The following is a 54,012-nucleotide window of genomic DNA, read 5'->3' on the forward strand; positions in this document are numbered from 1 at the left end:
CTGGCCTGCGCCGACTCCCGGCTGGTGACCAGCATGATCACCTCGAGCGGTCCTGGCGACCTCTTCACCGTGCGGAACATCGGGAACCTCGTACCGCTGCCGGGCACCGAGAGCGCCGACGACTCGGTGGCCGCCGCCATCGAGTACGCGGTGGACGTGCTGCGGGTGACGACCATCACCGTGTGCGGGCATTCCGGGTGCGGCGCCATGCAGGCCCTGCACGCCGCCTCGGCGCCCGCCGACCCCGCGGGAGCCGCCACCCCGGGCACCCGGAGCGCCGTCGTCGGCGGCCCGCTGGAGCGGTGGTTGCGGCACGCCCGGTCCAGCGCCGCGCGGCTCGTCGCCCTCGGCGACGCGGTGCCGCTGCTGGACGGGCGCCCGGTCACCGACCCGCTGGAGGCGCTGGCGCTGACCAACGTGGTGCAGCAGCTCGACCACCTGGCCCGGCACGAGTGCGTCGCCCAGCGGCTGGCGGACGGTTCGCTGGAGCTGCGCGGCATGTACTTCCACGTCGGTCAGGCCCAGGCGTACGTGCTGGGCCGGGGCGACGGGCCGGCGCCGGAGTTCCGCGCGGTGCTGCCGGAGGACCTGCCGGGCGGGGCACCCGCCCACCTGCCGCACGAGCCGGGCGTGCTGGCGGGCTCCCCTCAGGCCTGAGAGTTCGCGAGGCACCTCTGTCCGCCGTTCGGCGCACCGTCCGGCCGTCCGGCGCGGTGGCACCGCCGTTCGGCGGTAGAGGTCTACACCAGGGGCGCCGTTGCCCTTGTCAAAGGATCGCCAGGCTGATGGGCTGTGCTGTGGGAGCAGCTGACACCACCGCACCGCAGGGGAGATGTCGTGAGCAACGAGAGCCTGGCCAACCTCATGACGGAGGAGCGGAGGTTCGCGCCCCCCGCAGAGGTGGCCGCCGACGCCAATGTCACCGCGGCGGCGTACGAGGCCGCCGCGGCGGACCGGCTGGGCTTCTGGGCGGAGCAGGCGCGCCGGCTCAGTTGGGAGACGGAGCCGACCCAGACGCTGGACTGGTCGAATCCGCCCTTCGCCAAGTGGTTCGCCGACGGCCGGCTGAACGTCGCGTACAACTGCGTGGACCGGCACGTCGAGGCCGGGCACGGTGACCGGGTCGCGATCCACTTCGAGGGCGAGCCGGGCGACTCCCGCACGCTGACGTACGCCGAGCTGCAGCGCGAGGTGTCCCGCGCGGCGCACGCGCTGACCGAGCTCGGCGTGGGGACCGGCGACCGGGTCGCCATCTACATGCCGATGCTTCCCGAGACCGTGGTCGCGATGCTGGCCTGTGCCCGGATCGGCGCCCCGCACTCGGTGGTGTTCGGCGCCTTCTCCGCCGACGCGCTGGCCACCCGCATCGAGGACGCCGACGCCCGCGTCGTCATCACCGCCGACGGCGGATACCGGCGCGGCGCCCCGTCCGCGCTGAAGCCCGCGGTGGACGAGGCGCTGACCCGCCCCGGCGCCGCGCGGGTGCGCACCGTGCTGGTGGTGCGGCGCACCGGGCAGGACATCCCGTGGACGGACGGGCGCGACCTCTGGTGGCACGAGGCGACGGAGCGCCAGCCCGATGAGCACACGCCCGAGGCGTTCGACGCCGAGCACCCGCTGTTCATCCTCTACACCTCGGGCACCACCGGGAAGCCCAAGGGCATCCTGCACACCTCCGGTGGCTACCTCACCCAGGTCGCGTACACCCACCACGCCGTCTTCGACCTCAAGCCCGAGTCGGACGTCTACTGGTGCACCGCGGACGTCGGCTGGGTGACCGGCCACTCGTACATCGTGTACGGGCCGCTGGCCAACGGCGCGACCGAGGTGCTCTACGAGGGCACGCCCAACACCCCGCACAACGGCCGGTGGTGGGAGATCGTGCAGAAGTACGGCGTCACCCTCCTCTACACCGCGCCGACCGCCATCCGCACCTGCATGAAGTGGGGCGACGACATCCCCGCCTCGTTCGACCTCTCCAGCCTGCGCATCCTCGGCTCGGTCGGCGAGCCGATCAACCCGGAGGCGTGGATCTGGTACCGCAAGCACATCGGCGGCGACCGGACGCCCGTGGTGGACACCTGGTGGCAGACCGAGACCGGCGGCGCCATGATCAGCCCGCTGCCCGGCGTCACCGACGCCAAGCCGGGCTCCGCCCAGGTGCCGCTGCCGGGCATCAGCGCCACGGTGGTGGACGACGACGGCAACGAGGTGCCCGACGGCTCCGGCGGGTACCTGGTGCTGACCGAGCCGTGGCCGTCCATGCTCCGCACCATCTGGGGCGACGACCAGCGCTTCCTCGACACGTACTGGTCGCGCTTCCCCGGCAGGTACTTCGCGGGTGACGGCGCGAAGAAGGACGCGGACGGCGACATCTGGCTGCTCGGCCGGGTCGACGACGTGATGCTCGTCTCCGGGCACAACATCTCGACCACCGAGGTGGAGTCGGCGCTGGTCTCGCACCCCAAGATCGCCGAGGCCGCCGTCGTGGGCGCCACCGACCCGCAGACCACGCAGGCCATCTGCGCCTTCGTCATCCTGCGCGGCGGCTCGGAAGAGGAGGAGGGCCTGGTGGAGGAGCTGCGCGCGCACGTCTCCAAGGAGCTGGGCCCGATCGCCAAGCCGAAGCGGATCCTGGCCGTCGACGAGCTGCCCAAGACCCGTTCCGGAAAGATCATGCGCCGGCTGCTGCGGGACGTCGCGGAGAACCGTGAACTGGGCGACGTGACGACGTTGACGGACTCCTCGGTGATGGATCTCATCCAGACGAAGCTTCCGACCGCGGCCAGTGAGGAGTGATCGGATCGGGACGCGTCCCCGGTAGAGCCGGGACGCGTCCCCGATAAAATCTGCCTCGTCACTCCCCAGAGCGATGGTGCGGTGTCAACGACTGACGCGCCGCCAGCGTCCCACTACTGTCACGTGCACCAGGGGGCAACGGCTCTCACGGGAGAGGGAAGAGGGAGAACGCGATGAGCGCAGCCGACGAGGGGCGCAGTCTCGGAGAGCTGGTCGCATCGGCCACCACCGATCTGTCGGCGCTGGTGCACGACGAGATCGCGCTGGCCAAGGCCGAGATCCGGCAGGACGTGAAACGCGCCGTGTTCGGCAGCCTCGCCGGCAGCATCGCGGGCGTGCTCGTGCTGTTCGCGGTGCCGCTGTTCAGCTTCGGCCTGGCGTTCTGGCTGCGGAACTGGTGGGACATCCCGCTCGCCGTCGCCTGCGTCATCGTCGGGGGCCTGTACGTGGTGCTCGCCGCGCTGCTCGGGCTGATGGCGAAGGTGTGGTTCGGTCACATCTCGCCGCCGGCCCGCAGCATGCAGTCCGCGCGGGAGTCGGCAGGCGTGCTGTCCAACGTCCGGCCCCGGCCGCGCAACGGCGACGGCTCCGTGGCCGTGGCCGCGGGACCCGACGGAGCGGCGCCCGCGGACCGGGCCCCGGCCGCCAAGGCGGGCCCGCGGGCATGACCGCCGGCGACCATTCCGGCGCGCGGTCCTCGGTCATCCTTCGGGAGGGCCCGTGGACCCACCGCGACGTGGCGGCGAACGGCGCCAGGTTCCACATCGCGGAGCTCGGTGACGGGCCGCTGGTGTTGCTGCTGCACGGCTTCCCGCAGTTCTGGTGGACCTGGCGGCACCAGCTGACCGCGCTGGCCGACGCCGGATACCGCGCCGTCGCCATGGACCTGCGCGGTGTCGGCGGCTCCGACCGGACGCCCCGCGGCTACGACCCGGCCAACCTCGCGCTCGACGTGACGGGCGTGATCCGTTCGCTGGGCGAGCCCGACGCCGCGCTCGTCGGCCACGACCTGGGCGGGTATCTCGCGTGGACCGCCGCGGTGATGCGGCCCAAGCTGGTCCGCCGGCTGGCCGTCGCCTCGATGCCGCACCCGCGCAACTGGCGCTCCTCGCTGCTGAGCGACCCGCACCAGGCCGCGGCGAGCGCCCACATCTGGGGCTTCCAACGCCCGTGGCTGCCCGAGCGGCAGCTGGTGGCGAACGACGCCGCCGCCGTCGGCCGGCTGCTGCGGGCCTGGTCGGGGCCGCGGCAGCCGGAGCCGGCGGACGTGGAGGTCTACCGCAGGGCGATGGCCATCCCCTCCACCGCGCACTGCTCCATCGAGCCCTACCGCTGGATGATCCGCTCGATCGCCCGGCCGGACGGCGTGCAGTTCAACAGGCGGATGAAGCGCCCGGTGCTGGTGCCCACGCTGCACCTGCACGGCTCGCTCGATCCGGTGATGCGCACCCGCAGCTCCGCCGGGTCCGGCGAGTACGTCGAGGCGCCCTACCGCTGGCGGCTGTTCGACGGCCTCGGGCACTTCCCGCACGAGGAGGACCCGGTCGCGTTCAGCGGCGAGCTCATCGACTGGCTCCGCGATCCCGAGCCAGACCGCTAGCGGCCCGGTCTCATTACGGGCCGCGCCCCGGCCTCGCCTCGAACTCGCCGCGGAGGCGGGCCGACTCCGCCGCTGGTGGCGCCACTGGTCCAGACCAGAACGCCGCCGACGCACCCCGGGGATACACAGGGCGTGCCATGTCATGTGCCTGCCGCATAGGCCAACCGACTTCCCAGCTGGGTGGTTACTGACCTTGGACCAGGGGCAGGGACGAGATATGGGCTGGACGCACGACTACCGTGACGTGGCACGTGATCGAAGCGGCAATGGCGCCGCCGCCCGGGGACAGCGCGCGATGCGGCGCATGCAGGCAGGCCCCGGGCCGGATCCGCACATCGGGTTCCCCGATATCCTCCGCCGCCGAGCGCGATGGGTAGGCGTCCGCCTCCGACACCCACGCAGCTGACGGCGCGACTCCTCGTCGCCCGACCGGCGCTTCCGGCGCCGGACTCACATCGCGCACGCCTGGCTGTCCACCGGTCGGTCGGCGGCGCGTCCCCGCTCGGCGGTCTCCCGCACCTCGTCCGCGGTCAGCGCGTATCCGGTGCTGCCGTCGTCGAGTGACTTGGCGAAGATCACCCCGTACACCTCGCCGTCCGGCGTGAGCAGCGGGCCGCCCGAGTTCCCCGGGCGCACCGTCGCGTACAGGGAGTAGACGTCGCGGCTCACCGTGCCCCGGCGGTAGATGTCGGGTCCGTTGGCGTCGAAACGGTCGCGCACCCGCGCGGGGCGTACGTCGTACGGGCCGCTCTCCGGAAAACCGGCGAGGACCGCGTCGTCCCCGCTGTCCGCGTCGCCCGAGGCGAACTCCAGGGCCGGCGCGTCCAGGTCGGGCACGTCGAGCACGGCGACGTCGCGCTCCCAGTCGTAGAGCACCACCTGCGCCGGGTAGACCCGCCCCTCGCCGCCGATCTGGACCGTGGGCTCCTCGACGCCGCCGACCACGTGCGCGTTGGTCATCACCCGGTCCTCGGCGTAGACGAAACCGGTGCCCTCCAGCACCTTTCCGCAGTCCGGCGCGGTGCCCACGACCCGGACGACGGACTCCCGCGCCGCGGCGACGGCGGCGTCGTCCGTCAGCGACGGGTCGGGCGGCGGCACCTCGGTGATCGACTCGCCGGCGAACGGCGAGAAGACCTGCGGGAAGCCCTGCTGCGTGAGGATCGAGCTGAAGTCGGTGAACCACGTGTTGGCCCGCTCCGGCACCACCTGGGAGACACCGAGCAGCACCCGGGAACCGCGCACCTCACGGCCGATGGTGGGCAGCGTCGTGGTGGCCAGCGCCGAGCCGATCAGCCAGGCGACCAGCAGCATCGCCAGCACGTTGACCAGCGCGCCCCCGGTGGCGTCCAGGGCCTGGGCCGGGGACCAGGTGATGCGCTCGCGCAGCCGGTTGCCCAGATGGGTGGTGAGCGCCTGCCCCACCGAGGCGCAGAGGATCACCACGAGCACCGCCGCGACGGCGCCCGCGGTGCCCGGCGCGCTGCCGGCGCCGACCTCGTTCCACACCAGCGGCAGCAGGTACACCGCACCCAGCCCGCCGCCCACGAAGCCGACCACCGAGAGCATGCCGACGACGAAGCCCTGCCGGTAGCCCACGACCGCGAACCACACGGCGGCGAACAACAGCAGGACGTCGAGCGCGTTCATGCCCGTCACGCCCTAAGACTCTCACGCCCTGCGGCCGGGCACTCACGCGTGGTGGTCGAGCGGGACCTCCCGGCCGGTGTCCCAGGGACGCTCCCAGCCCGCGTAGTGCAGGATCCGGTCGATCACCCCGGCGGTGAAGCCCCAGACCAGCGTGTCGGCCACCAGGAAGCACGGGCCGCGGAACCCGCTGGGGTGCACGGCCGTGCCGCGCCGCTCCTGGTCGGCGAGCTCGGCGATCGGCACGGTGAAGACCCGGGCGGTCTCCGCCGGATCCACCGGCCCCACCGGGGTCCGGTCGCGCCACCAGGCCAGCACCGGCGTCACCACGAACCCGCTGACCGGGATGTACAACCGGGGCAGGGTGGCGAAGATCCGCACGCCGGCCGGGTCGAGCCCGGTCTCCTCCTGGGCCTCCCGCAGCGCGGCGCGCAGCGCGCCCTCGCCGAGCGGGTCGCCGTCCTCCGGGTCGATCGCCCCACCAGGAAACGACGACTGTCCCGCGTGCTCGCGCAGCGATGTCGCCCGCTGGAGCAGCAGCAGCTCGGGGCCCTGCGCGCCCTCGCCGAACAGCACGAGCACCGCGGACGGCCTGCCCCCGTCCGGCGGCGGCAGGAAACGGCTCAGCTGCCGGGGACTGACCGTGCTGGCCGCGCGGGCCACCGGCCGCAGCCACTCGGGCAGCGCCGCCTCGGCGACGAGCCCCGGCGACCGTGGCCCGCCCGACCCCGTCCCGCCCGACCCCGACCCCGTCCCGCCGGCCGGGCCGAGAGGGTCGAGCGGCGAGAGCGGCGCGAGCGGATCCAGCGGGGCGACCGCGGCGGCGGGATCGAGCGGGTCGAGTGACTCCATCCGATTCCGCCGATCCGTGTCGCGGCGGGGTCCGGTCATGCCGCTCCCAGCGGCGGAGCCGGCTTGCCCGGATAGTCCGCGGGCGGCTTCAACCGCTGTCCGGGCTGTCCGGCCAGCTCGTACTTCAGCAGTTGCTTCGCCTTCTCCGGGTCGGTCTCCCCCTCGCCGAAGGACGGGCAGAGGCTCGCCACCGGACAGGCCCCGCACGCCGGCCTGCGGCTGTGGCAGACGCGGCGCCCGTGGAAGATCACGTGGTGCGAGAGCATCGTCCAGTCCTTCTTCGGGAAGATCTCGCCGACCTCCGCCTCGATGCGCTCCGGCTCCGTCCGCTCCGTCCACCGCCAGCGTCGCGCCAGCCGTTGGAAGTGCGTGTCCACCGTGATGCCGGGCTGACCGAACGCGTTCCCCAGGACCACGTGGGCCGTCTTGCGCCCCACGCCCGGCAGCGAGACCAGGTCCTCGAGCCGGCCCGGCACCTCCCCGCCGAACCGGTCCCGCAACGCCGTGGACATGCCGAGCAGGGACTTCGCCTTGTTCCTGAAGAAGCCGGTGGGGCGGATCAGCTCCTCCAGCGTCGCCGGGTCGGCCGCCGCCATGTCCTCGGGCGTCGGGTAGCTCGCGAAGAGTCTGGGTGTCGTCTGGTTCACCCGGAGGTCGGTGGTCTGGGCCGAGAGGATGGTCGCGACCAGCAGCTGGAACGGATCCTCGAAGTCGAGCTCCGGATGGGCGTAGTAGTACACCTCGCCCAGGACGCGGTCTATCTTCCGGGCACGGCGGACCATGGCGAGACGGCTCTCCGGCCGCGCTCGCCGCGCGCCCGTCGCGCTCGCCCCTTTGGCCGCCCCGGCTGCCCCACGCACCGGCCGTTCGCTCTCAGCGGAATCCTGGCTTGCCTTCACCCGCCCGGCCCTCACTTCCTCACGCTCCCGGGCCCTACCTCATGCGCCCGTGCGACGGTTGACCACTCGGCCAGCCTAGACGGCACCACGGACAATCGCCCTGCACACGGCGCGATCGGCCCCGGAACCACCCCCGGTCGTGGGCAGGGGTGTCCCAGTACGCCAAACTTGTGACTGATAGCACTGCTGAGCCGTCCGGCATCATGTGGGCGTATCTTGCGGACCTCCGCAGGGAAGCATGGCAAGCAGCACCGCAACGATCCGGCCGACAGGGAGAGAGAATCCGTGGACGACGTTCTGCGACGCGCCCCGCTCTTCGCGGCGCTCGACGACGAGCAGGCCGCGGAGCTGCGCGCCTCCATGGCCGAGGTGACGCTGGCCCGCGGCGACACCCTCTTCCACGAGGGCGACCCCGGCGACCGGCTGTACGTCGTCACCGAGGGCAAGGTCAAGCTCCAGCGCACCTCCCCCGACGGCCGCGAGAACATGCTGGCCGTCCTCGGCGCGGGCGAGCTGATCGGGGAGCTGTCCCTGTTCGACCCGGGCCCGCGCACCGCCACCGCCATCGCCGTCACCGAGGTCCGGTTGCTCGGGCTGGGACACCCCGACCTCCAGCCCTGGCTGAAGATGCGCCCGGAGGTCGGTGCCGCCCTGCTGCGCGCCGTCGCCCGCCGCCTGCGCCACACCAACGACCGCATGTCCGAGCTGGTCTTCTCCGACGTCCCCGGCCGGGTCGCCAAGGCGCTCCTCGACCTCTCGCGCCGCTTCGGCGTGCAGTCGGACGAGGGCATCCACGTCGTGCACGACCTCACCCAGGAGGAGCTGGCCCAGCTGGTCGGCGCCTCGCGGGAGACGGTCAACAAGGCGCTGGCCGACTTCGCCGCCCGTGGCTGGCTCCGGCTGGAGGCGCGCGCCGTCATCCTGCTGGACATCGAACGCCTGGCCCGCCGTTCCCGTTAGCCGCCGCCGGTCGGTCGCCGTGCCGGCGCGGTCACAGCAGACCGTGCTCCCGCAGGTACTCGAGCTGTGCCCGCACCGACAGCTCGGCGGCCGGCCACACCGCGCGGTCCACGTCCGCGTAGACGTGCGCGACGATCTCGGCCGGCGTCCGGTGCCCGGCCTCCACCGCCGTCTCCACCTGGGCCAGCCGGTTGGCCCGGTGCACCAGGTAGTAGTCGATGGCCCCCTGGGCGTCCTGGAGCACCGGGCCGTGCCCGGGCAGCACGGTGCGCACCCCGTCCCCCTCGGTCAGCGTCCGCAGCCGGCGCAACGAGTCGAGGTAGTCGCCGAGTCGCCCGTCCGGGTGGGCGACCACGGTGGTGCCGCGCCCCAGCACGGTGTCGCCGGTGAGCACCGCGCCGTCCGCCGGCAGCAGGAACGACAGCGAGTCCGCCGTGTGCCCGGGGGTCTCCACGGCGCGCAGCTCCAGGCCGCCGACGTCCAGCCCTTCCCCGAGTTCGAGTCCCTCCTCGCCCAGCCGTAGCCGCGGGTCCAGCGCCCGCACCGGGCTGCCGGTCAGCTCGGCGAACCGGGCCGCCCCCGCCGCGTGGTCGTCGTGGTGATGCGTCAGCAGCGTCAACGCGACCCGCCGCCCGGCCCGTGCCACCGCGTCCGCCACCCGCCGCAGATGCCCCTCGTGGTCGGGGCCCGGATCGACCACGACCGCCACCTCGGCGCCCGGCTCGGCGAGGATCCAGGTGTTGGTGCCGTCCAGCGTCATCGGGGAGGGGTTGGGCGCGAGCACGCACTGGGCCCTGGTGGTCGCGGGCCCCTCCGGCGTGCCGATCCCGGGCCGCCCGGGCAACGCGGACACCTCGCTCGCCTCGCTCATGGCCGGATGCTACGCGCTCGGGCGGCGCCGCGGACATGGTGCGTCGAGGTCCGCGGATCGACTCTCCCGCGCGCTCCCCGGGAGGAGAAGGGAGGGGACAAGAAGGGTGAACAAGGAGGAAGCGGGAATCCGTCGTGCTGCGACATCGTTTTGCCGCCCCTGGGACGTCTGACTAGTGACCGGGGGGCCGCGACGAGAGGAGCCGCACGTGCCGCACACGGCAGGGAAGCCCGCGAACCGGGGGAGGACCGCATCGGCGCTCTCGGTCATCAGACCGTTCCAGCGCGTCTCGACAGGTCAGGGTCACGCCATGGCGTTGCTCCCCCTCGGGCGCCAGAACTACGTGCTGGCGCCCGAGGACTGCTTCGCCGGAGCGCTGCGCGACGCCCTTCGGTACCGCGGGGACCGGCTGGCGCCGGACAGCATCAGCGTCAACGTCTTCGACGCGCTCGACGACCGGTCCGGGCCGGCACCGGGCGTGCTGTTAGGCGGCGCCTGGCGGACGGCCAGTGGCGCGGCACCGTCGCGGATCATCGTGCGCACCGCCGGCCGGGAGCATGCGGCGGCCATGCTCCGGCTGCCGGGCCGGCCCGCCTGGGGCACGTACTGCCTCGCGCTCGACGAGGGCTCCCTCGGGAGCATGACCATCACGGCGTACGACCGCGCCGGCTCCGTCCTCGCCTCGGTGGAGCTGGGGCTCGAACGAGAGGCGGAGGAGGCAGGCGTGCCGGCGATCCCGCGGTCCTGACGTGACCCTGCCCGACGCCGGCTGGCGTTCCGGGGGTCCGATGATGGACGCGGTCGACTCGGCCGAGGCCGCGGACGACGACTTCCGCGCCTTCGTGGGGGCGCGCTGGCGCCGGATGCTGCGCACCGCCTACCTGCTGACCGGCAGCCCGCACGACGCCGAGGACCTGGTGCAGACCGCCCTGGCCCGGACCTACAGCAGATGGGGCCGGGTGCGGCGGGCCGACGATCCCGACGCGTACGTGTGGCGCGTCATGATCAATCTCAACGTGGACCGGCTGCGGCGGCGTTCGGTCCGTGAGTGGCTCACCGACCGGTTGCCCGAACGGCTCGCGGTGGACCGCAGCGACCAGGTCGCCACGCGCGGCGCGCTGCTCGACGCGCTCGGCCGGCTGCCGGCCCGGCAGCGCGCCGTGGTCGTGCTGCGGTACGTGGAGGACCGCAGCGAGACCGAGGTGGCCGCGATGCTCGGCATCGGCGTCGGGACGGTGCGCGGCTACTCGTCCCGCGGCCTCGCGAGGCTGCGCGACGACGGGGCGCTGCAGGATCTGAGGTCGACCTGAGGTCGGAGAGAGGGGACATCGGGTGACCGATCCGCGTGACCCGCGCGCGGACGACCGGATCTCCGTCGTCCACTCCGATCCGTCCTATCCGGTCGACTGACCCGGCGGCCCGCCGTCGCCCAGGAAGCCCCCCAGCGCGGCGGCGAGCACCTCGGGGGCCTCCTCCGCCATGTGGTGCCCGGAGTCGATGCCGTGGCCGCGGACGTCGTCGGCCCAGTCGCGCCAGATCGCCAACGGGTCGCCGTGGAGCTCCTCCAGGTCGTCGCGGAGCGACCACAGGACCAGCGCCGGGCAGCGCACCCGGACGCCGGCCGCCCGGTCCGCCTCCTCGTCCCGCCGGTCGACCGTCAGGCCGGCCCGGTAGTCCTCCAGCATCGCCCGCACCACGTCGGGGTCGCGGGTGGCGGCGCGCCACTCGGCGTGGTTCTCCCGTCCCATGCGGTCGGGATCGCCCCGGTACCAGGCGTCGGGGTCGGCGTTGATGACCCGTTCGGGCGTGTCCGGCTGGGCGAAGAAGAACCAGTGCCACCACCGCGTCGCGAACTCCGGGGTGATGCGCGTCAGATGCTCGCTGATCGGCACGCAGTCGAGCAGCGCGACCCGGGAGACCGTCGCCTGGTGGTCCAGCGCCAGCCGCAACGCCACGTACGACCCGCGGTCGTGCCCGGCCACCGCGAACCGCTCGTGCCCCAGCGCCCGGGCCACGGCGACCACGTCGCCCGCCATGGCGCGCTTGGCGTATCCGGCGTGGTCCGCGGTGTGCGCCGGGCCCCGCGACCGACCGTAGCCCCGCAGATCGGGGCAGATGACGCGGAACCCGCGCCGCACCAGCAGCGGCGCGACCCGGTGCCAGGTCGCCGACGTCCGCGGATGCCCGTGCAACAGCACCACCGGCGGCCCGTCCCCGCCGCCGTGCCTGACGAAGATCGACGCGTTCTCCAACCGCACGGTCTCGGCCTGGAATTCCTCGAACATCAGTCCATTATCGGCCCTTGGTCGCCCGCGCGCCGGTCGGTGACGTGCCGTCGGGTACGACGGACTCATGCGACTCCCCGAGGCCGAGGCCCGCCGCCGGTTCGCCCGGGCGCGGGTGCTCCGGCTCGCCACCGTCTCCGCCGACGGCCAGCCGCACCTGGTGCCCGCCACGTTCGCCGCCCCGGCCGACGACACGCTGGTCATCGCGGTCGACCAGAAGCCCAAACGGCACCACGACCTGAAGCGGCTGCGGAACATCGCGGCGAACGACCGGGTGTCCGCCCTGGTGGACGCCTATGACGAGGACTGGACCCGACTCTGGTGGGCGCGCGCGGACGGCCGCGCCGCGATCCTCCGCGGGGACGACCGCGCCGCACCGCTCACCGCGCTCGCCGCCAGATACCCCCAGTACCGCGCCGACCGCCCCACAGGCCCGGTCATCGCCATCACCGTCCACCGCTGGACGGCCTGGGCCCATGCCGAGCCTGGCCGCTAAGCAACGCTTAGGCATACGGGTCAGAAAATCTCACTGGTGCTCACTGGCCCTCGTCGGCGATTCTGGTCAGATGATCACAACAGGTGCGGTGGCCGGCGTCGCAGCAGTCGCTCTCGGGATGGTCCTGACGCCCGGGCCCAACATGATCTACCTCGTGTCGCGGAGCATCACCCAGGGCCGATGGGCCGGGCTGGTGTCGCTGTCGGGCGTGGCGCTCGGCTTCCTCATCTACCTGACCGCGGCGAACCTCGGCCTCTCGGTCGTCTTCACCGTCGTCCCCGGCCTGTACCTCACGGTCAAACTGGCCGGCGCCTGCTACCTCGCGTGGCTGGCCTGGCAGGCGCTGCGACCGGGCGGGGTGTCGGCCTTCGCCCGGCAGGAGATGCCGGCCGAGTCGCCCCGCCGACTGTTCACCATGGGCCTGATGACCTGCCTGCTCAACCCGAAGATCGCCCTCATGTACCTGTCCCTCATCCCCCAGTTCGTGGACCCCGAGGCGGGGCACGTGATGGCCCAGGGCTTCCTCCTCGGCAGCGTCCAGGTGGTCATCGGGGTCGGCGTGAACGGGCTGTTCGTGCTGGCCGCCGGCGCGATCGCGGTGTTCCTCGGGCGGCGCCCCGGCTGGCTGCGCGCCCAGCGGTACGTCATGGGCACCGTCCTCGGCGGCCTGGCCGTGCACCTGGCCACGGACAACTCCCAGCCCGCCAGGGCCTGAGCCGGCTGCGCGCGACTCGGAGAAATCCGGTTGTCACGGGGACCCGCGGTTCGCGAACATTCCCGCCGATGAGCACCGTACGCATGCACGCCGACGAGGTCGCGACCGACGCCGACCTCGTACGCCGCCTGCTCACACGGCAGTTCCCGCGGTGGGCGGCGTTGCCCGTCGCCCTCGTCGAGTCCTACGGCACCGACCACGACATCTACCGGCTCGGCGACCACCTGGTGGCCCGGCTGCCGCGCATCGGGTGGGCCACCGCCCAGGCCGCGAAGGAGGCCGAGTGGCTCCCGCGGCTGGCGCCGCACCTGCCGCTCGCCGTGCCCGTGCCGGTGGCCCAGGGGAAGCCGGACGAGGACTACCCGTTCGTCTGGTCCGTCCACGAATGGCTGCCGGGTGCCAACGCCAACGGCACCCTCCACGACCTGGACCAGGCCGCTGTGGACCTCGCCGGGTTCGTGCGGGCGCTGCGCCGGTGCGACACGGCGGGCGCGCCCCCGCGCCCGCCCGGGGCCCGCGGCGGACCGCTCGCGGAGGGCGACGAGGGCGTGCGGCGCGCGATCGCCCGGCTCGGCGACCGCATCGACAGAGCCGCCGCCCTCCGCTCCTGGGAGGAGTCGCTGTCCGCCCCCGCATGGGACGGCGCCGAGACCTGGCTGCACGGCGACCTGCTCCCCGGCAACCTCATCGTCGTCGACGGCCGGCTGTCCGCGGTCATCGACTTCGGCACCCTCAACGTCGGCGACCCGGCCTGCGACCTGCAACCGGCCTGGAACGTCTTCACCGGCCCCAGCCGCGCCCGCTTCCGGGCCGAACTCCGGGTGGACGACGCCTCCTGGCTCCGCGGCCGCGGCTGGGCCCTCCGCCAGGCCGTCGAGGCCCTCCCCTACTACTGGCACACCAACCCCGGCATGATCCGCCAGGCCTCCCACGCCCTCGCGGAGATCCTGTCCGACTCCACCTGACAGCAGGCGACGGCGTCACTCCCCGAACAGGCTGTCCTGCACGTACTGGACGACCCGCCGCTCTGGGTAGAACAATCCGAGCAGCATGAACGTTCTCGGATGCGCCGCGATGTTGCCGACGAAGAAGTGGACAGCTCGGTCAGACGTGAAGATCCGGTCATACCAGCGCTCCCGCAGCTTGTCCCGCACGTCCCGTGACCCGTAGGTACGCAGGAACCTGCGATACGACTGTCCGGCCTCCCAGTCCTTGAGTGCCATGTCGTGACCGGCGCACCTCCTGTCCGCGCAGCGGAAGCTGTATCGAAAGTCCAGCGGCACCCATTCCAGACGGCTTAAATCCTGGTCGAACAGGTCGAGTTGATCGGCCAGTGCCGCTTTGGACGCGGACCAGGGATCAGCCGGCTCAAGCCTGAAACGCGAGACCTCGTGGGGTTGGAAGAGACCGAGTGAGGTTCCACGCTGCTCCTGATCCCTCTTGATGGCGCACAGCGACGGCGCGAGCAGGGGCTCGACGTACCTGTAACGCTGTTTCCACCCGTCGTCCGGCGGCACCTTCCCCACGACCCGCAGGGTCTTGAGATCCGGCCGAAGGCTCTCAGGACGGGGGTCACGCTCCGGACGGTGGCGCTCGACGTCAACCTCAATGATCGAGTACTTCGAGAACTGAACATCCTCACCGAGGAGCCGAAAGGGAACAGGAAAGAGCCGTACGTGCCGAGGCGCTCCGTCATCCAGGCGTATGCCGGCCACGCAGCTGGTCTCGCGATATTTGTTGGACAGCTCGGGATACGTCTTGACCGTGATCATGATCCGAGCGCGCTGTCGCTTTCCGGACGCTCGTTCCGCCATCGCCACCCCCACGGATAGTGCTCTCGATCCGATTGGACGAGGGGCGTGTACCGCGCGCAAGGGCGCACAAGGGCGCGGGCAGGAGCGAGGGTGCGAAGTCAGATAAGAGGGGTGACCGGCACGGCGACCCGCCTGCAGACGTTCTCCAGTACCACCTGACGGTGACACTGGCTCTCGTCCTTCTCGAAACACAGCACCGCGACTCGCGACTGCGCGGCGCTCTCGGCGAGGCGGTCGAGGTCGGACTGGGCAGCATCGGAGCGCAGGACACTACGAAACCGTGCTCTGCCGACATCCAGGCGACCGTCCCAGAACGGCGCCCGGTTGTCCTTGGGGTTCCCCAGGTTCTTGAGATGGGTGTACTCGATTCCCGCCTCGGCCAACGCCAGTCCGAGGCGAGTCTTGCTGAAGCCTGGCTTGCGGCTGATCGGAGTGAGCCGTACGTCGGCCACGACATCAATGCGACAGTCGCGGAGCGACGCGACGAACGAGCGGATGTCTCTCCCCTCATATCCGGCAGACCAGAGCCCGGGAGCGGCGCTCGTGTCCCGGAAGAGATCATCGAGGGAGACTCCAAGAGTCTCTGCGAGCGAACCCACGGTGAAGAAGCCCGGCTGGCTTGCTCCGCCGACTTCCAACCGGCCGAGTGTCCCGATGCTGACGCCCGCTTCCTCAGCGAGCTCCTCACGCGTCAGCCCGCGTGCCTCACGAAACGCACGTAGCTGCCGGGCGAGGGCGCGAATGTGGTGACGGGAACGCACTGAGTGATGGGCCGCCATAAGGGGGATCCTAGTCCCGATGTCGCCCGGTGATCCGTCGTTGCCCGAGACAGCCGTGCAGGCTTCCACGCTGATGAAGCGGGAGAGGACCTGGGTAGTCTTCTCCGTTCTGGGACGCGACGGGGGCGGGGCGCGGTGGACGGGATGTCGGATGGAGGGGCGGGCGGCGGGGCAGCGGAGGCGCCGACCGCGCCGTTCAGACAACGGGTGCGCGTGCTGATCGAGGTCGTCGACGATGACGACGAACTCGCCCTCGCCCGAGCCGTCCTGCAACAACGCGGCTGGCCGGTGCGCGAGCCCTCGCCGGACGAGGCGCCCGAACTCCCCGGCGGCACGCGCCGGCCGCTCGTCGTAGAGATCCGGCTCAACGGCGCCCGGTGGCGGGCCGAACGAGCCGCGAAGGGCGTCGTCGAGACCCTGGCCGACAGGTACAAGCTCGCCCTCTGGGTCCGTGACGCCGCCCTCCTCACCCTGCCGCCCGAGGACCGCACCACCTACCACGTGATCCGTCGCGGCGGCGGAGGCCCGTTCCACCGCCTCTGGGCCAGGCTGGGCGGGCGGGACACCCACCGCCTGGTGCGGCTGCCCACCTCCCTCACCCGGGAGGCCGTGGAACGCGAACTCCACGAACGCCACCTCGGCGGCCACCGCTTCTCCGCCACCGACCACGACCTCCTGCCCGCCCCGCCCGACACCGAGGAGGAGGCGGCCCGGCGGGCCAGGGACCCCGTCTCACCGCCGGAGGTGCTGCGCTTCACCGCCGCGCTGCTCGGCGCGTTGGCCAGCGGTTACGCCCTGCGTCACGTCTCGGGACCGCTGCTCGCCGTTCCCGTCGCGATCCTTCTCCTGTCCGCCGCCGTCTTCACGACGTTGCCCTGGCGGGAGCCGCTGCGGCCGGTCGGGCGGATCGGCGTGGGGGCGGCGTTCGCCGGCGGCCTCGCGCTCCTCGGCTGGCTGCTGGCCGACTCCGGGCAGGAACTCGGTCCCGACGGCCGCACGTTCTCCTGGCTGCTGGGCGGGCTGCTCCTGTTCGGCCTGCCCGGCACCTACCTCGCGCTCCGCCAGACCTGGTTCTCCCGGAACGCCGGCTGGCTCCTACCGGTCGCCATCCCGGTGGCCGGGTCCATGGTCGCCTGGCTGGGCCGGCTGATGCGGGCCGTCTACCTGGACGCGTTCGGCATCCCGTCCGGCTCCGTGCACTCAGCCGAGGGCCTCTGGGACTACGCCGCCGCCGCTCGCTCGCTGGCCGTCGCGTTCGGCTTCGTCCTCTTTTTCGTCGGCGTGCTGGGCTGGGCGCGCCACGCCTACCTCGCGCTGGGCGGCAACCGCCTCTTCGCCGTCCTCAGCACGCTGATCCTCTCGCTGGTCTTCGCCCTCACCGCCGTCCTGCTCGGCATCTACGAGGCCGACACCACCGCCCGCGACGCGATGGCCGAGGCCCGCGGGGGAGACAACCCCGCCTCCTACTTCGGCCTCCAGGGCCGCCTGACCTGCGTGCTCCCGGTCGCCGACACCGCGATTCCCGTCGAGAACGGACCCGTCCCCACCGGCCATCCGGTCCTCTCCTTCGGCAGTTCCGAGGACTGGATCTGGCTCTGGGACCCCGAACGCGACTCCGCCCCCACCACCTTCGCGGTTCGCCGCGAGGACGTCCGCCTCCTCACCCCGGACGACGCGGGCTGCCCCGCCTCGTAGCACGCGGGTGGGCGTCAGCGGCGGCGCACCCGCAGCAGGCGGGCCCTCGCCTTCAGCAGCCAGGGCACGAGGACGTAGATCACGACCGGTACCACGACGGCCGTGACGCAGAGCAGGCGAAGCGGCCCCGAGACGCCGCCCGCCACCGGGGAGAGCAGCGCCTTGACGGCGAGGATGGACGGGTAGACGGCGAGCCAGGTGATCAGCACTCGCACATGCACGGACGGTGGGGCGAGCGGGGCGACGCCGGCGGAGGCGTCCGGACAGGTCTTGCCGGTCAACTGGGGCATTCGGTCCTCACTTCACGTTCACGTCCGAAGAGCGCTGCGGCTTGACGGTAGCCAACCAACTAGTTGGATGTCAACCATCCAGTTGGTTGGTGAACGTCCTCGCCGTACGCTGGGCCCATGCACCAGGACCCGACGGACACCAGGCACCGGCTGCTCGCCGCCGCCAAGGAGGAGTTCGCCGCGCACGGCATCGCCGGCGCCCGCGTGGACCGCATCGCCGCCTTGGCGGGCGTCAACAAGGAGCGCATCTACGGCTACTTCACCAACAAGCAGAAGCTCTTCGACCGCGTCGTCGACCAGGCGCTCGACGAACTCAGCGACGCGGTCCCCCTGGAACCGGGCAACGACCCCGCCGAGTACGTGGGCCGGGTCTACGACTTCCACCGCGCCAACCCCACCCTGGTGCGCCTCTTCCTCTGGGAGGCCCTGCACTACCGCGACGGCCTGCTGCCGAACGAGGCGCGGCGCGCCACTCGCTACGAGCAGAAGGTCGCCGCCCTCGCCGAAACCTTCGGCACCAAGGCGTCACCACAGGTCGCCGCCTGCCTGCTCAGCCTGATCGGGCTGGCCGCGTGGCCCAACGCGGTGCCTCAGATGGCCCGGCTCATCCTCGGCAGCGCCGCACCGGAGGCCGACCTGCGTTCCTACGTCGTCGAGTTCACCCGCCGGGCCCTGACCGACACCCTCCCGACCCCAACCGACGCCTGTACCGGAAACTGCTCCGACCCGTGATCGCGAAGGGTGCCGAAGCGATGGACGTGATCTTCTCGGATGATCGGAAGGGCGGCCGCGCGATGGGCTGACCGGATGCGGTTGGCCCCCTGTTTGGCCCCCCCGGGCATGAAAGAGGCCACCTACTCAATTGAGTAGGTGGCCTCTGACGTGCGTCGGGGTGGCGGGATTTGAACCCACGACCTCTTCGTCCCGAACGAAGCGCGCTGCCAAGCTGCGCCACACCCCGGTGCCGTGGGCTGGCCACGGCGATGACTACTCTAGCCGACCGTCTGGCGTACGGGAAATCTGGTTTTGGCGGGGGAGCAGGGTGAGCAGGGTGGCCTCCGGGGGGCAGGCGAAGCGGACCGGGGTGAAGCGGTTGGTGCCGCAGCCGGCGGAGACGTGGAGGTGGGCCTGGTTCGGGCCGGCGGTGTGGGTGGAGAGGCCCTTGACGCGCTCGGGGTCGATGTCGCAGTTGGTGACCAGGGCGCCGTAGAACGGGATGCACAGCTGGCCGCCGTGGGTGTGTCCGGCCAGGATCAGCGGGTAGCCGTCGGCGGTGAAGGCGTCGAGCACGCGGAGGTACGGGGCGTGCACCACGGCGAGGGAGAGGTCGGCGTCCGGTTCGGGGCCGCCGGCGACCTCGTCGTAGCGGTCGCGGCGGATGTGCGGGTCGTCGAGCCCGGTCAGGGCGATCTCGGTCTGGCCGGCCTTGACCCGGCCGCGGGCGTTGGTGAGGTTGGCCCAGCCGGCCGCGTCGAACGCGTCGCGCAGCTGCCACCACGGGTTGCGCGGCACCTGCTGAGCCGGGGTGTTGCCGTTCAGCCCGTGCTTGCCGCTGGCGCGCTCCACCAGGTAACGGGCCGGGTTGCGGAAGACCGGCGCGTAGTAGTCGTTGGAGCCGAAGACGTACGCCCCGGGGAACTCCAGCAGCGGCCCGAGGGCGTCGAGGACCTCGGGGACGGCGTCGGGGTCGGAGAGGTTGTCCCCGGTGTTGATCACCAGGTCGGGGTGCAGCCCGGCGAGCGAGTGCAGCCAGCGCTGCTTCTTGCGCTGGCCCCGGACCATGTGGATGTCCGAGACGTGCAGCACGCGGAGCGGCTCCCGTCCTGGTGGGAGCACGGGGACGGCCACCCGCCGCAGCCGGAAGGAGCGGACCTCGATGCCCGCCGCGTAGCCGACGGCCGCGGTGGTGAGGGCGGTCAGGGCCAACGGGATGCCGTATCGGGCGCGCATGCGCCCCATCGTTGCAGATGGCCGAGGGGGCCGGCATCCGCTCCCGTCTCATGCGTCACACCTGCTGCCACAATGGTGCGCATGACCACGTTGAAGGCCCGGATCCACGACGACCTGACGACGGCGATCAAGGCGCGCGACGAGCTGCGCTCCGCGACGCTGCGGATGACGCTGGCGGCGATCACCACGGAGGAGGTGGCGGGCAAGACGGCCCGTGAGCTCTCCGACGACGAGGTGCTGAAGGTGATCACCCGGGAGGCGAAGAAGCGTCGGGAGGCGGCGGAGGCGTTCGACAAGGGCGGCCGGGCCGAGCAGGCGGAACGGGAGCGGGCGGAGGGCGTGGTGCTCGCTGAGTACCTGCCGCAGCAGCTTTCTGACGAGGAGTTGGACGCGCTGGTCGCCGAGTCGGTGGCCGAGGCGCGGGCGGGTGGCGCGGAGGGGCCGCGGGCCATGGGCGCGGTGATGAAGATCGTCGGGCCGAAGGTCGCGGGTCGGGCGGAGGGCGGCCGGGTCGCCGGCTCCGTGAAGCGGGCCCTTTCCCAGGGGTAGCCGGGGTAGTCGAAGCCGACGTAGGCGGTGCTGGGCCGGTCATGCCGGCCCAGCACCGCCGACATCGGTCGGGAGGGCTTCGGGGGCGGCGCCGTGCTGCGGCCTCCGGCCTGAGCGCCGCGTTCCCAGGGCACCGGAGGCTGTCGCTCCGCGGGCCGTCCGTGCGGGCGGCCGTGGCAGAGCGGTCGAGTGGGACCATCCCGGCCCGCCGGTGCGGGCCGGAGCCCTGTCGGGAGGCCGGCGGCGCCGCGCCGGTCAGATGTCGGGGGTCAGACGCCGCGGGTCAGACGTCGGGGGTCACGGCCAGGGGTAGACGTCGTCGTCGTTTCCGCCGCCGCCGTTGCCGTTTCCGTTGCCCGGGTCCCAGTCGTCCAAGTCGTCCCAGTCGTCCGGCAGGTCGTCGAAGTCGGGCAGGTCGGGCCCGTCGTCCTCCGGCTCGTCGTCGTCGGTGCCGCGCGGCACGTCGACCGGGTTGAACGTGGTCGCCGGCACGTCCACCAGCGCCTCGGTCATCGCCTGGCTCCAGATCGGCCCGGCGACCCCGGCCCCGCTGGCCTCCTCGAAGTACACGTCGCCGATCGTGACGTCGACCATCGGCTGCAGCGACTCGACGCCGCCGACCCGCACCGCCGTGGACAGCTCCGGGGTGTAGCCGACGAACCACACGTTCTTGCGGTTGTCCGAGGTGCCGGTCTTCCCCGCGTTGTCCCGGTCGGTGAGGCCGACCGCCTGGCCGGTGCCGTCCTGGACGACGCCCTGGAGCATCATGTTGATCGTGTCCGCGGTGTGCGTGGACATCACCTGCCGGCAGTCCGGCTCCGGCGCGCCGAGGCGCTCGCCCTCGGAGTCGGTGACCCCGGTGATGGACATCGGCTCGCAGTAGGTGCCGCGGTTGGCGAACGCGGCGTACGCGGTGGCCATCATCAGCGGCGTGGTCTCCTGGGCGCCCAGCGTGACCGAGGGGTTGGCCTCGAGCGCGTCGTCGTTGCCCCGGGTCACGCCGAGGCTCGCCGCCATCTCTATGGTCTCGCAGAGGCCGACCTCGCGCTCCAGGTTGGCGAAGTAGGTGTTGATCGACTGGGCGAGCGCCGAGGTCATGTCCCAGGTGCCGGTCTCGCTCTCCAGCTCGTTCTGCACGTCCCACTCGGCGTTCGTGTCCGAACCGCGCGGTTCGCCCTCGCAGTCCAGGTAGTCGGCCATCGGGAAGGTTTCCTCGTACCCGGTGGTGTACTCCTGGGCCGGGGAGATGCCCTGCTCCAACGCGGCCGCCGCGGTGAAGGGCTTGAACGTCGAGCCCGGCTGGAAGCCGTCGGTGCTGCCGCCCATGCCGGCCGAGACGTTGAGGTTCAGCACCGTCTGGCCCTGCGTGGCGTCGTTGCCGTACGGGCGGCTCTGCGCCATGGAGAGGATGTGTCCGGTGCCCGGCTGGACCTGGACGACCGCGGCGGCCACCTCGTCGTCGGCGTTGACGTGGTCCTCGGCCGCCCGGACGGCGGCCTGCTGGGCCTGCGGGTCGAGCGTGGTCTGGATGGTGAGGCCGCCGAGCGCCCAGATCGCCTCGCGGTCGTCCCGGGTCTCCCCGAAGGCCGGGTTGCTGAGGAACTCCTCGCGCACGTAGTCGCAGAAGAAGCCGGCGTCGCCGACCGCGGTGATGCAGCCGTTGCTCGGGTCGCTGATGTCCAGGCCGAGGTCCAGCTCCTTGGCCTCGTCGGCCTCCCGCTGGGTGATGTCGTCGGTGTTGACCATGGCCTGGAGCACCGTGTTGCGCCGCTCGATGGCACCCTCGGGGTTGGCCACCGGGTCCCACTGGGAGGGGGACTGCACGATCCCGGCGAGCAGCGCCGCCTCGTGCAGTTCGAGCTCGCTGGCGGGCTTGGAGAAGTACTGCTGGGCGGCCGCCTCGACGCCGTACGCCTGCTGGCCGAAGTACGTGATGTTCAGGTAGTTCTCGAGGATCTGGTCCTTGGTGAGCTGCTGCTCCAGCTCTATCGCGTACTTCATCTCGCGGATCTTGCGGCCCAGGCCGCCGGCACCCGACTGGTCGGTGGCCTCGGCGATCGCCTCCTGGTCGTCGCCCGCGGCCTCGACGAAGACGTTCTTCACGTACTGCTGGGTCAGGGTCGAGGCGCCCTCGGCGACGCCGCCGGCCTCGATATTGTTGTTCAGCGCGCGGAGGATGCCGTGCAGGTCGACGGCGCCGTGCTCGTAGAAACGGGCGTCCTCGATGGCGACGATGGCCTGCCGCATGTTCTCCGACATCTCGTCCAGCGGGATGACGGTGCGGTTCCGGTCGTAGACGTCGGCGATCTTGTTGCCCTCGGCGTCCAGGATGGTGGTCACCTGGCTCAGCGGTGGCCGCTTCATCATCGCCGGGATCTCGTCGAACCCCTGGGCGGTGCCCTTGGCCGCCAGCCCGAGGGCGCCTATCGCCGGCAGCGCGAGCCCGGCCAGCACCCCTCCGGCCAGCACGCTGACCCCGAGGAACCTGGCTACCTGCCCCGTCGTGCTCAGCCCGCGACCCTGACGCGTTCTACCCATGCCGCCCAGCCTACGTTCTCAAACGCCAGACAGGGGGGCAGGTGTTCGCCTACCCTGGTGACCCGTTCACACTTCTGCGCCGGGGCACCGCATTGCCGCGCTTCCATCACTCGGTCGAGTGACCTGCGGTGACGCCATAGTCCGAACGGGCCATTCAAGATTAGACCCACTGGGGGTGTTGCGCCCCCGCTGCCTTCCGTAACGTCCTCAACTGGCAAGGGTGAGAGTGAATATGCCACTTGCCGCCGTGGGGGAGCCTCGATTCGGGAGAGGACGGCACCGGCATGAGCTGGGTTATCGACTGGTCCGCGCACGCGGCCTGCCGTGAGACGGATCCGGATGAACTGTTCGTACAGGGCGCGGCACAGAACCGGGCGAAGGCTGTCTGTCACGGCTGCCCGGTGCGCACCGAGTGTCTCGCGGACGCGCTGGACAGCAGGGTGGAGTTCGGTGTCTGGGGTGGCATGACGGAGCGCGAACGGCGCGCTCTGCTGCGCCGACGACCCACGGTCACCTCGTGGCGCCACCTGCTGGAGACGGCGCGCAGCGAGTACGAGAGTGGTGGGCCGCGCGGTGAGCGCCGCCGAGGCGGTGAGCTGGCGGAGTTCGTGGAGGACTACGACGTGGCAGACGGCTGGGCGGCCGCGGGGCCGCTGGCCGCGGGCTGAACCGGACGCGGCCGGCTTCGGTCGGCCGGCTTCGGTACGGCGTCGGCACGCGCCAGAACGTGCGCCGGCGTGCGGCGCCCAGGGGTGCCTTGCCGTGCCCGCGTGCCGCGGGCACGGTGGTGTGCGCTCCGCGCGGGTCCGTGCTGACGCGCGCGGGCGGCGACCGGGGCGGCCCGGTCCGTGGCCCACGCGGGCGCGAGCACGCGCGCCGCGCGGTGGTGCAGTGGTGTCGTGGTGCGTTATGGCTGGTCCGGGCGGGCCAGACGCTCGCCGATGGCGCGCAGTCCGTCCAGATCGTGCACGTCGCCGGGCAGGGCGGCGACCTCCACCACCGGCACTTCGGGATGCACGGCGCTGAAGCGGGCGCGCATGCGCGCCTCACGAGCCACCTGCCGCATGCGATCGGCGTGCACGCGCAGCAGACCAGCAGCCAGCGCCTGGCACTCCGCGTCGTCCAGGGGCGCCTGCTCGTCCGCGTCGGCCGGTGAGCTGGGTTCGGGAGAGCGGCCGAGCGACGAGCCCGCGGCTGGACCGGATGAACTGTCGGCCGGGCTCTGGCTGTTGTGATTGTTCCGAGTGGCAGTCTGCCCCTCGTGAAGATCCACAATGCCGCCGTCCACAAGATTCTTTACGTCCGGCCCTCCGCTGTCGCCCTCACCTGCCCCGTTGGTTCCGTTGGCTCCGTGGGCCCCGCCGTTCCCACCGTTTCCGCCGTTTCCCGTGCCGGTCAGCATCTCCGCCGCCGCGAGCGCGCGTTCCGCGCTGAGCCGGCCCGCGGCCGAGGCGTGCACCCGGTTGAGCACCAGCCCGGCCAGCGGCATCCGGTCGTCGGCCAGCCGCTCCACGAAGAACGCCGCCTCGCGCAGCGCGTCCTGTTCGGGCGCGGCGACCACCAGGAACGCCGTGCCGGGCGCCTGGAGCAGCCGGTAGGTCGCGTCCGCCCGGGTGCGGAAGCCGCCGAACATCGTGTCCATGGCGGCCACGAACGTCTGCACGTCGCGCAGCAGCGCCGTGCCGAGCACCTTGCCGAGCGAGCCGGCGAAGAGCGAAAGACCCGCCATGCCCAGGTTCATCACCTTCCGGCCGGCCCGGCCGCCGGCCTTGGCCGGCGCCATCAGCACCCGGATGAACCGTCCGTCGAGGAACGAGCCCAGGCGCTGCGGCGCGTCCAGGAAGTCCAGCGCGGAACGGCTCGGCGGGGTGTCCACCACGATCAGGTCCCAGGGCGCGTCCTCGCGGGCGGCGAGCTGGCCGAGCTTCTCCATGGCCATGTACTCCTGGGTGCCGGCGAAGCCGGCGGAGAGCGCCTGGTAGAAGGGGTTGTCCAGGATGGCGCGGGCCCGCGCGGGCTCCGCGTGCGCCTCGACGATCTCGTCGAAGGTGCGCTTCATGTCGAGCATCATGGCGAACAGCTCGCCACCGCCAGACGCCTCACCCCCCGGCCCGTCACTGCCAGACCCGCCACCGCCGGACGCCGAACCCGACCCCGACCCCGACCCGGAGCCGGCTATGCCGGGCACCGGACGCGGCGTGTTGTCCAGTTCGGTCAGCCCCATCGACTGCGCCAGCCGGCGCGCCGGGTCGATGGTCAGCACCACCACCCGCCGCCCCCGCTCCGCGGCCCGCAGGCCCAGCGCGGCGGCCGTGGTCGTCTTGCCCACCCCGCCGGCGCCGCAGCAGACCACGATGCGGGTCCCCGGGTCGTCCAGCAGCCGGTCCACGGCCAGCCGCGGCGGCTCGCCGATGCCGGCGGACGCGTCGTCCTCGATCAACCCCACGAGATCACCACCCTCCGCGCACCCCCGCGCGCCCTCACCACTCCAGCTCCCGTAGCCGGCGGGCCAGCCGGTACAGGCCGGCCAGGTCCACGCCCTCGGCGAGCAGCGGCAGCTCCCTGACCGGCAGCTCGAGCCCGTCGAGCGCCCGCCGCTGGGCGCGCTCCAACGCGCGCCGCTGCCCGTACTCCCGGCCCTCCGCCAGCAGCGGCGGCACCAGCCGCGCCGGGGCCCGCAGCCCGGCCCGCCCGAACGCCCGCGCCAGCGCGTCGGGGTCCGGGGCCCCGCTGTCCTCCCCGGGGAACTCGACGCCCACCGGCGGGCGCACCATGTTCACCACCACGCTCCCGACGGGCAACCGCACGCCGCGCAGTTCGGCGACGCCGTCGGCGGTCTCCTGCACCGGCATCTCCTCCAGCAGCGTGACCAGATGCACCGCCGTCTCGGCCGACTTCAGCACCCGCATCACCGCCTGCGCCTGGTGATGGATCGGCCCCACCCTGGCGAGCCCGGCCACCTCCTCGTTGACGCCGAGGAAGCGGGCGATCCGTCCGGTCGGCGGGGCGTCGAGCACCACCGCGTCGTACGCCCACGCGCCGTCCGCCGCGCGCCGCCGCACCGCCTCGCAGGCCTTGCCGGTGAGCAGCACGTCGCGCAGCCCGGGCGCGACAGTGGTGGCGAAGTCGATCGCGCCGATCCGCCGCAGCGCCCGTCCGGCGCCCCCGAGCTTGTAGAACATCTGCAGGTAGTCGAGGAGCGCCAGCTCCGCGTCGATCGCCAGGGCGTACACCTCGCCGCCACCGGGGCCGATGGCGATGCGGCGCTCCTCGTACGGCAGCGCCTCGGTCTCGAACACCTGGGCTATGCCCTGCCGCCCCTCCACCTCGACGAGGAGGGTGCGTCGCCCCTCCTCCGCGAGCGCCAGTGCGAGTGCCGCGGCCACCGTGGTCTTGCCGGTGCCGCCCTTGCCGCTGATCACGTGCAGCCGGCGCGCTGGGGGCACCTCCCTCCTGTGGGGGACCGACCTGTCAGGCACCCCGCTCACCCCTCTTCTCCCGGCTCACCCTGGCGAGCCTACGACTAGAGTCGGGACCATGACGAAGTGGGAATACGTGACCGTGCCGCTGCTCGTGCACACCACCAAGCAGATCCTGGACAACTGGGGTGAGGACGGCTGGGAGTTGGTCCAGGTCATCCCCGGGCCGAACCCGGAGCAGCTGGTGGCGTACTTCAAGCGTGAGAAGCAGCAGCCGTGAGTGGGCGGAGCGCCGTGGAGGCGAGGCTGGCGGAACTGGGCCTGACGCTTCCCGAGGTGGTCACCCCGGGAGGGGCGTACGTGCCGGCCCTGCGCACCGGCCGTTACGTGTACACCGCGGGGCAGGTGCCGATGGTGGAGGGCGTGCTGCCGGCGGTCGGCAAGGTCGGGGCCGAGGTCTCGCCCGAGCGGGCCAAGGAGCTCGCGGCGATCTGCGCGCTGAACGCGCTGGCCGCCGTGAAGTCCGTGATCGGCGACCTGGACCGGATCGAGCGGGTGGTGAAGGTGCTCGGCTTCGTCGCCTCGGCTCCCGATTTCACCGCCCAGCCGCAGGTGATCAACGGGGCCAGCGAGCTGCTCGGCGAGGTGCTGGGCGAGCGCGGCCGGCACGCGCGCAGCGCGGTCGGCGTGGCGGTGCTGCCGCTGGACTCGCCGGTCGAGGTGGAGATGCAGGTCGAGATCCGTGGGGAAGCCGACGATGACTGAGCCGTCGGCCGGGTCCGCGCCGCCGCCCGAGGGCCAGGCGTCGCCGGTCCCCGACTGGGAGAAGCGTTTCCGGGCGCCCCGGGTCTCGTTGCCGCAGTGGGCCGAGGACGCGCCGGACCGTTCGCTGTTCATCTCGAACGTGACGGGCACCTTCGAGCTGTACGCCTGGGACCGGTCGAGCGGGAAGCAGCGGCAGGCCACCGAGCGCCCCAACGGCACGGTGCACGGCGGGCTCTCCCCGGACGGCGAGTGGATCTGGTGGTTCGCGGACACCGACGGCGACGAGTTCGGCGTGTGGCTGCGGCAGCCGTTCCACGGCGGTCCCGACGAGCCGGCGGTGCCCGGCGTCGAGGCGTCGTATCCGGCCGGCCTGGCGCTGGGCCGGGACGGGACCGTGGCGATCGGCCGGACGACCGAGGAGGACGGCACCACGATCCATGTGGCGCCGCCCGGCGGCGAGCCCGTGGAGATCTACCGGCACCGGCAGTCGGCCGGCGTGGGCGACCTGTCCTGGGACGGCACGCTGCTGGCCATCGAGCACACCGAGCACGGCGACGCCATGCACTCGGCGGTGCGGGTGACCAGGCCTGACGGCACGCTGGTGGCGGAGCTGGACGACACCGAGGGCGGCACCCGGGAGCTGGGCCTGAGCGTGCTCGGCTTCGCGCCGGTGGCCGGCGACTCGCGGCTGCTGGTCGGGCACCAGCGGCGCGGCCGCTGGGAGCCGATGATCTGGGACCCGCTGACCGGCGCGGTGACCGAGCTGGACCTCGGCCTGCCGGGCGACACGCACGCGCAGTGGTACCACGACGGTGGCGCGCTGCTGATCAGCCACGCCTACCGGGCGCGCAGCGAGCTGTGGCGTTACGAGCTGGGCGGCGCGCCCGCCGGAGAGTGGGGCAACGACCGGCTGAACCGGGTGGACACCCCGGCCGGCACGATCTCCGGCGCCACCGCCCGGCCCGACGGCACGGTGGAGTTCCTGTGGTCCTCGGCCGCCGAACCGCCGCAGGTGCGCTCCACCACGGGCGACCTCGTGCTGCAACCGCCCGGGCTCCGTGCCCCCGCCTCGGTGCCGATCAGCGACCTGTGGGTGGACGGTCCGGGCGGCACCATCCACGCGCTGCTCCAGAAGCCGGCGGGCGAGGGCCCGTTCCCGACCGTCTTCGACATTCACGGCGGACCGACCGCGCACGACACCGATGCCTTCGCCGCCGGGCCGGCGGCCTGGGTGGACCACGGTTTCGCCGTCGTCCGGGTCAACTACCGCGGCTCCACCGGATACGGCCGGGCCTGGACGGACGCCCTGAAGCACCGCATCGGCCTGATCGAGTTGGAGGACATCGCCGCGGTGCGCGACTGGTGCGTGGCGAACAAGGTGGCTGACCCCGAGCGACTGGTGCTCACCGGCGGCTCCTGGGGCGGGTACCTGACGCTGCTCGGGCTCGGCACCCAGCCGGACGCCTGGACGGTCGGCGTGGCGGCGGTGCCGGTGGCGGACTACGTCACGGCGTACCACGACGAGATGGAGGCGCTGAAGGCGCTGGACCGCACGCTGTTGGGCGGCACCCCGGAGGAGCAGCCCGAGCGCTGGCGCGCCTCGTCGCCCATCACGTACGTCGACGAGGTGCGGGCGCCGGTGCACATCTCGGCGGGCATGAACGACCCGCGCTGCCCCATCCGGCAGATCGAGAACTACGTGGAGCGGCTGGGGGCGCGCGGCGCCGAGCACGAGGTGTACCGGTACGACGCCGGGCACGGCTCGCTGGTGGTGGAGGAGCGGATCAAGCAGGTGGCGATGGAGATTCGCTTCGCGCTCCGGCACCTGCCGGCTCCGCCGGCTGGCTGACCGGCTCCGCGGCGGCCGCCGGCGAGGCGGTCGAAGGCCCGTCTGCCTGCTTCGAGAGTGCCTGCGGGGAGGCGGCCCGCTGCGGGTCTGCCTGCTGCGAGGTGGTCTGCCGGGAACCTGCTGGCTGCGATGCGGCCCGCTGCGGGTCTGCCGGTGGGGCGTCTGCTCGCTGCGGGTGTGCCGGCCGTGGGGTGGTCGGTGGCTCGTCGACCGGCAGGCCCAGCGCCGCGTCCCGCCGGGTCTCCACCTCGCGCCGGAACAGCCGGTACCACATGAAGACGGCGAAGGCGGCGAAGACGAACCATTCGGCCGTGTACCCCAGGTTCTGGAACGCGTCGGCGTCGAGCCCGGTCCCGGCCGGCGCCGTGGGCGGCACGGCGGTCAGCGGCGCGGTCGCGTCGCTGACCGTCAGCCAGCCGTCCAGCACCGGGTACGGCAGCACGTTGATCAACGACGCGGCGGAGATCACGCCCAGCTGCCCGGCGGGCAGCGCGGTCGGCGCGTTCACACTCGCGGGTGATTCGGCGGCCTGGAGCGCGCCGACCACGGTCACCTCGCCGCCCGGCGGCTCCGGCGCCCGGTTCGGCTCGGCCGCCCCGGGCAGCCAGCCGCGCACCACGGGCACGGCGGGACCGCCGTCCGCCGGCCGGAGCATGGTCAGCAGATAGCTCCCCGGCCGGCCGTCGAGCAGCCGGTTCGGCACCAGCAGCTGCCGCTCGGCGTCGTACGTCCCGGTCACCGTGGCCCGTTCGCCGGCGGTCTCGGTGGTCACCGGCAGCAGCTCGGCCAGCGGCCGGGCCGGTCCCGTGTCCTCGGCCGTCCGCTGTGCCTCCCGGTGGTTGTCCACCTGGTCCTCGAAGCGGCCCAGCTGCCAGGTGCCGGCGACCAGGCAGACCGGGATCGACAGCACCACGAAGAGGTTGATCGCCCACCAGCGGGGCGTCAGCAGGAACCGGTACACGCGCCCCACGGTACTGGCCCGCGCCGACACCGTCGGCGCCGGCTCAGGGGGACTCGGCTCAGGAGGTCTCCGCCTCCAGCACGCCCGTCCGGTACACGGTGCCGGTGCACACGCCCGCCAGCGGCACCTGCGCGGCCTCCGGCTCGCCCGCCGACGGGGTGTACCGCAGCACCACGCCGTCGTCGGTCTCGCCGGTCCCACCGTCGGTGGTGCCGCCGTCGCCGTTGTCACCGTTGTCGCCGGACTCGCCCTCGGAGTCGCCGCCGTTGCCGTTCTCGCCGTTGTCGCCCGTGTCGCCACCGGTGCCGCTGTTGTCGCCCTCCGAGCCCTCGGCGGTGCCGCCGGTGTCCCCGGCGTCCGAGAGGGCCGCCGGCTCGTCGGTGCCCACCACCGGCTCGGTCGGGTCGGTCGAGGGGTCGGACACGGTACAGCCCCCGCTCCCCGCCTCCGCCTCGGGGACGTACGCGAACTGCACCTCGTAGCCCGTGCCGGGCGCCAGGATCAGCTCCTGGTACGACTCGTCGGGGGTCGGCAGGCCCTCCGCGCGGTCGCCCTCGGTGCGGTCGATGATCTGCACGTCGGCGCTGTCCGTCTCGCCGAGCGGAAGCGCCACCAGCTCGCCGGTGCCGTCGATCCGGCACGCCTCGTCGGAGATGTTCGCCATCCGGATCGCGCCGTAGATCCGCCCCTCGGCGTCCGGTTCGTGCGTCACCGTCTCGGCGTCACCCAGCTGCGAGCGGGTACAGGTGGGCGAGGTGGCGCCGAGCGACTCCCAGCTGTCCATCACGTCCCCGTCGCCGGACTGGTCGCCGCCGCCCGGGGTGCTCGACTCGTCGCCGGTGCCACCGTCGGCGCTCTGCTCGGGGTACGGCGTCTCGCCGCCGCCCGTGTCGTACATGTCCGGCTCGTCGGGGGAGTTGCCCTCCACCACGGTGCCGTTCTCGCCGAGGTAGCCGTGCTCGTCCGCGCCGACGGCCTCGCCCTCGCCGCCGCTCAACCGGGCGGCCGAGGTGACCATCAGCGGCATCCCCACGCCCAGCAGCACCACCGAGGCCGCGGCGCCGAGCAGCAGCTGCCGGTGGCGGCGCCGGCGCGCGGGGACGGCGACCCTGAGGTGCTCCAGGGAGTCGGGGGACGGCTCTATCGGCCGGACGGTGTCGCGCAGCAGGCGGCGCAGGATCTCCTCGCCGTCGTCCTGCTCGTTCCAGTCGGCCTGGGCCAGGAAGTCGGGGTCCAGGGGATCGGGGGGGTACGGGTAACCGTCCTCCGGTCCCTCCGGCTCGCGCCGGAAGCCGGGATCGCGGTCGTTCATTGGGCGGCCTCCATGGCGACGCGGAGCGCCGCGATGCCGCGTGAGCCGTACGCCTTGACCGAGCCGGCCGAGATACCGAGGGTGCTGGCGACCTCGGCCTCGCTCATGTCGGCGAAATAGCGCAGCACGAGCACCTCGCGCTGGCGGCGTTGCAGCCCTCGCATCGCCTTGATCAGGTCGGCCCGCTCCAACTGCTCGTAGGCGCCTTCCTCGGCGCTGGCCGCGTCCGGCATGGGGCGGGAGAGCAGCTTCAGCCCGAGTATGCGGCGACGCAGGGTGGAGCGGGACAGGTTCACGACGGTCTGCCGGAGGTACGCGAGCGTCTTCTCCGGTTCGCGCACGCGGCTACGTGCGGCGTGCACACGGATGAACGCCTCCTGCACCACGTCCTCGCAGGAGGCTGTGTCGTCGAGCAGCAGAGCGGCCAGGCCCAACAACGAGCGGTAGTGGGCCCGGTAGGTCTCGGTGAGGAAATCCACCGTGGTGCCTTCAACCCCCTCGGCGATGCCCTCGACCGTCGCTCCGCCGTCCGCATCGTCGCCCAGCGGGCGGACACGGGTTGGTTGGGAGGCCGGCACGGGGGCGATCACCGGCATGCCCCCGCCACGCGGTTCGTCCCGATGTGAGGACGAGCCGGGGCGCGGGAGGCGTCGCCGCGTGGGCGCTGCCGCGAGATCGAGGACTTCTGCCACGCCAGTTGGACACGCTTTCCCCCGGAAAGGTTGTATGGCGCGGGTAGATTGCCGGTTGGGGAGCCATACGACCTCATGCCTACCGCCTCACCCCGATGGTCCCGGTCATGGTTGCGCCCTCACGCCTCCGGAGGAGTTGTGAGGACGCCCCGCGCGCCGCAGTTGGTTCCGCCGAGTCCTGGTTGCTCTCCAGAATCCATGCGGTCGTGGGGAGTTGAAATCGTCCCCCGCAGAATCCACTCAGGGCAAGCTGTACCGTCGTACGAACAGGTCACGAAACCTTCACATTTGCCGAGGAGGGCTGAGCGGGGTCAGCGGCCGGTGCCTCCGTAGACGACGGCCTCGTCGTTTTCGCTGTCCAGACCGAACGCGGTGTGCACCGCGCGCACCGCCTCGTTGACGTCGTCCTGCCGGGTCACCACCGAGATGCGGATTTCAGAGGTCGAGATCAGCTCGACGTTCACGCCGGCGCCCGCGAGCGCCTCGAAGAACGTCGCCGCCACCCCGGGGTTCGTCTTCATCCCCGCGCCGACCAGCGAGATCTTGGCGATCTGGTCGTCGAAGCGCAGCGCCTCGAAGCCGATGTCGGACCGCTGCCGCTCCAGCGCGCCGATCACCCGGCGGCCCTCGTCCTTTGGCATCGTGAACGAGATGTCGGTCAGGCCGGTCGCGGCGGCCGACACGTTCTGCACCACCATGTCGATGTTGATCTCGGCGTCCGCGATGGCACGGAAGATCTTGGCGGCCTCACCCGGCTTGTCGGGCACGCCGACGACCGTGACCTTGGCCTCGGACGTGTCGTGCGCGACCCCGGAGATGATTGCCTGCTCCACCGGCTGGCTCCCTTGCGGTTCGTTGCTGACCCAGGTCCCCTTCAGGCCGGAGAAGGACGACCGGACGTGAATCGGGATGTTGTAGCGGCGCGCGTACTCCACGCAGCGGTGCAGCAGCACCTTGGAACCGGAGCTCGCCAGCTCCAGCATGTCCTCGAAGGCGATCCAGTCGATCTTCCTGGCCTTCCGCACCACCCGCGGGTCGGCGGTGAAGACGCCGTCGACGTCGGTGTAGATCTCGCAGACCTCGGCGTCCAGCGCCGCGGCCAGCGCCACGGCCGTGGTGTCCGAACCGCCACGCCCCAGCGTGGTGATGTCCTTGCTGCTCTGCGAGACGCCCTGGAAGCCGGCGACGATCGCGATGTTCCCCTTGTCCACCGAGGACTGGATGCGGCCGGGCGTGACGTCGATGATCCGGGCCCGGTTGTGCACCGAGTCGGTGATCACGCCCGCCTGGCTGCCGGTGAACGACTGGGCGGCGTGCCCCAGGGCCTTGATCGCCATCGCCAGCAGCGCCATGGAGATCCGCTCGCCGGCGGTCAGCAGCATGTCCATCTCGCGACCGGCCGCTACCGGTGACACCTCGGCGGCGAGGTCGATCAGCTCGTCGGTGGTGTCACCCATCGCCGAGACGACGACCACCACCTGGTGCCCGTTCTTCTTCGCCTCCACGATCCGCTTGGCGACCCGCTTGATGCCCTCGGCGTCGGCGACGGAGGAGCCGCCGTACTTCTGCACGACCAGGCCCACGTCTGCTCGCTCCCGTCTCTCTCACTCTCCGTGGTCACATTGCGACCACGACCGGACAAAGTCTACCGAGCGGAACCGTCGCCTCCGCCCCTTCCCAGCGTCGAACCCTGCCCGGTCAGTCCCCGAGCACACGGAACGGGCGGCAAACGTAACCAGGCTCACAGCAGGCCCACCGGTTCCACGGTCGGGCCCGGCCGGCTCCGGAGGGACGGACGGAGGGCATCTACGATGGCGAGTGGGGATGGTACGGGCCGGGCGATCCGGGCGAGGAGGCCGCACGATGACCGAACGCAAGCCACCCGGAGTGAACTTCGAGTCGTGGGTGGACCGGCAGATCCGGGAGGCGGCCGAGCGCGGCGCGTTCGACAACCTGTCCGGGACCGGCAAGCCGCTGGCCGACGACACCATGCCCTACGACGAGAACTGGTGGCTCAGGTCGAAGCTGGAGCGCGAGAACGTCTCCGCGCTGCCGCCGACCCTCCAGCTCCGCAAGGATGCCGAGGACGCCCTGGCGGCGGCCCGGGAGGCGCCGTCCGAGCGCCGCGTGCGGGAGATCCTGGAGGAGGTCAACGAACGGATCCGCGAGGCGATCCGGCGACCGCCGGGGGGCCCGCCGCTGAACCTCACGCCGTTCGACGTGGCGCGTGTCGTCGCCGAATGGCGCGAAGCGCGGGGACGCTCCGCGGGCTAGGGTTCCGCGGGCCGGGGCTCGGCAGGGTGGGCTCGGCAGGGTGGGGGTGGAGCGGGCGGCGCGTTCGGCGCGGCGCCGGGCGGTGCCGCTTTCTGGCAGCGCGGCGCCGCAGGGCGCGCGGCCGTGCGTGCCCACGCGCCTCAGGCGAACCGACGGATGCGGGACAGGCCCGTGCGGGCGAGGCGGCGTGTCGCGTGCGCGCCGTGTGCTCAGGAGCCGCCGGACTTCAGGCCCAGCGGGGTGGCGATCTCGGCCTCCATGACCCGTCCCGCCTGGCGTTCCAGATCGTCGCTCTCGGCCGCGCTGTCCGTGTCAAGACCGTCCAGCTCGGCCAGCGGCGTGTCCAGCCGGACGTGCGCCACCAGCGACTGCAACGCCCGGAGCGTCGCGCTCGCCGTCGGGCCCCAGTTCGTCAGGTACGAGAACTGCCACCACCACAGCGCCTCGGTGACCCGCCCCTCGCGGTAGTGGGCCATGCCGTGCCGCAGGTCGGTGATGATGTCCGCGAGGTCGTCGGAGATACGGGACGCCACCGGCGTGCTGCGCGGCACGTACGGGTCGAAGACCTCCGAGTAGACGTCCACCGGCTCCAGCAGCCCCGCGAGCCGCTCGCGCATCTCGTCCATGTCCGGCTCCGGGCCGGTGTCCGGCTCGTACCGCTCCTCGGGAACGATGTCCTCGTGCGCGCCGAGCCGCCCGCCCGCCAGCAGCACCTGGGAGACCTGAAGGAGCAGGTAGGGGACCGCGCTGTCCGGGTCGTCGCCCGTGGCGACCTCCGCGACCGCCACCGTGAACGCGTCGATCTGGTCGGCGATCTGCACGGCGAAGCTGTCGGGACCGTCCGCGCTCAGGTCGGACGCCACCGGCGCCTGCCGGGCGCCCTCCGTGGCGGCGTCAGTGTCGGTGGTCGCGCCGTTGTCGGACATCACGCTGTCGCCTCCCCAGCGGGTCCCCCAGCGGACCCCTCGTCTGCGCCGGCCCAGGTCATCGCCCGGACGCGGCGGGTGTGCATCCGCCCTGCATTACACATCAAGCAGTCGTCTTCCCTCGAAGGCACGCCCCAAGGTGACCTCGTCGGCGTACTCCAAGTCTCCCCCGACCGGCAGTCCGCTGGCTAGCCGGGTGACCTTAAGCCCGAAGGAACCGACCATGCGCGCCAGGTAGGTGGCCGTCGCCTCGCCCTCCAGATTCGGGTCGGTGGCGAGGATCAGCTCCGTGACGCTGCCGTCGGCGAGGCGCGCCAGCAGCTCTCGTATCCGCAGGTCGTCCGGGCCGACGCCGTCGATCGGGCTGATCGCCCCGCCCAGCACGTGGTAGCGGCCCCGGAACTCGCGGGTGCGCTCGATCGCCACCACGTCCTTCGGCTCCTCGACCACGCACAGCAGGGCCGGGTCGCGGCGCGGGTCCAGGCAGACCCGGCACTTCTCCTCCTGCGCGACGTTGCCACACAGCGAGCAGAACCGCACCTTCTCCTTGACCTCGGTCAGCGCGTGGGCGAGCCGGCGGACGTCGGTCGCCTCGGCCTGGAGGATGTGGAAGGCGATCCGCTGGGCGCTCTTGGGACCGACGCCGGGCAGCCTGCCCAACTCGTCGATGAGGTCCTGGACCACGCCTTCGTACACGGGGAGCCTCCACGTCTCCGGTTCCTGCGGGGGTGTCGCTGCGGGGTGCTGGGGCGCTCCGGGCGCCGGGGCCCGGGCTGGGGCCAGGGCCGAGGCCGGGGTCGGCTAGAGCGGCAGGCCCGGGATGCCCCCGCCGCCGAGGCCCTGGGCGAGCGGTCCCAGCTTCTCCTGGGCCAGCGCCTGGGCCGCGTTGTTCGCGTCCCGCACCGCGGCGATCACCAGGTCCGCGAGCGTCTCCGTGTCCTCCGGGTCCACGGCCTTCGGGTCGATCTCCAGGGCCGTCAGCTCCCCGGAGCCGGTCACCGTGGCCTTGACCAGGCCGCCGCCCGCCGAACCCTCGACGGACGTCTCGGCCAGCTCCTGCTGGGCCTCGGCGAGATCCTGCTGCATTTTCTGAGCCTGCTGCAGCAACTGCTGCATGTCGACCCCACCACCAGGGAACACGGCCTCACTCCAGGTCCGTCGAAGAGAACGAAGAATCCGTACGGCACGAGCCTACGGGCTCGTGCCCCCACGGTCTCATTCGTGGCGAAACTCCTCGATGACCGTCGCCTGCAACTCCCGCACGATCAGCTCGGCGCCGCTCGGCCCGCCCGCGCCCGCGCCTCCGCCGTCGCCCCAGGACGGGGCCGGCGGGTCCTCCGGGTCGATGTCCTCCATCCCGGCAAGATCGTCGATCTCGTCGGGCTCCCCCCGGTCGACGGGGGCGGCCGGAGGCCGGGAGGGCCCGGGCCCCGGCGCGGCCGGCGGCGGCTGCTCGGGCGTCGGGCGCGGCACGGACGGCTGCTGCTGCGCTGGCGCGTTCTGCGGCGGCTGGTGGTGGGATGGCTGATGCTGCGCCGTGGCCTGGGGCGGGGGCGCCGCGCCCGGACCGGGCGGCGGTACATGCGGCGGGGGAGCGGGCGGCTGGGGTCCGCCCCCGCCACCCGGGCCCGTGGGGCCGCCGGGCCCGCCGGGCGGCGGGCCGCCGCCGGTCGGGTCGACGATCGCCTCGATCCGCCACTGCACGCCCATCGCCTCGTTCAGCGCCTGCCGCAGCACGTCCTCGCTGCCGCTGTTCACGAAGTTGTCCCGGGCGCCGGTGGAGGCGAAGCCGAGGCGGAGCGTGCTGCCGTCGAAGCCGACGACCTGCGCGTTCTGGCTCAGCAGGATCCAGCTGTAGCGGCGGCGGCCCTTGACCGCCTCCAGGATCTGCGGCCACATCTGCCGCACCCGGCCGGTGTCGCCGCCCCCGGCGGCGGGGCCCGGCGCGGCGGCCTGCGGCGCGTTCTGTGCTGGCTGTGGCTGTGGCTGTGGCTGTGCTGGCTGCGGTGCGGCGGCCGGCCGCTCCGCGGCTCCACCACCCGCCGGCTGCCCGGCCCCGGGCCACGCGCCGGGCGCCCGGCCGCCCTGCGCCGGTCCGGAACCCGCGGCCTCCGCCGGCCCTGATCCACCCGGCCAGGCGCCCGGCCGGCCGCCGGCCGCGCCCTCCGGCGCTCCGCCCGCCGCGGGCTGGCTGCCGCCCGGCCACGCCCCGGGCGCGCTCGCCGCCGCCGCACCGTCCGCCGGGCGCTCCGCCGGTCTGGCGCGCTCCGCGCCGCCGGCGGGACCGCCCCCGTCACCGCCCGCCGGACCGTTGCTCCGCCGCCCCTCCTCCATCAGCGCCTCCGCCCGCTCCTGAACGGGAGCGGGAGCAGGGGCGGGTGCGGGGGCGGGACTCGGGCTGGGCGCCGGCGGCCCGCCACCGCCTGTGGGGCCGCCTGTGGGGCCTCCCCCCAGGCCGCCGCCGCCCGTCAGGGCGGCTCCGCGCTCCAGCCGGTCGATCCGGCTCAGCAGCGCCTGCTCGTCGCCGTACGCCGCCGGCAGCAGCACCCGGGCGCAGATCAGCTCCAGCTGCAACCGCGGCGAGGTCGCGCCCCGCATCTCCGTCAGTCCCGTGTTCACCAGGTCGGCCGCCCGGCTCAGCTCGGCCGGGCCGAGCCGCGTGGCCTGGGCGCTCATCCGCTCCAGCACGTCGGCCGGCACGTCGATCAGGCCCTTCTCTCCCGCGTCCGGCACCGCCGCCAGGATCAGCAGGTCGCGCAGCCGCTCCAGCAGGTCGGCCACGAACCGGCGCGGGTCGTGGCCGCCCTCGATCACCCGGTCCACCACCTCGAACGCGGTCGCCCCGTCGCCCGCCGCGAACGCGTCGACGACCGTGTCCAGCAGCGCCGCGTCCGTGTAGCCGAGCAGCGCGGTGGCCATCTCGTACGTCACGCCGTCCGTGCTCGCGCCCGCCAGCAGCTGGTCCATCACCGACATCGAGTCCCGCACCGAGCCCGCCCCAGCCCGCACCACCAGCGGCAGCACGGCGCCGTCCACCGGAATGGCCTCGCGGTCACACACCTCGCCCAGATAGTCGCGCAGCGTGCCCGGCGGGACGAGCCGGAAGGGATAGTGGTGCGTCCGGGACCTGATCGTCCCGATGACCTTCTCCGGCTCCGTCGTCGCGAAGATGAACTTCAGATGCTCCGGCGGCTCCTCGACCACCTTCAGCAGGGCGTTGAACCCGGCCGGGGTGACCATGTGCGCCTCGTCGATGATGTAGATCTTGAACCGGCTCGCGGCCGGCCCGAAGAACGCCTTCTCGCGCAGCTCCCTGGCGTCGTCCACGCCACCGTGCGAGGCGGCGTCGATCTCGATCACGTCGATCGAACCAGGCCCGTTCCGCGCCAGGTCGCGGCAGGACTGGCACTCCCCGCACGGCTCGGGCGTCGGGCCCTGCTCGCAGTTCAGGCAGCGGGCCAGGATCCGCGCGCTCGTCGTCTTCCCGCAGCCGCGCGGGCCGCTGAAGAGGTACGCGTGATTGACCCGGTTGTTCCGCAGGGCCTGCTGGAGGGGCGTGGTCACGTGCTCCTGCCCGATGACCTCGGCGAAGGTCTCGGGTCGGTAGCGGCGGTACAGCGCGAGGGAGGACACAACCCCGACGATATCGGGCCCCACCGACAACGAAGGGCCCCTCACGCACCCGACAGAGCCCGCCTACCCTTGCTGCCTTCCGGCCCTGGGGGAGTTCAGCGAGATAACGCCACGTGAGGGGCTGACGCCACCCTACCCGATCCGCCCCCTGGCCCCCTACCCGTCCCCCCGCCCCAAGGCGTTCGCGACCAGCCTCCCGAGTCTTGTATCGTGTCCGGCGGAGGATTCGCCTAGTGGCCTAGGGCGCACGCTTGGAAAGCGTGTTGGGTTCACACCCTCACGAGTTCGAATCTCGTATCCTCCGCCCAGCTCTCACCGGGCTGCACGAAGGCCCTCGCCACCATCCATGGCGGGGGCCTTCGTCGTTCCGAACGGTCCCCTCGCGCTTGGCAGCCATGTCCGTACCGGACGCTGGCCACCTTGCCAACCTCCGGACCGACGAGCTCGACCTCGGGCCACGCACCTTCCGGGCGGTGGCGAACGACCGGCGTTCCATTACGGCTTGGGGATCAGCAGGTGCGTCCTCGCCGCGCAGGCGGACGGCTTCCGTTTCCCTCTCCATGCGGGCCTTCTCCTGCGGCACCGAGACCGCCCGCCTGACCAGGGCAAGCGACGCCGCTTGGCGGCATCCTCCATCGTTCTTGCCGCGTAAGACGTCTTGTCTTACGGTGGCACCATGGCTGACACCATCACGATCCGCAGCGATGCCGAGACCGAGCACGCTCTGGACGTTCTCACCCACGATGGCAGCTCGCGCTCGGCCGCTATTCGCCAGGCCGTACTGGAAACCGCCATGCGCAGGGAGCGCGCCGCCGCGATGCGACGTGCGGCTCTGCAGGTGCCACTGGGCGAACCGGACGGCATCGATGTCGCCGTGGAGATCTCACGGGAGCGCGGCGAAGAGCGCTGATGATCTATCTCGACTCGGCCGCGGTCGTCAAACTCGTCCATGCCGAAGCAGAGACGGAGGCACTGCGCGACTGGCTGGACGAACGCGCTGAGACGGGCTGGACCAGTTCGGTCCTGGTGGAGATCGAGTCGTTCCGGGCTCTGGCGCGTCACGTCCCACAGGCCGTTACGCGGCTCTCTTCCATTCTGGACCTGATCGAGATGGTGGACATGGCCCCGGGCATCCGCATCCTGGCTCAGACCGTGAGGCCGGCGACGGTGCGGAGCCTCGACGCCATCCACCTGGGCACCGCCCTGTGGATCCGTCCACGGCTCACCTCGTTCATCACCTACGACAAGCGACTGGCCGACGCCGCACGCGCCGCGGGGCTGCCCGTCGACATCCCGTCCTGACGGCCCTTCCGCAGATCGCCGCTCACCACCTTCCGGCCGGCGGCGCGACGACGGTCGGGCCGTCAGGCCCTCGCCGGCATCCACGGCCGGGGGCCGGCGCTGTTTCGTCAGTCGGGGGTATGCCGTGTTCGTGGCGCATGATCTGGAGCAGGGTGGTGAGCCTTGGTTCCGCCTCCTTGAGCAGGAGGAGCGCCTGTTCCGCGCTCTCGCCGTCGCGGGGCACGCCCCGGTCGATGCGCTTGGTCATGGCGTCGATGCCGGCGAGGACGGTGTTGAGGTCGCGCGAGGCTGCCAGTACCGCTTGGGGGACGACGAGTTGCGCCTCGGCATAGCGATCCCGGTAGTCGAGCCGAGCCTGTTCGACCTCGGCACGCTCCTGGTCCGTGTAGACCCCGTCGCGCAGTCGATGGAGCGCGTCCTTCAACAGGGTGTGGAAATGGCGCGACGCCCGGTTCATCGCGACGTACAGGGCGCGACGCTCCTCGATGTGCCGCCTTCTGTCCTCTATCTCGGCGTCGATCAAGCGCTGCCGCCGGGACACCAGGTGCGTTACCAACGGTGAGAGAAGCGTGCCCACGACTCCAACGATCGCCGTGACCATGGCCGCAACGACAGCACTCATACGCCCAGTCTGTCGTGACCCGCCCCCGGCCGGATGTCACACCCGCGTGGTGGAGTGGGGAACATGACGTCTGAGCTGGAACGTGTGGCGCTGGTGGAGCCGGGGCGGGTGTGGTCGGCTGGGGAGGTGTTGGGGAGGCCGGGGTCGGTGCCGAGGGTGGCGGGGGTGTATGGGTGGCGGTTCACCGTGGCGCCCTACGGAGGGCTGCCGGTCGATGAGCTGTTGTACGTGGGGATAGCGCCGCGGCGGATGGCGAACAGGGCGAGCAGGCAGACGCTTCGGTCGCGGGTGCAGTATCACTTCCGGGGCAACGCCGAGGGGTCGACGCTGCGGCTGACGTTGGGGTGTCTGCTCGGGCTGGAGCTTCGGCGGGTGGGGAGCGGGAAACGGATGACCTTCGGGAGGCATGGGGAGCGGCAGTTGACGGACTGGATGGCTGAGCACGCTCGGGTGTGTTGGGTGGAGCATCCCGAGCCGTGGGCGTTGGAGAGTGTGCTCATCGCGGGGCTCGATCTCCCGCTGAACCTGCACCAGAACAAGCACAACGCCTTTCACGGCCAGCTCACCGCCATGCGGGCGGTCGCCAGGCAGCGGGCGCGGGAGTTGCCCGTCGGTGCGTGAGTGTCCCGGGCCGTCTCACGTTGGTCATGGTCGGCGGGCGTGCTGTTTGCGTACCGTCCAGGCGGCGCGGGTCAGGGTGGTGGGGCGCATCAGGGTCTTGGCCGGGGAGAGCATGTGCATCACCTCCAGGAAGCGGCGGTGGATCACCGGGTCGGTCACCGAGGCCTGGACGATGAGGTCGCTGAGGCGGGTGGCGATGCTGAAGCCGCGCGGTCGGGCGCCGGTGACGTGGGGCATCCGCAGGTCGTTGAGGGCGGATGTCTGCCACGCGTCGTCCACGACGGTGCGGGTCTGGCGGAAGTAGGGCCAGGCAGGGTCCCGGAGGGAGGGGCCTGATTCGAGGTAGGCCGCCAGGCATGAGGCGTGCATCGTGGCCGAGGACATGCCCTGGCCGTAGATGGGGTTGAACGAGGCCAGGGTGTCGCCGATCGTGAGGAGTCCGGCGGGGAGCCGGTCCAGCAGGTGGAAGTCGCGTCGCCGGTTGTCCGGATGCCGGTAGGTCACCGGCTGTCCGATGGGCTCACCGTCCTCGGCCAGTCGGCGGAACGGCTCCGCCGGGTCCTCCCGGCAGCGGCGCAGGAACTCCTCGGTGGTCGGTCCCGGGCGGTCGTCCGCGTACCCGGCCACCAGGACGATCCACCGGTCTCCCTCGACTCGGCCGAGGGTGCCCAGCCGCAGTCGGCCGTCCGGCAGGGTCGCCAGGGACTGCGCCAGCGTCGGGCCGTGCGGTCCCTCGGGGCGTCGGAACAGCGCGGTGGCGTAGCCGAGGTCCACGTGCATGCGCCGGGTCTCCGGTTCGGGCCAGCCCGCCTCCCGCAACCAGGCGCCGATCCGGCTGGCGCGGCCGGTCGCGTCGACCACCAGGTCGGCGGTCAGCACGTCCTCGCGGGCCGGGTCCGCGCCCTCGTACCGCACCCCGCTCACCCGGTCGGCCGTGAAGGCCAGCCCGCGCACGCGACCGTTGACCAGGCGCAGGTTGTGGAGCGCCAGGACCCTGCGGCGGAGGTGCGCCTCCAGGAAGGGCCGGGTGGCGCTGATCATCTCCACGCCGCCGACCAGCACCTTGAGGCTGCCGTCGAGGTAACTGTGCACGTCCGTCCCGGTGTCCGCGAGTGCGGCGCCGTCGGCGACGAGTTCGGTGGAGAGCCCGGGGAACCAGCCGTCCATCCTGCGACGGCCCGCGTCCAGCAGCGCGTGCATCTGGGTGCCCTGCGGGACACCGGGCCGGGGACCCTGACCGCCCCCGAAGTCGCCCGAGAGCGCGACGTCGTCCCGTTCGAGGACCACCACCTCGTCCGCGTGATCACTGAGCACGCGAGCGGCCAACAGCCCCGCGATACTGCCCCCGAGTACGGCGGCCCTGCGCATCCCTACCTCCGGTCCGCGGCTTCCGCGCAGCTGCCGCTGCGGCCGTCCGAGGAGGGGAGCGGCGGAGAACATGGTGAACTTTCCCTCCCGACCTGAACCGACCATCCGCGCACCCGGTCTGTACATTTCTGCAGTCCGACCCCGCCGATGGAAGGACCGTGCGATGACCCCGAGTTCCGGGACCCCGCGGCCGCACGGGCAGCCCCACCTGGCCGGCGGCACGCCACCCGACGTCGACGCGTGGCGAGGAATGCTGCACGACTGCCTCATCGAGCTGGACGCGATCCCGATCGGTGACACCGGGGACGGCGCCGGCTACACGGGCTGGCTCCGCCAACTCGACCTCGGCTGCGTGTCCCTGACCGACGTCGGGTCCGATCCGGTGCGGGTCGTGCGCGCGCCCCGGATGCTCGTCGGGAACCAGGACGACTTCTACCTGCTCTCGATCGCCCAGGAGGACAGCTCCTCGCTGATCGGGAGCGTGCGGTCCGACCTGCGTCGCGGGGACGCGGTCCTGCTCGACAGCACGTCTCCCTTCCAGCTGCGGGCCGAAGAGCTCGCCCATCACCTGGTGCTGACGCTCCCCCGGGCGGACGTGGCACGGGTCGTGCCGGGCAGCAGGGAACGCGTCGGGCACCGGATCGCCGCCCAGAACCCGGTGCTGCGCGTCCTGCGGGCCGCGATCGCGGAGACGCACGCCGGCGGCGAGCGGTTCGATCCGGGGGTGCTGCCGGAACTCGGCCACGTGCTGAAGGAGTTGCTGCTCTCCGTGTTGCGGTCCGACGAGCTCGTCGACCCGGCCGGGGTGAACGGGCTCCTCGGCCACCACGCCCAACTCCTGCGCATGCGGGACTTCATACGGCGTCATCTCGCCGAGCCGGAGCTGTCCGTGAGGACGGTGGCGGCGGCGTTCGGGGTCTCCGCCCGCTACGTCGAGATCGTCTTCCGGGAGAGCGGCACGTCCCCGGCCCGGTACATCCGCCAGACCCGCATGGAGGAGGCGCGCAGGAACCTGGCGAGCCCGCTGCGACGACAGCGTCCCATCGCCGCGATCGCCCGGTCTGTCGGCATCGAGAACGCGACCGTTTTCGCCCGTATGTTCCGCCATTTCTACGATGTCACGCCCAGCGAGTACCGGCAGTCGCAGGTGGGCGAGCACCGCCGCTGAACCGCCAGGTGCGGACCTCCCCTCAGGCGGACGCCGCCGTGCGCGAATTGACCATGCCGTGTGCGCGAATCGTCGACTTCGGCGCGCGGGGCTCCGGCACCCTGGGCGCCGTTGTCCTACGGAGTGTCACAGCGGATGCTCCGGTTGTCGCCAAGCAGGGGAACAGTCGACTTGCTGTCCGATGTGCCGCATGACGCCGAGGCGGCCCCCGCCGTGAGTTCACCTTCGCCCACCGCCGCGCCGGAGCGCGAGGCCCGGTCGACGGCCGGCCGCGCGAGGCGGGGCCGGGCCGGGCAGCGTGCGGCCCGGCGGCGGACCCTGCTCCGGCCGCGCCGTCGCCGGGGCCCCTGGTCGATCCGGGCCCGCGTCCTCGTCCTGGTGCTCATCCCGAGTCTGGCCCTGACCGGGCTGTGGGGCACCTACACGATCACCGGGTTCAACGAGGCGCTGGACCTGCGTCAGACCGTGCGGGACGTGGAGGCGGTGGGGGTCAACGGGGTGACCGCGATGGTGGCGCTTCAGGAGGAGCGCCGGCTGTCGATGACCTACCTGGCTCAGCCCGGGGCGGATCCGGACCTGCTCGACCGGCAACGCGCGGACACCGACCGGAAGCTCGCGAGGATGAGCGAGGCGGCGGAGCCGGTGGTCGAGAACAACCCGCCCGCCCTTCAACGGCTGTTCGGCCAGATCACCGAGGGGCTGGCGGCGCTGCCGGACTTTCGCCAGCAGGTCGACGCGCGCCAGGTGGACCACGGCGGGGCGTACGAGTTCTACACCGGCGCCGTGAGCACCGGCATGGCGTACTTCGAGGCCGAGGCCCGTCTGACCAACGACGCCAAGGCGCTCACCGAAGGGACGACCGCCGCGGAGCTGTTCCGCGCGCTCGAGAGCCTCGCCCGGCAGAACGCGGTGCTGTCCGCGGGGCTGTCGTCGCCCGCCGGCATGTCCGCCGAGGAACAGCGGCAACTCACCCGGCTCGTCGGCGTGCAGCAGGAACAGTGGCAGGTGGTGGCGCCGGCGCTGCGGGGGGCGCAGGCCGAGCAGTACCAGGCGATCACGGCCGGCCCCGAGTGGTCGATGCTGGCCGCCGCGGAGCAGTCGGCCATGCGGTCCGGCGGGATCTCGCCCGGTTTCGAGAGCTGGCAGGCCGCGATGCTTCAGGTGGCGGGGAACCTGCAGCAGCTCACCCTGGACCAGGTGGACTTCGCCGTCGGATTCGCCAACGACCGGGTCGACGAGCTGATGACCTCGGTGATCCTCACCAGCGTGGGGGCCCTGCTGGCCATCGTGCTGGCCGTGCTGATCTCCGTGCTGATCTCACGAGCGCTGATCCGCCGGCTCCGGGACCTGCGCGGCGCGACCCTGTGGCTGGCCGAGGAGCGACTGCCCCACATCATCACCCGGCTCCAGCAGGGCGACCGGGTCGAACTCGCGGAGGTCGTCCCCGAGGTCGAGCACGGTTCGGACGAGATCGGAGAGGTCGCCGGCGCGTTCGACGCGGCGCAACGCATCGCCGTACGGGCGGCGATCGAGCAGGCCGAGACGCGCGAGGGCATCAGCCGGGTGTTCCTCAACCTCGCGCAGCGCAGCCAGGGGCTGGTGCACCGTCAGCTCGAACTGCTGGACAAGCTGGAACGCGAAGGCCAGGAGGATCCCGATCTGCTGGCCGAACTGTTCCGGGTGGATCACCTCGCCACGCGGATGCGGCGCAACTCCGAGAACCTGTCCATCCTCGGCGGCGCGAACCCCGCCCGCCGCTGGCGTCGTCCGGTGCAGCTGACCGAGATCCTGCGTGCGGCGGCCTCCCAGACCGAGGACTACTCCCGGGTCAAGCTGGTCGGGATTCCCGAGGTCACGCTCGCCGGCCAGGTGGCGGGCGACATGATGCACCTGCTGTCCGAACTGGTCGAGAACGCGACGACCTTCGCCCCGCCGCACACGAGCGTGCAGATCCGCGCCGAGGTCGTGCCCAAGGGGCTCGGGATCGAGATCGAGGACCATGGCATCGGCATGGACGTCGAGGCGCGCGAGGAGGCCAACCGGCTGCTGGCGGCGGCGCCCACGTTCAACGTCATGGGCTTCACGGAGGACACCCGGCTCGGCCTGTTCGTCGTCGCCAGGCTGGCCGCCCGCCACAACATCATGATCACGCTGCGTCCCTCGCCCTTCGGCGGGACCTCGGCCATCGTGCTGGCCCCGTCGGACCTCCTGGAGGGCACCGACACCAGCGCTCCGCACCCGGACCGGACGCACCAGGACCGGGCCGAGGCGATGGTCGGGACGGCGGCACCGGTGGCGGACACCATCCGAGCAGCGGGATCGGCGGGATCGGCGGGATCGGCGGGACCAACGGCGGGCTCGCCCGCGTGGGCGGGCGCCGGCGGCGTCGGACACACGTCGCTGCCACCGTCCCCGGAGCCGACGCCGCCTCGTTCGGAGACGGCGGGGACGCCGCCCCGCTGGGAGGAGCCGCGCATGCCCGACGAGGCCGAGCCGGTACGCGCCGATCCCCCGGACATGCTGCATGTGGCCCGGCCGCGGCAGGCGCCGCAACGGCTGCCGCGCCGGATCCGCCAGGCCAGCATGCAACCGGAGCTGCTCCGTCCCGCGACCCCGGCGCCCGAGGCGGTCCCCGAGGAACGGTCGGCCGAGGAGGCACGCCGCCTGATGTCGGTGTACCAGCGCCAGTCGTACCGGGGGCGCGTCGCCGCGGACCAGGGACGGGATGACACACGAGACGAGGGGCCGACCGGGAACTGGCCGACCCGAGAAGGGCAGTGGGACCCGCGATGACGCACATGCCGAAACAGGGCACCGACCTCAGCTGGATGCTGGACGACCTCGTGCGGCGGGTGCCCAGGATGAGGCACGTCCTCGTGCTGTCGGCCGACGGACTGGTGATCGCCCACTCGCGCGAACTCGGCCGTGAGGACGCCGAACACATCTCGGCCGTCGCCTCGGGTTTCCAGAGCCTGGCCGGGGGCTTCGGGCGCCGCTTCGACGGGGGGCCGGTCCGGCAGACCGTCGTCGAACTGGACAGGCTCTTCCTGTTCGTGACCGGTGCGGGACGCGGCGCCTGCCTCGCCATCCTCGGCGAGGCCGACATCGACGTCGGCCTCGTCGCCTACGAGATGAACCTGATCGTCAAACGAGTCGGTGACTACCTCGCCGCGGCGCCCCGGCAGGCGGCAGCTGCTTCGCCGCCGTCCTCCTGAGGTGTGGACGCATGTCCGGACCGGAGGAGTCGTGGTGGGACGTGGACGCCGGCCCCATCGTGCGCTCGTTCGCGAGAACCGGTGGCCGGACCCGGCCGAGTCGGGACGAGTTCGACCTGATCACCCTGATCGTCGCCGCGAACCCCGACACGGCACGCCACGGTCTCGAGCCGGAGCACATCGTGATCCTGCGCATGTGCACGGGCAACCCACTCTCCGTCGCCGAGATCTCCGCTCGGCTCGACATGACCGTCACCGTGACGAAGGTCCTGCTCGGAGACCTACTCGACATGGGCGCCATCCACACCCACGCACCGATCGCGCTGGCGGAGGCCCCGGACATCCACCTTCTTCAGGCGGTACTTGATGGAATTCGCAGGATTTGACTTGTATGCCGGTTCCGGCGGCCCTCCGACGGCGGTCAAGATCCTGATCGCCGGCGGGTTCGGCGTCGGGAAGACCACGATGGTCGGTGCCGTCAGTGAGATCTCCCCGCTGCAGACCGAGGAGGTGATCACGAGGACGAGCGAGGGCGTGGACGATCTCAGCGGCGTGGAGGGGAAGTCCACGACGACCGTGGCCATGGACTTCGGCCGGATCACGATCAGCCGGGACCTTGTCCTGTACCTCTTCGGCACGCCCGGGCAGAACCGCTTCTGGTTCATGTGGGACGAGTTGGCTCTCGGCGCACTCGGGGCCATCGTGCTGGCCGACACGCGGCGCCTCGAGGACTCCTTCCCCGCCGTCGACTACTTCGAGCACCGCGGCACGTCGTTCGTCGTCGCGGTCAACCGTTTCCACGGCGCCTGCGACTTCGACACGGACGAGGTGCGCCACGCGCTCGACCTCGACCCGCGCGTGCCGGTGGTGATGTGCGACGCGCGCTCCCGCGAGTCCAGCAAGCTCGCCCTGATCACCCTCGTCGAGCACACCATGGCGAGCTGGCTCCCGGCCGCTCGCTGACGAAGGCGGCCGGTTCGTCCCGGGGCCGTTCGCCCCGGAGCTGGTCCGTCCCGGAGCTGGTCCGTCCCGGGGCCGGTCGGTGCGGTGCTAGGCGCGGCGGAAGCGGGAGAGGTCGGTGCGGGACGTGATGCCCAGTTTGGGGAAGGCGTTGTAGAGGTGGTAGCCGACCGTGCGGGGGCTCAGGAACATCTGGGCGGCTATCTCGCGGTTGCTGGCGCCGGTGGCGGCGAGCAGGACCACCTGGCGTTCCTGGGGGGTCAGCGCGGAGAGTTCGTCGACGGCCTGGGCGGGCGCCGTGCCGCGCGGCTTGGCTCCGACGGCGGCCAGTTCCGTGACCGCGCGGTCGAACCAGGGGGCGGCGCCGAGGCCGTGGAAGATCTTCGCCGCGGCGCGTAGCCGGGTCGCCGCGTCGTTGCGTCGGCGGGCCCGGCGCAGCCACTCGCCGTAGAGCAGCAGGGTGCGGGCGTGTTCGAAGGGCCGGGTGGCCCGCTCGTGGTGGTCGAGGGCGGCGAGGTAGTGCCGTTCGGCGTGTTCGGGCGCGGCCAGCAGCGCGCGGCAGCGTTCAGTGACCGCCCGCGCCCAGGATCGGGCGCTGTTCCGCGCCCAGCCCTCGAAACGGGCGAACGGTTCGGCCGCGCGGTCCGGCTCGCCGAGGCGTACGGCGGCCTCGACCAGGCTGGGGAGGGCGAACCGGACGATCACGGTGTGCCCGACCGGTCCTGCCCGCAGGGCGGCCAGGCGGTCGGCGGCCAGCCGGTGGTCGCCGCGTCCCAGGGCCAGCAGCCCGAGGGCGTAGCCGCCCCAGGAGGCGCCAGGGGCGAGACCGCCGTCGACACCGTTGCGGGCCAACTCCTCGCAGCCCTCCGCGTCGCCCCGGGTCGCCGCCATGAGGGACAGCACGCCCTGGATGGTGCGGGCCCGTCGGGTGTGGCCGATGGCGTCGGTGATGCGCAGCGCCTCGGCCGCGTCCGCCTCGGCCTCCGCGAAGCGGCCGACGAGGATGCGTGCCTGGGTTCGCAGTTGCAGGGCGTGCGTCAGATCGCTGATCCTCCCCTCGGCCCGGCAGCTCCGGGTCAGCTCGTCGGCCGCGACCAGCGCCTCCGTGTCCCCGCCGGTCCGCAGCGCCGCGAACACGGTGCAGGTGGCCGCCAGGATGTCGGCGGGGGTGGAGGAGCCGACCGCGGCCAGCGACGACCGGAGCAGTTCCAGCGCGGCGGCGTGGTCACCGGAGAGCAGGAACTCGGTACTGCGCACGACCGAGGGCACGACCGAGGGAACGGCGCCCAGGGAAACGTCGCTGTGCTGTTGCGCGATCTCCATGAGGCGGCTGGCCCGGCGCAGGACTTCGCCGTCCCCGGCGAACCAGGCGTAGCCGGCGGCGGCGCCGAGCATGGTGACCGCCTGGTCCGGCGCGGTCGTGGCCGTGGTCCCGGCCGCCTCGACGGCGATACGGCCGGCGGCCGCGGCGTTGCCCTGCTCGAACTCCAGGGCGGCGGTCACGCCGGCCAGCCGCGCGGCCACCTCCGGGCGCGCGGTGAGCCGGGTGCCGCGGACCACGAGTCGGCCGGCCCGGTCGAGCTGCCCGGCCGCGGCAGCCGCCTCGGCCGCGGCGGCCAGGCGGCGGGCGCGCAGTTCGCGGTCCTCGCTCAGCTGCGCGCAGCGTTCGAACACCGAGGCGGCGACGGCCGGCGCGCCGCGGCGCAGCGCGCGGTCGGCGGCGCGTTCGAGCAGCAGGCCGAGGTCCTCGTCGACGCCGGTGACGGCGGCGGCCAGGTGGTGCGCGCGCCGGTCCTCGGCGCCCTCGCGGTCCTCGACGTCGGCCCACACCAGTCCGTCGGCGAGGGCCCGGTGCGCGGCCTGGCGGGTCGAGAGCGGTGCGCCGCGGTAGGCCGCGGCCTTGACGAGCGGGTGGCGGAAGGCCAACGCGGTGGGCCCGACCCGGACCAGACCGGCCTGTTCCGCCGGCTCCAGGTCGGCGGCGCCGGCGCCCAGTCGGCCCGCCGCCCGCAGGATCAGGCCGAGCCCGCCGGTGCCCTCGGCGGCGGCGACGGCCAGCAGGATCCGGGTGCGCTCCGGGAAGGCGGCGATGCGCTCGCGGTAGGCGGTCTCGACCCGGCCGGCCGGTGTGTCGGCCTCGACGTAGAGGGTGAGCGGGGGCAGCCGCCCGGCCCGTTCCTCGGGCCCGAGCATGCCCGACAGCTCGATCAGGGCGAGGGGGTTGCCCTCGGCCTCGGCGACGACCCGGTCGCGGACCGCGGCGGCCATCTCGCCGCCACGCGCGGCCAGCAGCGCCGCCGAATGTTCGGCGTCGAGTCCCGTCAGGACCAGGTCGGCGACGCCGGCCGCGGGGAACGGGCGCTCGCCGCCGCGGACGCCGAACACGACGGCGATCCGCTCGGCGTTCAGCCGCCGGACGGCGAACAGCAGCGCGTCGGCGGACGCCTGGTCCAGCCACTGCGCGTCGTCGACCAAACACAGCAGCGGCTCGTCCTCGCTCAGGTCGGCGAGCAGGGTCAGCACGGCGAGCCCCACCAGGAAACGGTCCCCGCCCTGGGCGGGGCCCTGGCCGAACGCGGCGCGCAGCGCGTCGGACTGGGGCGGCGGGAGCGCGTCGATCCGGCGCCGAACCGGGTGCAGCAGGGCGTGCAGGGCCGCGAACGGAAGGTCTCCCTCGGCCTCGCTGCCGGTCACCCGGAGCAGCGGCCGCGCGCCGTGCAGCCCTGCCGCGTGATCCAGCAACGCGGACTTGCCGATACCGGCGGTGCCCCGGACGACCACCGCCTGACCGCGGCCCTCGGCCGCGGCGGCGAGCATGCCCGCCAGCTGGGCCCGTTCCGCGTCCCGTCCGAGGATCACGGCCCGAACCCTACCGCCGCCCACCACCGGGCAGCTTTCCGGAACCAGGTACCGGCCGGTCATTCCCGGTACCCGTGACAGATCCGCCGCGCGGCGCCGGCTCCTAGCGTCGAGGACGTCCGCCGGCCCCTTGAAGGAGCCGGGTCGTGCCGCATCCGAGGAGACGCTCGTGCAGGTGGAAGTGGAGTCCGTGGGCATCGTGGTCGGGGGGAGGGCGGAAGCCCACGACGACGACTGGGGCGCCGAGCGCGCGATCGTCCGGCTGGACGCCGACGCGTTCGGGGCCGAGGCCCTCGCCGGTCTCGCGGAGTTCTCGCATATCGAGGTGGTGTACGCGTTCCACCTCGTCGCCCCGCACGACGTGCTCACCGGTGCCCGGCGTCCCCGCGACAACCCCGCATGGCCGGCCGTCGGGATCTTCGCGCAGCGCGGCAAGGCCCGCCCGAACCGCCTCGGCGTCTCCCGCTGCCGCGTGCGCTCGGTCGACGGGCTGGACGTGCATGTCGCCGGCCTCGACGCGATCGACGGCACGCCGGTGCTGGACATCAAGCCGTACATGGCCGAGTTCGGACCGCTGGGCGAGGTGCGGCAGCCGGAGTGGGCCACGGAGCTGATGCGCGACTACTACTGAGCCGCCCGAGCCGGCCGAGCCGCCTGGCCCGTACCCACCCCTGCCTCGCCGATCACTCCCGGGAGATCATCGTGTCAGCACAATCAGCGCAATCAACACAATCCATACAAACGGCCGCGACCGCGTTGACGTCCGGCCGCCGCCGCGGCGTGCTCGCCGTCGTCCTGGTGTCGCTCGCCGTCGTGGTGTCGGCCGTTCCCTCCTTGAACGTCGCCCTCCCCGGCCTCGCACGGGACACCGGCGCCGACCAGACCCAACTGCAGTGGATCGTCGACGCCTACGCCCTGGTGTTCGCCGGGCTCCTGCTCCCGGCGGGCGCGATCGGTGACCGGTTCGGCCGCAAGCCCGTGTTGATCGCCGGCCTGGCCCTGTTCGCCGCGGGGGCGTTCGCGGCGGCCGCCGCCGACGGGCCCGGCACGATCATCGTCCTGCGAGGGCTGTCCGGTGTCGGCGCGGCCCTGGTCATGCCGACCACCCTGTCGATCATCACCAGTTCGTTCCCCGCCGAGGAGCGCGGCAAGGCGGTCGGCGCCTGGATCGGCGTCGCCGGCGCCGGTGCCGTCTTCGGCCTGTTGACCTCCGGCCTGCTGCTGGAGTGGTTCTCCTGGGCGTCCGTCTTCGTCTTCGGCGGCCTCCTCGCCGTGCTGACGCTCGCGGCCGCGGTCGCCGTCCTCCCCGACTCGCGCGACAGCGCCGCACCGCGGATCGACGCGGTCAGCGGCCTGCTCTCCTCGCTCGGCCTCGCCGGGATCGTCTTCGGCACCATCGAGGGCCCGCACCGCGGCTGGACCGACGCCGTCACCCTGACCGCGTTCGCCGTCGGCGTGCTCGGCATTGCGCTGTGGCTGGGCTGGAGCCTGCGCACGGCGGACCCCATGCTCGACCCGAGGCTGTTCCGGGTACGCGGCTTCGCCACCGGCGTGCTGTCCATCACCGCGCAGTTCTTCGTGTTCTTCGGCATGATCTTCATCGTCCTGCAGTACCTCCAGCTCGTCCTGGGGTACACGGCGCTGCAGGCCGGCCTGGCGGTGACGCCCATGGGCCTGGTCCTCGGCGGCCTCTCCCGCCGCGCGCCGCACATCGTCGGCCGGCTCGGCCGACGCCGGGCCGCGGGGACCGGGCTGCTGCTGATGACCGCGGGCGTGCTCGTCCTCAGCCGTCTCGACGCCGCCAGCTCGTACTGGCCGGTGCTCGCCGGACTGCTGCCGATCGGTGCCGGCATGGCCCTCGCCACCGCCCCGGCCACCACCTCCATCGTCGACTCCCTGCCCGCCCACAAGCAGGGCGTCGCCTCCGCGGTCAACGACGCCGCCCGCGAGGTCGGCGGCACCCTCGGCATCGCCGTCCTCGGCAGCGTCCTCAACAACGGCTACCGCCAGGGCGTCTCCGACAACGCCCCGTCCGGCCTGCCGCCCGAGGCCGTCCACGCGGCCCAGGAGTCCCTCGCCCTCTCGCAGGCGGTCGCCCACGAACTCGGCGCCCACGGCGAACAACTGAGCCGGGTGGCCGTCGACGCCTTCATCGACGGCTACGTCGTCGCCTACCTGGTCTCCGCGGCGCTGCTGATCCTGACCGCCGCGGCGATCCTCACGCTCGCACCACGACGGGCCGCGGCCGAACGGGAGACGGATCGGTCGCCGGTCGTCCGTTGACGGGCGGGCGTCAGGGAGCGGCAACCGTTCTGGGGTCCGCGGACGTCGTCAGTGAGTGAGTTGGTCGATGTCCGGCCGAGTGATCCGGCGGCGGGGCGTCGTGAAACGGCGGCGGAGCGCGGGGATTCGGGGAGGGGCGTGATGTCCGTGGAGTGGGGGCTCGTTGTTGAGCAAACCGAACTACAGGTCTGTTCGACCGTGGTGTTGGAGCACGTCACGGGCACGCGTGAGGACGCCCTCGATCGCCTGGAGGAGATCGCTCGTTCCTTCACGCCGCACTATGCCCGGAACTCCACGAAGAAGCGGCTCTACCGCACCGCCGAGGGGTTTCTGCTGGTGAGTGAGGGGGCTATGTTCAGCTACGGCTGCCGGTTCTCCGTCGTCGAGTTGGCGTGGGATGGCGTCGCGGAGCAGGAGGCGGCGGCCGCCGCCCGCGAGGAGGAACGGAGAGCGCGGGCGGAACAGCGGGCCGAGCGGCGTGCGCAGCGCGGATCCCGGTGGCGCCGTTGATCGGGTGGGCTGTCGGGAGAAGACTCCACCGCCTGACCACGAGCGCTATCCACGCGCCCGGCGAAGGAGTTCGTCCGGGGTGAGGTCCTCCTGGTGGGTCAGGAGGACCCAGACGTGGCCGTGCGGGTCGCGGAGGATGGATGTGCGGTCGCCGTGGAACTGGTCGGTGGGGGGTTGCAGGAGTTCGGCGCCGGCGGTGGTGGCCTGGTGGGTGAGGGCGTCGACGTCGTCGACGAAGACGTGCAGCCCCACGGTGGTGCCGCCGAGGGCGGTCGGGGCCTTGAAGAACGGGCCCTCGGCGTCGCCCAGCATGAGGACCGAGCCCTGGATGCTGATCTCGGCGTGCAGGATGCGGCCGTCCGGGCCGTCGATGCGGAAGAGCTCCTCGGCGCCGAACGCCCTGGCGTAGAAGTCGATCGCGGCGGCGGCGCCGTCGAGCATGACGTGGGCGATCGCGGCGTTGCGGTAGTGCTCGGGGACAGCGGTCGTGGTCATGAGACGACGGTAGAAGTTCAAGCCTGGTTGAGGTCAAGC

The 54,012-nt window shown here is 72.5% G+C and carries 54 protein-coding genes, 2 tRNA genes and 1 other RNA gene (1 of these 57 cut by a window edge); 31 read left to right on the top strand and 26 right to left on the bottom strand.

Annotated features, from left to right (window positions below; genetic code table 11):
• From ABGB06_RS18655 to ABGB06_RS18675, 5 genes are all read left to right on the top strand, one after another.
• Nucleotides 1-657: the 3' portion of a SulP family inorganic anion transporter gene (locus ABGB06_RS18655; RefSeq protein ID WP_347590739.1), read on the top strand. It extends 1,767 nt beyond the left edge of the window; the window shows 657 of its 2,424 coding nt (coding positions 1,768-2,424); the start codon falls outside the window, past its left edge; its stop codon occupies nucleotides 655-657.
• A 180-nt stretch (nucleotides 658-837) separates the two neighbouring features.
• A complete protein-coding gene (acs, locus tag ABGB06_RS18660; RefSeq protein ID WP_347590741.1) occupies nucleotides 838-2,799 on the top strand; it encodes an acetate--CoA ligase in 1,962 nt (653 codons plus the stop codon).
• 173 nt (nucleotides 2,800-2,972) lie between these two features.
• Complete coding sequence (locus ABGB06_RS18665; RefSeq protein WP_347590743.1) at nucleotides 2,973-3,467, top strand: phage holin family protein; 495 nt, start codon at nucleotides 2,973-2,975, stop codon at nucleotides 3,465-3,467.
• Nucleotides 3,464-4,399, top strand: coding sequence for an alpha/beta hydrolase (locus tag ABGB06_RS18670; RefSeq protein WP_347590745.1), 936 nt, complete (start codon nucleotides 3,464-3,466; stop codon nucleotides 4,397-4,399). Before ABGB06_RS18665 ends, ABGB06_RS18670 begins: the two co-directional genes overlap by 4 nt.
• 217 nt (nucleotides 4,400-4,616) lie before the next feature.
• Nucleotides 4,617-4,805: a hypothetical protein gene (locus ABGB06_RS18675; RefSeq protein ID WP_347590747.1), complete on the top strand. Its 189-nt coding sequence runs from the start codon at nucleotides 4,617-4,619 to the stop codon at nucleotides 4,803-4,805.
• 44 nt (nucleotides 4,806-4,849) lie between these two features.
• On the opposite strand, the gene ABGB06_RS18680 is transcribed toward ABGB06_RS18675, so the two are convergent.
• From ABGB06_RS18680 to nth, 3 genes are read right to left on the bottom strand one after another with little or no spacing between them, the layout of a single operon-like run.
• On the bottom strand, nucleotides 4,850-6,049 hold the full coding sequence (locus ABGB06_RS18680; RefSeq protein ID WP_347591070.1) for a MarP family serine protease: 1,200 nt from the start codon (nucleotides 6,047-6,049) through the stop codon (nucleotides 4,850-4,852).
• Nucleotides 6,050-6,091: 42 nt separating this feature from the next.
• Nucleotides 6,092-6,898, bottom strand: a complete 807-nt coding sequence (locus ABGB06_RS18685; protein ID WP_347590749.1) for a CoA pyrophosphatase — start codon at nucleotides 6,896-6,898, stop codon at nucleotides 6,092-6,094.
• Between the two features lie 35 nt (nucleotides 6,899-6,933).
• Nucleotides 6,934-7,758 carry an endonuclease III gene (gene nth, locus ABGB06_RS18690; RefSeq protein WP_347590751.1) on the bottom strand — a complete coding sequence of 275 codons (825 nt, stop codon included), beginning with the start codon at nucleotides 7,756-7,758 and terminating at the stop codon, nucleotides 6,934-6,936.
• Between the two features lie 324 nt (nucleotides 7,759-8,082).
• On the opposite strand from nth, the gene ABGB06_RS18695 reads away from it, so the two are divergent.
• Nucleotides 8,083-8,757 (top strand): Crp/Fnr family transcriptional regulator, encoded by a 675-nt coding sequence (locus ABGB06_RS18695; protein ID WP_347590753.1) that lies wholly within the window; start codon nucleotides 8,083-8,085, stop codon nucleotides 8,755-8,757.
• Between the two features lie 31 nt (nucleotides 8,758-8,788).
• On the opposite strand, the gene ABGB06_RS18700 is transcribed toward ABGB06_RS18695, so the two are convergent.
• Nucleotides 8,789-9,628 (bottom strand): MBL fold metallo-hydrolase, encoded by an 840-nt coding sequence (locus ABGB06_RS18700; RefSeq protein WP_347590755.1) that lies wholly within the window; start codon nucleotides 9,626-9,628, stop codon nucleotides 8,789-8,791.
• 310 nt (nucleotides 9,629-9,938) lie between these two features.
• Here ABGB06_RS18700 and ABGB06_RS18705 point away from each other — a divergent pair, with 310 nt between their 5' ends.
• Together ABGB06_RS18705 and ABGB06_RS18710 are read left to right on the top strand one after the other, a co-directional pair.
• Nucleotides 9,939-10,376: a hypothetical protein gene (locus ABGB06_RS18705; RefSeq protein WP_347590757.1), complete on the top strand. Its 438-nt coding sequence runs from the start codon at nucleotides 9,939-9,941 to the stop codon at nucleotides 10,374-10,376.
• 1 nt (nucleotide 10,377) lies between these two features.
• A complete protein-coding gene (locus tag ABGB06_RS18710) occupies nucleotides 10,378-10,938 on the top strand; it encodes a SigE family RNA polymerase sigma factor (RefSeq protein WP_347590759.1) in 561 nt (186 codons plus the stop codon).
• 84 nt (nucleotides 10,939-11,022) lie between these two features.
• On the opposite strand, the gene ABGB06_RS18715 is transcribed toward ABGB06_RS18710, so the two are convergent.
• A complete protein-coding gene (locus tag ABGB06_RS18715) occupies nucleotides 11,023-11,913 on the bottom strand; it encodes an alpha/beta hydrolase (protein WP_347590761.1) in 891 nt (296 codons plus the stop codon).
• A 67-nt stretch (nucleotides 11,914-11,980) separates the two neighbouring features.
• On the opposite strand from ABGB06_RS18715, the gene ABGB06_RS18720 reads away from it, so the two are divergent.
• The 3 genes from ABGB06_RS18720 (at nucleotide 11,981) to ABGB06_RS18730 (ending at nucleotide 14,089) form a co-directional block, all read left to right on the top strand.
• Nucleotides 11,981-12,409: a TIGR03668 family PPOX class F420-dependent oxidoreductase gene (locus tag ABGB06_RS18720; RefSeq protein ID WP_347590763.1), complete on the top strand. Its 429-nt coding sequence runs from the start codon at nucleotides 11,981-11,983 to the stop codon at nucleotides 12,407-12,409.
• A gap of 70 nt (nucleotides 12,410-12,479) precedes the next feature.
• On the top strand, nucleotides 12,480-13,124 hold the full coding sequence (locus ABGB06_RS18725; RefSeq protein ID WP_347590765.1) for a LysE family translocator: 645 nt from the start codon (nucleotides 12,480-12,482) through the stop codon (nucleotides 13,122-13,124).
• Nucleotides 13,125-13,192: 68 nt separating this feature from the next.
• On the top strand, nucleotides 13,193-14,089 hold the full coding sequence (locus ABGB06_RS18730) for an aminoglycoside phosphotransferase family protein (protein ID WP_347590767.1): 897 nt from the start codon (nucleotides 13,193-13,195) through the stop codon (nucleotides 14,087-14,089).
• Nucleotides 14,090-14,104: 15 nt separating this feature from the next.
• On the opposite strand, the gene ABGB06_RS18735 is transcribed toward ABGB06_RS18730, so the two are convergent.
• Complete coding sequence (locus ABGB06_RS18735; protein WP_347590769.1) at nucleotides 14,105-14,896, bottom strand: hypothetical protein; 792 nt, start codon at nucleotides 14,894-14,896, stop codon at nucleotides 14,105-14,107.
• Nucleotides 14,897-15,036: 140 nt separating this feature from the next.
• The gene (locus ABGB06_RS18740; RefSeq protein WP_347590771.1) at nucleotides 15,037-15,717 is read right to left on the bottom strand and encodes a DUF488 family protein; all 681 of its coding nucleotides are present in this window, start codon (nucleotides 15,715-15,717) and stop codon (nucleotides 15,037-15,039) included.
• Nucleotides 15,718-15,861: 144 nt separating this feature from the next.
• Between ABGB06_RS18740 and ABGB06_RS18745 the strand changes: the two genes are divergently transcribed.
• On the top strand, nucleotides 15,862-17,412 hold the full coding sequence (locus tag ABGB06_RS18745; protein ID WP_347590773.1) for a hypothetical protein: 1,551 nt from the start codon (nucleotides 15,862-15,864) through the stop codon (nucleotides 17,410-17,412).
• A gap of 14 nt (nucleotides 17,413-17,426) precedes the next feature.
• Here ABGB06_RS18745 and ABGB06_RS18750 read toward each other — a convergent pair whose 3' ends face one another.
• Nucleotides 17,427-17,702, bottom strand: a complete 276-nt coding sequence (locus ABGB06_RS18750; protein ID WP_347590775.1) for a hypothetical protein — start codon at nucleotides 17,700-17,702, stop codon at nucleotides 17,427-17,429.
• A gap of 117 nt (nucleotides 17,703-17,819) precedes the next feature.
• On the opposite strand from ABGB06_RS18750, the gene ABGB06_RS18755 reads away from it, so the two are divergent.
• Nucleotides 17,820-18,434 (top strand): TetR/AcrR family transcriptional regulator, encoded by a 615-nt coding sequence (locus tag ABGB06_RS18755; protein ID WP_347590777.1) that lies wholly within the window; start codon nucleotides 17,820-17,822, stop codon nucleotides 18,432-18,434.
• 155 nt (nucleotides 18,435-18,589) lie between these two features.
• Here ABGB06_RS18755 and ABGB06_RS18760 read toward each other — a convergent pair.
• Nucleotides 18,590-18,663 (bottom strand) — tRNA-Pro (locus tag ABGB06_RS18760).
• A 26-nt stretch (nucleotides 18,664-18,689) separates the two neighbouring features.
• Nucleotides 18,690-19,652, bottom strand: coding sequence for a metallophosphoesterase (locus ABGB06_RS18765; protein WP_347590779.1), 963 nt, complete (start codon nucleotides 19,650-19,652; stop codon nucleotides 18,690-18,692).
• An 81-nt stretch (nucleotides 19,653-19,733) separates the two neighbouring features.
• Here ABGB06_RS18765 and ABGB06_RS18770 point away from each other — a divergent pair, with 81 nt between their 5' ends.
• Nucleotides 19,734-20,201 (top strand): GatB/YqeY domain-containing protein, encoded by a 468-nt coding sequence (locus ABGB06_RS18770; RefSeq protein ID WP_347590781.1) that lies wholly within the window; start codon nucleotides 19,734-19,736, stop codon nucleotides 20,199-20,201.
• A gap of 297 nt (nucleotides 20,202-20,498) precedes the next feature.
• Here the strand turns inward: ABGB06_RS18770 and ABGB06_RS18775 are convergent, their stop codons facing one another.
• Nucleotides 20,499-22,739 (bottom strand): transglycosylase domain-containing protein, encoded by a 2,241-nt coding sequence (locus ABGB06_RS18775; RefSeq protein WP_347590783.1) that lies wholly within the window; start codon nucleotides 22,737-22,739, stop codon nucleotides 20,499-20,501.
• A 284-nt stretch (nucleotides 22,740-23,023) separates the two neighbouring features.
• On the opposite strand from ABGB06_RS18775, the gene ABGB06_RS18780 reads away from it, so the two are divergent.
• Nucleotides 23,024-23,407 (top strand): WhiB family transcriptional regulator, encoded by a 384-nt coding sequence (locus ABGB06_RS18780; RefSeq protein WP_347590785.1) that lies wholly within the window; start codon nucleotides 23,024-23,026, stop codon nucleotides 23,405-23,407.
• A 239-nt stretch (nucleotides 23,408-23,646) separates the two neighbouring features.
• Here the strand turns inward: ABGB06_RS18780 and ABGB06_RS18785 are convergent, their stop codons facing one another.
• Both ABGB06_RS18785 and ABGB06_RS18790 read right to left on the bottom strand, forming a co-directional pair.
• Nucleotides 23,647-25,185 (bottom strand): ArsA family ATPase, encoded by a 1,539-nt coding sequence (locus ABGB06_RS18785; RefSeq protein ID WP_347590787.1) that lies wholly within the window; start codon nucleotides 25,183-25,185, stop codon nucleotides 23,647-23,649.
• 34 nt (nucleotides 25,186-25,219) lie between these two features.
• On the bottom strand, nucleotides 25,220-26,185 hold the full coding sequence (locus ABGB06_RS18790; protein WP_347590789.1) for an ArsA-related P-loop ATPase: 966 nt from the start codon (nucleotides 26,183-26,185) through the stop codon (nucleotides 25,220-25,222).
• A gap of 91 nt (nucleotides 26,186-26,276) precedes the next feature.
• On the opposite strand from ABGB06_RS18790, the gene ABGB06_RS18795 reads away from it, so the two are divergent.
• Genes ABGB06_RS18795 through ABGB06_RS18805 form a run of 3 tightly spaced genes read left to right on the top strand, consistent with a single transcriptional unit; the run spans nucleotide 26,277 to nucleotide 28,772 of the window.
• Nucleotides 26,277-26,438, top strand: a complete 162-nt coding sequence (locus ABGB06_RS18795) for a DUF4177 domain-containing protein (protein WP_347590790.1) — start codon at nucleotides 26,277-26,279, stop codon at nucleotides 26,436-26,438.
• Entirely contained in the window at nucleotides 26,435-26,923 is a 489-nt protein-coding gene (locus ABGB06_RS18800) for a RidA family protein (protein ID WP_347590792.1), read from the top strand. Before ABGB06_RS18795 ends, ABGB06_RS18800 begins: the two co-directional genes overlap by 4 nt.
• Entirely contained in the window at nucleotides 26,916-28,772 is a 1,857-nt protein-coding gene (locus tag ABGB06_RS18805) for a prolyl oligopeptidase family serine peptidase (RefSeq protein ID WP_347590794.1), read from the top strand. Before ABGB06_RS18800 ends, ABGB06_RS18805 begins: the two co-directional genes overlap by 8 nt.
• Here the strand turns inward: ABGB06_RS18805 and ABGB06_RS18810 are convergent.
• The 4 genes from ABGB06_RS18810 to ABGB06_RS18825 form a co-directional block, all read right to left on the bottom strand.
• Entirely contained in the window at nucleotides 28,708-29,733 is a 1,026-nt protein-coding gene (locus ABGB06_RS18810; protein WP_347590796.1) for an SURF1 family cytochrome oxidase biogenesis protein, read from the bottom strand. The two genes, ABGB06_RS18805 and ABGB06_RS18810, sit on opposite strands and share 65 nt — an antisense overlap.
• A gap of 58 nt (nucleotides 29,734-29,791) precedes the next feature.
• A complete protein-coding gene (locus ABGB06_RS18815; RefSeq protein WP_347590798.1) occupies nucleotides 29,792-31,045 on the bottom strand; it encodes a hypothetical protein in 1,254 nt (417 codons plus the stop codon).
• Complete coding sequence (locus ABGB06_RS18820) at nucleotides 31,042-31,641, bottom strand: SigE family RNA polymerase sigma factor (RefSeq protein ID WP_347590800.1); 600 nt, start codon at nucleotides 31,639-31,641, stop codon at nucleotides 31,042-31,044. Before ABGB06_RS18820 ends, ABGB06_RS18815 begins: the two co-directional genes overlap by 4 nt.
• Before the next feature lie 407 nt (nucleotides 31,642-32,048).
• Nucleotides 32,049-33,320: an aspartate kinase gene (locus tag ABGB06_RS18825; protein ID WP_347590802.1), complete on the bottom strand. Its 1,272-nt coding sequence runs from the start codon at nucleotides 33,318-33,320 to the stop codon at nucleotides 32,049-32,051.
• Between the two features lie 280 nt (nucleotides 33,321-33,600).
• Here ABGB06_RS18825 and ABGB06_RS18830 point away from each other — a divergent pair, with 280 nt between their 5' ends.
• The gene (locus ABGB06_RS18830) at nucleotides 33,601-34,011 is read left to right on the top strand and encodes a DUF1992 domain-containing protein (RefSeq protein WP_347590804.1); all 411 of its coding nucleotides are present in this window, start codon (nucleotides 33,601-33,603) and stop codon (nucleotides 34,009-34,011) included.
• A 209-nt stretch (nucleotides 34,012-34,220) separates the two neighbouring features.
• Here the strand turns inward: ABGB06_RS18830 and ABGB06_RS18835 are convergent, their stop codons facing one another.
• From ABGB06_RS18835 to ffs, 5 genes are all read right to left on the bottom strand, one after another.
• Nucleotides 34,221-34,937 (bottom strand): DUF5063 domain-containing protein, encoded by a 717-nt coding sequence (locus ABGB06_RS18835; RefSeq protein ID WP_347590806.1) that lies wholly within the window; start codon nucleotides 34,935-34,937, stop codon nucleotides 34,221-34,223.
• A 96-nt stretch (nucleotides 34,938-35,033) separates the two neighbouring features.
• Entirely contained in the window at nucleotides 35,034-35,633 is a 600-nt protein-coding gene (recR, locus tag ABGB06_RS18840) for a recombination mediator RecR (RefSeq protein WP_347590808.1), read from the bottom strand.
• Between the two features lie 105 nt (nucleotides 35,634-35,738).
• Complete coding sequence (locus ABGB06_RS18845) at nucleotides 35,739-36,077, bottom strand: YbaB/EbfC family nucleoid-associated protein (protein ID WP_347590810.1); 339 nt, start codon at nucleotides 36,075-36,077, stop codon at nucleotides 35,739-35,741.
• Between the two features lie 75 nt (nucleotides 36,078-36,152).
• A complete protein-coding gene (locus ABGB06_RS18850) occupies nucleotides 36,153-38,570 on the bottom strand; it encodes a DNA polymerase III subunit gamma and tau (protein ID WP_347590811.1) in 2,418 nt (805 codons plus the stop codon).
• A 29-nt stretch (nucleotides 38,571-38,599) separates the two neighbouring features.
• Nucleotides 38,600-38,696: signal recognition particle sRNA small type (ffs, locus tag ABGB06_RS18855), an RNA gene on the bottom strand.
• Between the two features lie 93 nt (nucleotides 38,697-38,789).
• Here ffs and ABGB06_RS18860 point away from each other — a divergent pair.
• The 3 genes from ABGB06_RS18860 (at nucleotide 38,790) to ABGB06_RS18870 (ending at nucleotide 39,872) form a co-directional block, all read left to right on the top strand.
• Nucleotides 38,790-38,874 (top strand) — tRNA-Ser (locus tag ABGB06_RS18860).
• 372 nt (nucleotides 38,875-39,246) lie between these two features.
• Nucleotides 39,247-39,480 (top strand): hypothetical protein, encoded by a 234-nt coding sequence (locus ABGB06_RS18865; RefSeq protein WP_347590813.1) that lies wholly within the window; start codon nucleotides 39,247-39,249, stop codon nucleotides 39,478-39,480.
• A complete protein-coding gene (locus ABGB06_RS18870) occupies nucleotides 39,480-39,872 on the top strand; it encodes a type II toxin-antitoxin system VapC family toxin (RefSeq protein WP_347590815.1) in 393 nt (130 codons plus the stop codon). The genes ABGB06_RS18865 and ABGB06_RS18870 overlap by 1 nt, the downstream gene beginning before the upstream one ends.
• A gap of 22 nt (nucleotides 39,873-39,894) precedes the next feature.
• On the opposite strand, the gene ABGB06_RS18875 is transcribed toward ABGB06_RS18870, so the two are convergent.
• Nucleotides 39,895-40,494, bottom strand: a complete 600-nt coding sequence (locus ABGB06_RS18875; RefSeq protein WP_347590816.1) for a hypothetical protein — start codon at nucleotides 40,492-40,494, stop codon at nucleotides 39,895-39,897.
• A 63-nt stretch (nucleotides 40,495-40,557) separates the two neighbouring features.
• Here ABGB06_RS18875 and ABGB06_RS18880 point away from each other — a divergent pair, with 63 nt between their 5' ends.
• Nucleotides 40,558-41,115 (top strand): GIY-YIG nuclease family protein, encoded by a 558-nt coding sequence (locus ABGB06_RS18880; RefSeq protein WP_347590818.1) that lies wholly within the window; start codon nucleotides 40,558-40,560, stop codon nucleotides 41,113-41,115.
• Between the two features lie 24 nt (nucleotides 41,116-41,139).
• Here ABGB06_RS18880 and ABGB06_RS18885 read toward each other — a convergent pair whose 3' ends face one another.
• Complete coding sequence (locus ABGB06_RS18885; RefSeq protein WP_347590820.1) at nucleotides 41,140-42,429, bottom strand: hypothetical protein; 1,290 nt, start codon at nucleotides 42,427-42,429, stop codon at nucleotides 41,140-41,142.
• A gap of 217 nt (nucleotides 42,430-42,646) precedes the next feature.
• Here ABGB06_RS18885 and ABGB06_RS18890 point away from each other — a divergent pair, with 217 nt between their 5' ends.
• The 5 genes from ABGB06_RS18890 (at nucleotide 42,647) to ABGB06_RS18910 (ending at nucleotide 47,829) form a co-directional block, all read left to right on the top strand.
• Nucleotides 42,647-43,651 (top strand): helix-turn-helix domain-containing protein, encoded by a 1,005-nt coding sequence (locus ABGB06_RS18890; RefSeq protein ID WP_347590822.1) that lies wholly within the window; start codon nucleotides 42,647-42,649, stop codon nucleotides 43,649-43,651.
• A 378-nt stretch (nucleotides 43,652-44,029) separates the two neighbouring features.
• Nucleotides 44,030-46,444 carry a nitrate- and nitrite sensing domain-containing protein gene (locus tag ABGB06_RS18895; protein ID WP_347590824.1) on the top strand — a complete coding sequence of 805 codons (2,415 nt, stop codon included), beginning with the start codon at nucleotides 44,030-44,032 and terminating at the stop codon, nucleotides 46,442-46,444.
• Nucleotides 46,441-46,866 (top strand): roadblock/LC7 domain-containing protein, encoded by a 426-nt coding sequence (locus ABGB06_RS18900; protein ID WP_347590826.1) that lies wholly within the window; start codon nucleotides 46,441-46,443, stop codon nucleotides 46,864-46,866. The genes ABGB06_RS18895 and ABGB06_RS18900 overlap by 4 nt, the downstream gene beginning before the upstream one ends.
• Before the next feature lie 41 nt (nucleotides 46,867-46,907).
• Nucleotides 46,908-47,252 carry a DUF742 domain-containing protein gene (locus ABGB06_RS18905; RefSeq protein WP_347590828.1) on the top strand — a complete coding sequence of 115 codons (345 nt, stop codon included), beginning with the start codon at nucleotides 46,908-46,910 and terminating at the stop codon, nucleotides 47,250-47,252.
• A complete protein-coding gene (locus ABGB06_RS18910; protein WP_347590830.1) occupies nucleotides 47,233-47,829 on the top strand; it encodes an ATP/GTP-binding protein in 597 nt (198 codons plus the stop codon). The genes ABGB06_RS18905 and ABGB06_RS18910 overlap by 20 nt, the downstream gene beginning before the upstream one ends.
• Before the next feature lie 87 nt (nucleotides 47,830-47,916).
• Here the strand turns inward: ABGB06_RS18910 and ABGB06_RS18915 are convergent, their stop codons facing one another.
• Nucleotides 47,917-50,685: an AAA family ATPase gene (locus tag ABGB06_RS18915; RefSeq protein WP_347590831.1), complete on the bottom strand. Its 2,769-nt coding sequence runs from the start codon at nucleotides 50,683-50,685 to the stop codon at nucleotides 47,917-47,919.
• A gap of 175 nt (nucleotides 50,686-50,860) precedes the next feature.
• Here ABGB06_RS18915 and ABGB06_RS18920 point away from each other — a divergent pair, with 175 nt between their 5' ends.
• The 3 genes from ABGB06_RS18920 to ABGB06_RS18930 all read left to right on the top strand — a co-directional run bounded on the left by ABGB06_RS18920 (nucleotide 50,861) and on the right by ABGB06_RS18930 (nucleotide 53,478).
• Entirely contained in the window at nucleotides 50,861-51,316 is a 456-nt protein-coding gene (locus ABGB06_RS18920; protein WP_347591072.1) for an SAM-dependent methyltransferase, read from the top strand.
• Nucleotides 51,317-51,441: 125 nt separating this feature from the next.
• Nucleotides 51,442-52,968 carry an MFS transporter gene (locus ABGB06_RS18925; RefSeq protein WP_347590833.1) on the top strand — a complete coding sequence of 509 codons (1,527 nt, stop codon included), beginning with the start codon at nucleotides 51,442-51,444 and terminating at the stop codon, nucleotides 52,966-52,968.
• 141 nt (nucleotides 52,969-53,109) lie between these two features.
• Nucleotides 53,110-53,478, top strand: a complete 369-nt coding sequence (locus ABGB06_RS18930) for a hypothetical protein (protein WP_347590834.1) — start codon at nucleotides 53,110-53,112, stop codon at nucleotides 53,476-53,478.
• 45 nt (nucleotides 53,479-53,523) lie between these two features.
• Here the strand turns inward: ABGB06_RS18930 and ABGB06_RS18935 are convergent, their stop codons facing one another.
• Complete coding sequence (locus ABGB06_RS18935) at nucleotides 53,524-53,973, bottom strand: VOC family protein (RefSeq protein ID WP_347590835.1); 450 nt, start codon at nucleotides 53,971-53,973, stop codon at nucleotides 53,524-53,526.
• Between the last annotated feature and the right edge of the window lie 39 nt (nucleotides 53,974-54,012).

Origin of the sequence: Streptomyces sp. B6B3, from assembly GCF_039871525.1 — a bacterium.
Taxonomy (GTDB): domain Bacteria; phylum Actinomycetota; class Actinomycetes; order Streptomycetales; family Streptomycetaceae; genus Streptomyces.

What these genes read in the sequence shown, in the direction of transcription:
- ABGB06_RS18665 (WP_347590743.1), top strand. Translation starts at nt 2,973, where the DNA reads ATGAGCGCAGCCGACGAGGGGCGCAGTCTCGGAGAGCTGGTCGCATCG.
- ABGB06_RS18670 (WP_347590745.1), top strand. Translation starts at nt 3,464, where the DNA reads ATGACCGCCGGCGACCATTCCGGCGCGCGGTCCTCGGTCATCCTTCGG.
- ABGB06_RS18675 (WP_347590747.1), top strand. Translation starts at nt 4,617, where the DNA reads ATGGGCTGGACGCACGACTACCGTGACGTGGCACGTGATCGAAGCGGC.
- ABGB06_RS18680 (WP_347591070.1), bottom strand. Translation starts at nt 6,049, where the DNA reads ATGAACGCGCTCGACGTCCTGCTGTTGTTCGCCGCCGTGTGGTTCGCG.
- ABGB06_RS18685 (WP_347590749.1), bottom strand. Translation starts at nt 6,898, where the DNA reads ATGGAGTCACTCGACCCGCTCGATCCCGCCGCCGCGGTCGCCCCGCTG.
- ABGB06_RS18700 (WP_347590755.1), bottom strand. Translation starts at nt 9,628, where the DNA reads ATGAGCGAGGCGAGCGAGGTGTCCGCGTTGCCCGGGCGGCCCGGGATC.
- ABGB06_RS18705 (WP_347590757.1), top strand. Translation starts at nt 9,939, where the DNA reads ATGGCGTTGCTCCCCCTCGGGCGCCAGAACTACGTGCTGGCGCCCGAG.
- ABGB06_RS18715 (WP_347590761.1), bottom strand. Translation starts at nt 11,913, where the DNA reads ATGTTCGAGGAATTCCAGGCCGAGACCGTGCGGTTGGAGAACGCGTCG.
- ABGB06_RS18720 (WP_347590763.1), top strand. Translation starts at nt 11,981, where the DNA reads ATGCGACTCCCCGAGGCCGAGGCCCGCCGCCGGTTCGCCCGGGCGCGG.
- ABGB06_RS18725 (WP_347590765.1), top strand. Translation starts at nt 12,480, where the DNA reads ATGATCACAACAGGTGCGGTGGCCGGCGTCGCAGCAGTCGCTCTCGGG.
- ABGB06_RS18730 (WP_347590767.1), top strand. Translation starts at nt 13,193, where the DNA reads ATGAGCACCGTACGCATGCACGCCGACGAGGTCGCGACCGACGCCGAC.
- ABGB06_RS18735 (WP_347590769.1), bottom strand. Translation starts at nt 14,896, where the DNA reads ATGATCACGGTCAAGACGTATCCCGAGCTGTCCAACAAATATCGCGAG.
- ABGB06_RS18740 (WP_347590771.1), bottom strand. Translation starts at nt 15,717, where the DNA reads ATGGCGGCCCATCACTCAGTGCGTTCCCGTCACCACATTCGCGCCCTC.
- ABGB06_RS18745 (WP_347590773.1), top strand. Translation starts at nt 15,862, where the DNA reads ATGTCGGATGGAGGGGCGGGCGGCGGGGCAGCGGAGGCGCCGACCGCG.
- ABGB06_RS18750 (WP_347590775.1), bottom strand. Translation starts at nt 17,702, where the DNA reads ATGCCCCAGTTGACCGGCAAGACCTGTCCGGACGCCTCCGCCGGCGTC.
- ABGB06_RS18755 (WP_347590777.1), top strand. Translation starts at nt 17,820, where the DNA reads ATGCACCAGGACCCGACGGACACCAGGCACCGGCTGCTCGCCGCCGCC.
- ABGB06_RS18765 (WP_347590779.1), bottom strand. Translation starts at nt 19,652, where the DNA reads ATGCGCGCCCGATACGGCATCCCGTTGGCCCTGACCGCCCTCACCACC.
- ABGB06_RS18770 (WP_347590781.1), top strand. Translation starts at nt 19,734, where the DNA reads ATGACCACGTTGAAGGCCCGGATCCACGACGACCTGACGACGGCGATC.
- ABGB06_RS18775 (WP_347590783.1), bottom strand. Translation starts at nt 22,739, where the DNA reads ATGGGTAGAACGCGTCAGGGTCGCGGGCTGAGCACGACGGGGCAGGTA.
- ABGB06_RS18780 (WP_347590785.1), top strand. Translation starts at nt 23,024, where the DNA reads ATGAGCTGGGTTATCGACTGGTCCGCGCACGCGGCCTGCCGTGAGACG.
- ABGB06_RS18795 (WP_347590790.1), top strand. Translation starts at nt 26,277, where the DNA reads ATGACGAAGTGGGAATACGTGACCGTGCCGCTGCTCGTGCACACCACC.
- ABGB06_RS18805 (WP_347590794.1), top strand. Translation starts at nt 26,916, where the DNA reads ATGACTGAGCCGTCGGCCGGGTCCGCGCCGCCGCCCGAGGGCCAGGCG.
- ABGB06_RS18815 (WP_347590798.1), bottom strand. Translation starts at nt 31,045, where the DNA reads ATGAACGACCGCGATCCCGGCTTCCGGCGCGAGCCGGAGGGACCGGAG.
- ABGB06_RS18820 (WP_347590800.1), bottom strand. Translation starts at nt 31,641, where the DNA reads ATGCCGGTGATCGCCCCCGTGCCGGCCTCCCAACCAACCCGTGTCCGC.
- ABGB06_RS18830 (WP_347590804.1), top strand. Translation starts at nt 33,601, where the DNA reads ATGACCGAACGCAAGCCACCCGGAGTGAACTTCGAGTCGTGGGTGGAC.
- ABGB06_RS18835 (WP_347590806.1), bottom strand. Translation starts at nt 34,937, where the DNA reads ATGTCCGACAACGGCGCGACCACCGACACTGACGCCGCCACGGAGGGC.
- ABGB06_RS18865 (WP_347590813.1), top strand. Translation starts at nt 39,247, where the DNA reads ATGGCTGACACCATCACGATCCGCAGCGATGCCGAGACCGAGCACGCT.
- ABGB06_RS18870 (WP_347590815.1), top strand. Translation starts at nt 39,480, where the DNA reads ATGATCTATCTCGACTCGGCCGCGGTCGTCAAACTCGTCCATGCCGAA.
- ABGB06_RS18875 (WP_347590816.1), bottom strand. Translation starts at nt 40,494, where the DNA reads ATGAGTGCTGTCGTTGCGGCCATGGTCACGGCGATCGTTGGAGTCGTG.
- ABGB06_RS18880 (WP_347590818.1), top strand. Translation starts at nt 40,558, where the DNA reads ATGACGTCTGAGCTGGAACGTGTGGCGCTGGTGGAGCCGGGGCGGGTG.
- ABGB06_RS18890 (WP_347590822.1), top strand. Translation starts at nt 42,647, where the DNA reads ATGACCCCGAGTTCCGGGACCCCGCGGCCGCACGGGCAGCCCCACCTG.
- ABGB06_RS18900 (WP_347590826.1), top strand. Translation starts at nt 46,441, where the DNA reads ATGACGCACATGCCGAAACAGGGCACCGACCTCAGCTGGATGCTGGAC.
- ABGB06_RS18910 (WP_347590830.1), top strand. Translation starts at nt 47,233, where the DNA reads ATGGAATTCGCAGGATTTGACTTGTATGCCGGTTCCGGCGGCCCTCCG.
- ABGB06_RS18930 (WP_347590834.1), top strand. Translation starts at nt 53,110, where the DNA reads ATGTCCGTGGAGTGGGGGCTCGTTGTTGAGCAAACCGAACTACAGGTC.
- ABGB06_RS18935 (WP_347590835.1), bottom strand. Translation starts at nt 53,973, where the DNA reads ATGACCACGACCGCTGTCCCCGAGCACTACCGCAACGCCGCGATCGCC.